The following is a 57,671-nucleotide window of genomic DNA, read 5'->3' on the forward strand; positions in this document are numbered from 1 at the left end:
TAGCCGCGGTAGCCGCAGCAGATGACGAAGTCATTGATGCCGTGGGCGGAGTAGCTCTTCAGGATGTGCCACAGGATAGGCTTGCCGCCGACTTCGACCATCGGCTTCGGTTTGACAGTGGTTTCCTCGCTCAGCCTGGTGCCCAGGCCGCCTGCCAATATGACTGCTTTCATACTATCCCCGACTAGTTGAGCTGATGATGTGTGTGGTCCGTACTGGACGTATTGTCAGCCACATCCGTCGTATTTTAAACGAAAAGCAGGGCCCGATTGGGGCATCTTCTGGAAGGATGGGAAATTTCCACAAAAATGCGAACTCAGGTTGACAGCAGCAGCTGGTAGCCCTGTCGCAGCACGTCGTGCAGCGCGTCGAGATGGGGTCCGGCGCCCGGCGCCAGCGCGGCGTGGCGGCCGGTGAGCAGCGCGCCCAGCGCGGCCAGGCGGTTCGCCAGTATCTGCTTGAAAGCGGCTGCATCGGTCAGGAAGGCTTGCTGCGCATGGGCTGCGTATAAAAGATGCAAGCCGTCGAGGGCGCGCGCCAGCGCGTCGAGCTCGGACTGCGCGGCGGCCGGCGCGCTGTGCGCGTGGCGGTCGGACAGCGGCTCGGCCAGGTAGACGCCGGAGCCGGCCGCCAGCGCCGACAGCGCGATGGCGATGCCGGGCAGCGATGGGTAGTGCCGTCCGAGATAGCGGCCGAAGCCCGCGCCAAGTATGCTGCGGCGCAGCAGCAGCGCGCCCGGTTCGCACAGCGTGGCGGTGGCGGCGGGATCGGACGACAGCAGCAGGCTGCCCAGCGCGGCGCCGTCGACCACCGTGTCGGCGCCGAACAGCGGCTGCTCGTTGCCGTCCGGCGGCCGGCGCCAGCTGCCGACCAGGCCGACGTTTGGAAAGTTGATGTAGAAGTGCATCATGCGCGCCAGTTTTTCCGGATGCAGCGCATCGCCCTGCGGCGCGACGGCGATGTACTCGCCGAGCGACAGCGCCAGGCAGTGATCCAGGCAGGCGGCCGGCGACAGGCCGGGTGCGCGGCTGTAGCGCAGCTGCGGATGGCGTTTCAACAACGGTGCGATGCGGGCGCGCAGCGCGTCGCTGCCGCCGCTGTCGCAGACGACGATCTCGGTATGGCCCCAGCTTTGCGCAAGGGCGCTGCGCAGCGTGCGTTCCAGCGCGCTGCCATCGCCGTCCGCGCCGTCGTGCGCGGCGATCAGGATGCTGGCCAGCGGCAGGCTGGTGTCGTGATGGCGGGTGCGGTCGGCGGCGCCCTCGCTAGCGCCGTCGCTGTTGCGCTCCAGCGTGCCGCGCGCCACGCGCAGGTAAGCCTGTTCGAGATGGCGCACGAAGCGCGGCGTATCGAACAGCGCGGCGGTCTTGCGTTGACCGGACAGGCGCCGGCGCAGCGCGGTCAGCTGCGCCGGCGCGCAGGCCAGCCGCACCGCCGCGTCTTCGTATTCCTGTTGGCTGTGTGTGACCAGCTCCGCCAGGCCGGCCGCGTGCAGCAGGCTGCCGGACGTGCGGCTGGCGTAGCTGCGGCCGGAGATGGTCAGCAGCGGCAGGCCGGCTTGCAGCGCGTCGCAGGCCTGGCCTGCGGCGTTGAAGGGCAGGGTGTCGAGGAACAGGTCGGCCGCCTGGCAGCGTTGCGGATCAAGCTGCGGCTGCGGCTCGGCAAAGCACAGCCGATCGCTGGCGACGCCGTGGCGCAGCGCGGCCATGCGCAGGTTGTCGCGCACTTGTTCGCTGTCGGCGGCCAGCCACAGCACGCTGTCCGGCACGCGCTGCAGGATGCGCATCCAGCTGGCGAACTGCGGCGGCGCCAGTTGGTGGCTGTCGCTGAAGCAGCAGAAGACGAAGCCATTATCCGGCAGCCCGTGGGCGGCGCGCGCCCTGGCGCGCGCGGGACGCCGGCCGGGTTTGCGCTGGCGGTCGACGATCTGGAAGGTGTCCGGCAAATATAGCGGTTGCTCGGTGTAGTAGGGCGCCAGTTCCCGCGGCAGCGCGTAGGCGTCGGCCAGCACGTGGTCGACGCCGTCGAGCGAGGTGGTGCCGGGATAGCCGGGCCACGCGATCTGCACCGGCGCCGGGCGCAGCGCCAGGATGCCCGGCCGCCCGCCGGCGTGCAGGCCGTGCAGGTCGACCAGGATGTCGATTTCGTGCGCCCGTATCAGCTGCGCGGCCTGCAGGTCGGTGCCGCCGGCGATGCGCAGGTGGTGGTCCAGGCCCTGCACGATGCGCAGGCGCAGCGCCGAGTTGTCTTCCTCGTCCCAGCAGAAGCCGTACACCTCGACCAGGCCGCGGTCGTGCAGCGCATACAGTTCCGCCGTGTGGGCGAACGAGTCCGGCGACAGGTAGCCGATGCGCAGCTTGCGGTGGGTGTAGCCGGCGGCATCGGCCAGCGGCGCCGCGCCGCGCGCGACGTGGGTGGCGACGTGGCGGCGCGCGGCCGCCAGCTGCACCGCCGGATCGTCGCTGGCGCTGAGCGTGGCCGGTGCGGAGGCGGCGGCCAGCAGCTGTTCTTCGTCCAGCCCCGGCAACGGCGCCAGCACCGGCCATGCGCACTGCTGCTGGCGCAGGCGCAGCCAGTGCGCGGCCACCAGCGGCTGGCGCGGGTCCAGTTGCAGGCTGTGGGTCAGCGCTTCCTCCGCCTCGTGGCGGCGCCGCAGGCGGTCGGCCACGCGGCCGATGTTGTTGAACAGCTGGATCCGCAGCTTGCCGGCGTTGGCGGCGTTGGGGTCGAGCAGGTCCAGCGCCTCGTGCCAGGTGTCGAGCGCTTCCTCCGGACTGCGGCGCCGTTCCATCAGCGCGCCCAGGCCCAGATAGGCTTCGGTGAAGCGCGGCTGGATCTCCAGCGCGCGGCGGTAGGCGTTTTCGGCGCTGCGCTCATCGCCGCCCTGCATCTGCAGCACCGCCAGGTTGTACCAGGCCGCGTGCATCAGCGGCGTATCGGCATGCCTGATCCACAGCTGGTAGAGGGCGACCGCCTGTTCCGGCTTGCCGCGCGCGGTCAGCAGGCTGGCGATGCCGATCAGCTCCGTGATCGGCAGCACGCCCAGCCCCGCCTGCGCAAACGCCAGCGTGGCCGCTTCCGCGACGTTGCCGGCGGCGATGGCGGCGTTCAGCTGGGCGGACATGGCGATTCCGGCGTCAGGCGGCGACCGCCACCAGGATGTACTGCGGCGCCAGCGCATCCTCGACCGCGAGGTCCGGATCGACGCCGCTGGCCTGCGCCATCAGGCGTATCGCCGCCAGGTATTTGTCGCGCGCCGCTTCGTCCGGAACCCGCGAGCTGCCGCCGGCGATCTTGAAGCCGGCCTGCTGGAACAGGTCGAGCATGGCGCCGCGCGTGAAGATGCGCTTGTGGCCCTTGTTCATCGCCGCGCCGGAGCCGTAGCGCAGGTCGCCGGCGTTGAGGCGGGCCTGGATGCTCCAGTGCTGGAAGTTGGGAATGGCCGCCACCACCCGTCCGCCCGGCGACATATTGGAGCGGATCCTGGTCAGCACCGCCCACGGGTCGTTCATGTATTCGAGCACCTCGCCGAGGATCCAGCAATCGGCGCCGGCCACGTGCGACCAGAATTCCGGGCTGGCGCTCTCGATGTCCTGGTCGAACACGAAATCGCAGTGGGGACGGGCGGCGTTGGCCGGCGCCGGATCGCGCTCGATGCCGGTGTAGTGGCAGATCGGGTTGCGCTGGCGGTAGGCCTTGGCGAAGGCGCCGTCGTGGCAGCCGACGTCGACCAGCTTGCCGGCGTTGGCCGGCACCTGCGCCAGCAGGTCCTGGTTGACGTGCGGCGAGGCGGCTGGCAAGTCGTAGTGGTAGCCGCCGGTGCGGATCACGGTGCCTTGCCAGTCGTGCTTGAGGAAGCGGCGTTTCGGCGCGCGGCTGAAGTCCTCGCCGACCCAGTCGACGGCGGCGATCAGGTCATGGGCGCCGGCGCGGTGGATGGCCAGCATGGCCTGCACCATCGGCGCGCCATGCTTGATCGGCAGCGGCCACAGTCGCGCCACGTCCAGGTTGACCAGCATGCAGGCCGGATGCAGGTAGCGCACGGTTCCATCCAGCGGACGGTCGTAGCCCTGCTGGTTGACCAGGTGCAGATTGCCGGCGCCGTACATGCCCGGCTGCAGGTGGCTTTGCAGCGATTCGATGAAGCCGGGGTTGATCACTTCCACGTCCGAATCGAGGAACAGCACCTCGCCCTTCAGGCCAAGGTTGTTGATGGCCCAGGTCATGCCGGGGCCGTGGTGGATGTTGTAGCCGAACGGGATGAACTCGACGTTGTCGTAGCGCGCGGCGATGGCGCGGATCTGTTCCGCGATGTCCGGATTGGAGCCGTCGATGATGGTGACGCGGTTCGGGTAGAACTTGCGCAGCGACGCCAGCAGCGCTTCCACCAGGTCGGGCGCGTTGTAGGAGACGGTGACGATCGGGATCTGCGTGGCCGGCAGGCGCGGCGCGCCGGCCTTCAGCAAGGCGGTGGGCGGCGGCGCCATGCGCGGCGCGGCCGGCTTGGCGATCTTGTGCAGCAGCGCCTCCATGTTGCGCACGAAGCGCGGGCTGTCGAACAGCGCGCAGGTGCTGCGGTGGTCGTGCAGCTGGCGTTTCATGGCGGCGATGTGTTGCGGATCGTTGGCCAGCGCCACCGCCTTCTCTTCGTAGTCGGCGAAGTTGAAGGTGATCAGTTCCGGCAGGTCGACCGCGCGCAGCAGGCTGCCCGCCATGCGCGACGAGAAGGTCTGGCCGGCGCAGGTCAGCAGCGGCAGGCCGGCCCACAGCGCGTCGCTGGCGGTGGTGCCGGCGTTGAACGGATAGGTGTCGAGGAACAGGTCGGCCAGCTGGTAGCGCGCCAGGTAGTCGGCCGGCATGGCGCGGCTGTTGAAGATCAGGCGGGTGCGCTCGACGCCGGCCTGTTCGGCGTGGCGGTACAGGTTCTCGCGCACTTCCGGATAGTCGGCCACCAGCCACAGCACGCTGCCGGGCACGCGGCGCAGGATGTTCATCCACACCGTGAACACCTCCGGCGTGAACTTGAAGTTGTTGTTGAACGAGCAGAAGACGAAGGCGTCTTCCGGCAGGTTGACCGAGGCGCGGGTCGGCTTGGGCGCGATCAGGCGCTGGCGGTCGTTGATCTGGAAGGTGTCGGGCAGGTACAGCGGCTGTTCGCTGAAGTCCCTGGTCATCTCCGGCGTGATCAGGAATTCGTCGGCCAGCACATAGTCGATGCCGGGCAGGCCGGTGCTGCCGGGGAAGCCGAGGTAGGTCAGCTGCACCGGCGCCGGGCGGTAGGCCAGGATGTTGGGGCGCGCGCCCAGGGTCAGGCCGTGCAGGTCGATCAGGATGTCGATTTCGTGGGCGCGGATGGTGCGCGCGGCCTGCTCGTCGTTCAGGTGGTCGATGCGCAGGTAGTGGTCCATGGCCTTGACCACGCGGGCGCGGATCGGCGAGCCGTCCTCGCGGCTCCAGCTGAAGGCGTAGATGTCGAACTTGCTGCGGTCGTGCAGCTCGTACAGCTCGGCGGTCAGGATCGACACCGCGTGCGAGCAGAAGTCCGACGACAGATAGCCGATGCGCAGGCGGCTGTGCTGGTAGCCGTGGGCGCCGGTCAGCGGCGGCACGTCGGCCTTGACCTTTTCCTTGACGAAGCGGCGCGCTGCGGCCAGCTGCTGGGCCGGATCGGCGGAGGCGCTGAGCATGGCCAGCGCCGAGGTGCCGTCCATCATGGTGGCGAGCGGGATGTCGAGGCCGCTGTACACCGGCCAGGCGCACTGCTTCTGGCGCAGGTGGACCCAGTGGGTCATCACGTCGGCCTGCTTGGGGTTGATGCGCAGGCTCTGGGCCAGCTGGGCTTCGGCCTCCGGATAGCGCTTGCGGATTTCCAGCAGGCGGCCCAGGTTGTTGAGCGTCTGGGTGTAGAGCGCGGGGGTGCTGCGGATGTCGGGCTGGATCGGATCGCTGAGGATCTGGTTCCACATGGCCAGCGCCTCGTCCGGACGGCCGCCGCGTTCGAGCAGCGAGCCGAGGTTCAGGCGGCCCTCGACGAAGTGCGGATTGAGCGCCACGGCCTGGCGCAGCAGCGCCTCGGCGCCGGCATCGTCGCCGGCGCCGGACAGCACCACGGCCAGGTTGAAGCAGGCGGCATAGGCCAGCGGCGTCGGCGTGTGGGCGATCCAGGTGCGGTACAGCGCGATGGCGGCCGGCAGCTGTCCGCTTTCCTGCAGCACGCCGGCGGCGCTGAACAGGTCGGCGATCGACAAGCTGCCCTGGGCGGCCATCGCCATGACGGTGCCGAGCGGGCTGGACTGAAACGAAGCGGGGTCGATAGGCAGGTGTGCGGTCATAGCGTGGTAGGCAGTGAAATCCTTGCATTCTACTCCGCAACACCGGGGTCAAGTCTGACATTCGGACACGGTCTCTGCCGTAGCAAGCGCTACGGCAGAGACCGTGTCCGAATGTCAGACTTGACCCCCGTGGTGGTTAGCGGTTGGGGACGCTGAACCAGGTGGCGCCGTGGCCGGCGTCCTGAGCTTGCTTGTCTGGACGCTCGGTCCACGCGGCCTGCAGGCCCCGGCTGGACTGGTAGTCGCGCAGCGCCGCGGCCAGCGTGCCGTCGGCGGCCTTGGCGACCGTCAGCTGCGGGGCCGGGCTGGCCGCCGCCGCGGCGCCGGCGGCGAAGCCGGCGATGGCGTTGCTCAGGCCGCTCACCTGTTGTTGCAGCGATGCCGAGGCCCCGGCCGTCGCGCCTTTCTGCGCCAGGAACCAGACGTCGGCGCTGGCGTGGGTGGCGCCGTCGGTGCCGGTGTAGCTCGATGTCAGGCCGATGGCGTTGCCGTTCTGTAGCGTCAGCGCGGCGTCGGCGTGGGTGGCGATGCTGGCGATGCCGTGCTGCGCCAGCGTCTTCAGTTCGTCGGCCTGGCTGATGCCGTCGCCGTTGCCGTCGACCCAGACCCGTAGCGCGCCGAAGCTGCCGTCGGCGGCGTCGATCCGGCCGTCGCCGTTGCCATCGAGCGCTTGCAGCGCGGCGTAGCCGTCGCGCGCCTTGCCGCCGCCGGCCAGCGTGGTGGCGCCGCCGAACAGTTCGCCGCCGTCGTTGATGACGCCGTCGCCATTGCGGTCCAGGGCCAGCAGGCCGTCGTGGGCGTCGACCCAGCCGGTGTGGACCGCCTGGCCTTCGGCGCGGATGTCGAACCGCACGCCGGCGGCGATGCTCACGGTGCGCACGCCGTTGCCGTCCAGGTCCAGCACCAGCGGCGTGGCGTAGTTGATCGACGAGGCGTTCAGCGCCATGGTCTGGGTGACCGTCATCGCCGCCACCTGGGCGCCGGTGAAGGCGTCGGCCTGCGCCACGCTCAGCGCGGTCAGGCCGGCGGTGCTCAGCGACGGCACCTGGCCGGCCGTGAACGCGGCGATCTGGTCGGCCGTGAAGACGATCAGCTGGCTGGTCTTCAGGCCCACCACCTGGGCGTTGGTCAGGCCGGCGATCTGGGTGGTCGACAGGTAGCCGATCTGGGTCGCCGTCAGCGAACCGAGCTGGCTGGTGGTCCAGGCGCCCAGCTGGCTGGTGGTGAAGGCGTTGATCTGGTCCACCGTCAGCGCGGCGATCTGGGCGTTCTTCAACGCCGCCATCTGCTGCGTGGTCAGCGCGGCCGCCTGGGTGCCGGTCAGCGCGTTGAGCTGGGTGGTGGTCAGGGTCTGGATTTGCGTGGTGGTCAGCGAACGCAGCTGGTCGGTGCCGAAGGCGGCCATCTGGTCCAGCGTCAGCGCGGTGATCTGGCTGAGCTTGATCGATGCGACCTGGGCCGTCGTCAGCGACTGGATCTGGCCGTCCGACAGCGCCGCCAGTTGCGTGGTGTTCAGGTAGCCGATCTGCGCGGTGCGCAGCGAACTGATCTGGCCGGTGCTCAGCGCGAACAGCTGGTCGGCCGTCAACGCGCCGAGCTGGACGCTGGTCAAGGCTTGCACTTGCGCGGTGTTCAGGCCGGGCAGTTGCGCGACGTCCAGGCTGGCGATCTGCAGCGTGCCGAGCACGGCGACATCGGCCGTCAGCAGCGCGCCGACCTGGTCGGTCGACAGCGCGACCACCGCCGTCACGCTGAGCGCGGCCGCTTGCGCGGTGCTCAGCGCGGCGATCTGGTCGGTGCTGAAGACGCTGATCTGGTTGGCGACGATGGCGGCCACCTGCGCCGTTTTCAGGCCGCGCACCTGGGCCGTGGTCAGCGCCACGGTCTGGTCGGTGGAGAGGCCGGTGAACTGGCCGGCGGTCAGCGCGGCCAGGTCCTGGGTGTCGAGCGCGGCGACCTGCGCGGTGTTGAACGCGGCCAGCTGGTCGGCGCTCAGCCACGGCATTTGCGCGGTGGACAGCCCGGTGATCTGGGCGGTGGCCAGCGCGGCGATCTGGCCGGTGGTCAGGCTGCTGGCCTGGGACGTGGTGAGCGCGGCGATCTGCGCGGTCTTCAGGGCGTTGATCTGGTCGCTGGTCAGCGCCTGGATCGAGTCGGTGCTCAGGCCGTAGGCCAGCTGCGCGGTGCTGAGCGCGGCGATGTGGTCGGTGTCGAGCGCCGCCACCTGGGCCGTTTGCAGGCCGTTGGCCAGCTGGCGGGTGCTCAGCGCGGCCAGTTGCGCGGTGCGCAGCGCGTTCAGCTGGTCGCTGCCCAGCACGGCGATCTGGTCGCTGGTGAGGGCGGCGATCTGGCGCGTGGCCAGCGCGTTGACGTCGACCGTTTCCAGCGCCACCAGCTGGTCGGTGGTGAGGGCGGCGATCTGCTGGGTGCTCAGGGTCGAGGCCTGGGCCGTGCCCAGCGCGACGATCTGGTCGGTGCTCAACTGCTGCAGCTGGGCCGTGCTCAGCATCGAGGTCTGGGCGGTGCGCAGCGCGACGATCTGGTCGGTGGTGAGCGCGGCGATGCCGTCGCTGCCGATGCCGTACACCAGTTGCGCGGTGGTCAGCGCGCTGATGTGGGCGCTGTCGAGCGCGGCCAGCTGGGTCGTGCTGAGGCCGTTGCTCAGCTGGCTGGTGGTCAGGGCCGCCTGCTCGGCGGTGGTCAGCGCGTTCAGCTGGTCGCTGCCCAGGGCCGCCACTTGATGGCTGCCCAGCGCGGCGATCTGGCGCGTGGCGAACGACGCCAGGTCGGCCGTTTCCAGCGCGGCGATCTGGTCGGTGGTCAGCGCCGCCACCTGGCGCGTGGCCAGGCTGTTCGCTTGCGCGGTGGTCAGCGCGACGATCTGGTCGGTGGTCAGGCCGGCGCTGATCTGGTCGGTGGTCAGCGCCGACAGTTGCGCGGTCGCCAGAGAGGCGAACTGGTCGGTTAGCAGCGCCTGCAGCTGATCGCTGCCCAACGTGACGATCTGGGCGGTGGCCAGCGCGGCCAGGTCCACCGTCTCCAGCGCGATCACCTGGTCGCTGCTGAGCGCGGTCAGTTGCACGCTGCTCAGGGCGCGCGCCTGCGCCGTGCTCAGCGCGACGATCTGGTCGGTCGTCAGCGCGCCGAACTGGGCGGCCAACAGGTTCTTGATGGCGCTGGTGCTCAGTACGGCGAACTGGTCGGTGTTGAGCGCGGTCAGCTGGGCGGTGTTCAAGGTCGGCACCTGGACCGAGGTCAGCGCCGCGATCTGGGCCGTGCTCAGCTGGCTGAACTGGTCGCTGGTGAGCGCGCTCAGGATTTGCGTGCTGAGGCCGGCGATGGCGCTGCTGGCCAGCGCATTCAGCTGGTCGCTGGTCAGCGCGGCGAACTGGTCGGTGCGGAACGCGGCCAGCTGGTTGCTGTGCAGCGCCACGAAGTCCATGGTGCTCAGCGCGGCGATCTGGCCGGTGCTCATGACGACGATCTGCGCCGAGCTCAGCACGCCCACCTGGGCGGTGCCGAGCGCGGCGATCTGGTCGCTGCCCAGGGCGAGGATCTGGTTGGTGCCCAGGCCGCTGATCTGGGCCGTGGCCAGCGCCGCGACCAGGCCGGTGGTCAGCGCGGCGATGTTGGCGGTCGGGATGGCGGCGATCTGCGCGGTTTTCATGGCGGCGAAGTCGGCCGTTTCCAGCGCGTCGAGCTGGTCGCTGCTGAGAGCGGCCACTTGCGCCGTGCTCAGCGACGTCACCTGCATGCTGCTCAGCGCGACCATCTGGTCGGTGGTGATGGCGCCGAACTGGGCGGCGTTGAGCGCGGCGATCTGCGTGCTCGACAGCGTGACGAAGTCGGCGGTCTCGATGGCGGCGATCTGGTCGCTGGTGAAGGCGTTCAGCTGGCGGGTGGCGATGTTGTCGACCTGCAGCGTCGTCAGCGCGACGATCTGGTCGGTGGTCAGCGAGGCCGCCTGCGCCGAGGTCAGCGCGTCGATCTGCGCGGTGCTCAGGTTTTGCAGCTGGTCGATGGTCAGCGCCACCAGCTGCTGCGTGGTCAGCGCCTGGATCTGCGTGGTCTTCAGCGCTTGCAGGTCGTCGGTGCTGAGCGCCTGCAGCTGGTCGGTGCCGAGCGCCACCAGCTGGGCGCTGCCCAGGGCGGACGCCTGCAGCGTGGTCAGGGCGCCGATCTGCGCCAGGGTGAGCTGGCTGATCTGCAGCGTTGCCAGCGAGGCGATCTGCGCGCTCAGCAGCGCGGCCAGGTCTTCCAGTTCCAGCGCGACCAGCTGGTCCGAGCTCAGCGCGGCCAGTTGGGCGGTGGCCAGCTGCGCCACCTGGCCCGTGGTCAGTTGGACGATCTGGTCGGTGCCCAGCGCGCGGAACTGCGCCGTGCTCAGGCCGTTCAGCTGGGTCGAGCCCAGGCTTTGCAGCTGGTCGACCAGCAGCGCGTTGAGCTGGTTGGTGGTGAGCGCGACGATTTGCGCGGCCTTCAGGGCCAGCAGGTCGTCGGTGCTCAGCGCCTGGATCTGGTCCGAGCCCAGCGCCTGCAACTGGTGGCTGCCCAGCGCCTGCGCCTGCGCGGTGGTCAGCGCGGCGATGCGGTCGACCGTCAGCGCCTGCACCTGGACGGTGCCGAGCGCGGCGATCTGGGCGGTCTTCAGCGCGGCCAGGTCTTCCAGTTCGAGCGCCGCCAGTTGCAGCGTGGTCAGCGCGGCCACTTGCGCCGTGCCCAGCGCCTGGTATTGCTGCGTGGTCAGCTGGATGATCTGGTCGCTGTTCAGCGACTGGAATTGCGCGCTGCTCAGCGCGTTCAACTGGGTGCCGCCCAGGCTCTGCACCTGGTCGATCAGCAGCGCGGCGAGCTGGTCGCTGCCCAGCGCGGCGATCTGCGCGGTTTTCAGCGCCAGCAGGTCGTCGGTGGCCAGCGCCTGCATCTGGCCGGTGGTCAGCGCGCTGATCTGCGCGCTCGACAGGCTGGCGGCCTGCGCCGTGGTGAGCGCCGTGATCTGGTCGCTGGTCAGTTCGCCGACCTGGACGGTGGTCAAGGCGACGATCTGCGCGGTTTTCATCTGCGCCAGGTCTTCCAGTTCCAGCGCCCGCAACTGGTCGCTGCTGAGGATGCCGACGCCGGCGGTGCTCAGGCTGCCGATCTGGCGGGTGGTCAGGGCGACGATCTGCGCGGTGGTCAGCGCGGCGATCTGGTCGGTGGTCAGGCCGCCGACCTGGGCCGGCGTCAGGGCCTGGATCTGGTCGGTGGTCAGGTTGCTCAGCATGCCCAGCGCGGTCAGCTGGGCGGCGCTCAGCGCGGCGAAGTCGGCCGTGCTGAGCGCGACGATCTGGTCGCTGCTCAGCGAGGACAGCTGGGCGGTCGACATGGCGCCGACCTGGTTGCTGGTCAGCGCGGCGATCTGGTCGGTGCTCAGCAGCGCCACCTGGGCGGTGCGCAGCGCGTTGACCTGCGCGGTCTTCAGCGCGGCCACTTCGTCGGTGTTGAGCGCGGCCAGCTGGCCGGCCGTCAGGCTGGCGATCTGGCCGGTGGCCAGCGCCGCCACCTGCAGCGTGGTCAGCGAGGTGATCTGCGAGGTCAGCAGGCCCTGGAATTGCGCCGTGCTCAGCGAGGCAAGCTGCGCCGCCGTCATCGCCTGCAACTGGTCGGTGGACAGCGCGTCCAGCTGGACGGTGCCCAGCGCCTGCAGCTGCGCGGTCTTGAGCGCCGCCAGGTCCTGGGTTTCCAGCGCCTGCAGCTGGCCGTTGGTCAGCGACGCCACATGCGCGGTGCTCAGGCTGGATACTTGCGTGACGCTCAGGCCGGCGATCTGGTCGCTATTGAGCAGCACCAGCTGGTCGGTGCTCAGCGCGGCCACTTGCGCGGTCTTGAAGGCGGCCAGGTCCTGGGTCTCGAGCGCGGCCAGCTGGTCGGCGCTCATGGCGCGCACCTGGGCGGTGGCGAGGCCGCCCGCCTGCAGCGTGTTCAGCGCGACGATCTGGTCGGTGGTCAAGCCCTGGAACTGGGCGCTGCTCAGCGACGCCAGCTGCGGCACCGACAGGACGCGGAACTGGTCGGTGCTCAGCGCGTCGAGCTGGACGGTGCTCAAGGCTTGCAGCTGCGCGGTCTTCAGCGCGACGATGTCGGCGCTCGACAGCGCTTGCAGCTGGGCCGTGCCCAGGGCGGCGATCTGGCGCGTGCTCAGGCTGGCGACCTGGCTGCTGGTCAATGCGGCGGCCTGGGCGGTGCTGAGGTTGGCGATGACGTCGGTGCTCAGCGCGGCCAATTGCGCGGTTTTCAGCGCGGCGAAGTCCTGGCTTTCCAGCGCGTTCAGCTGGTCGCTGCCGAGGGCGGCGATTTGCAGCGTGCTCAGGTTGCTGACCTGCGCCGTGCTCAGCGCGATCAACTGGTCGCTGTTCAGGGCGGCGATCTGGGCGCTCTTGATGGCGGCGATCTGCGCCGTCTTCATCAGCGACAGCGCCTGCGTGCCCAGCGCCACCAGCTGGTCGCTGCCCAGCAGCGTCACTTGGGCGGTGGCCAGCGCCGCCACTTGCGCGGTGCCCAGGGCGGCGATCTGCGTGGTGCTCAGCGCGCTCAGCTGCGCCGAGCTCAGGCCGTTGAGCTGGACGCTGGTCAGGGCCAGCATCTGGTCGCTGGTCAGCGCGTTCAGCTGGTCGCTGCCCAGGCCGATCAGTTGCGCGGTCTTCAGCGCGGCCAGGTCGCGTGTTTCGATCGCCGCCAGCTGGTCGCTGGTCAGCGCCTGCAACTGGCGCGAGCCCAGGCCGGCGTATTGGGCGGTGCCCAGCGCGACGATCTGGTCGGTGGTCAGCAGCTTGATCTGGGCGGTGCCGATGGCGGCCAGCTGCGCGGTCTTCAGCGCGGCGATGTCGGCGGTCTCGAGCGCGACCAGCTGGTCGGTCGACAGCGCCGCCACTTGCTGCGTGGTCAGGCTGGACGCTTGCGCGGTGCTCAGCGCGACGATCTGGTCGGTGGTCAGCGCGGCCACTTGCCTGGTGCCCAGCGCGGCCGTTTGCAGCGTCTTCAGCGCCTGCAGCTGGGTGGTGCTCAGCGCGGCGACGGCGGCCGTGCCGAGGCTGGCGATCTGGCTCGACTTGAGCGCGGCCAGGTCCTGGGTTTCCAGCGCGACCAGCTGGTCGGTCGACAACAGCGCCAGTTGTTGCGTGCTGAGGTTGGCCGCCTGCGCGCTGGTCAGCGCGACGATCTGGTCGGTGGTGACGGCGGCGATCTGCGCCGATTTCAGCGCGTTCAGCTGCGACGATTTCAGCGCGGCCCAGTCGGCGGTGGTCAGCACGGCGATCTGGTCGGTCAGCAGGTAGCCGATCTGGAGGGTGCTCAGGGCGTTGACCTGCTGCGTGGTCAGCGCGCCCAGCTGGATCGAGCTGAGCACCTGGATCTGGTCCGACGTCAGCTGCGAGATCTGCGAGGTCTGCAGCGCGGCCACCTGGCCCGGCGTCAGCGTGGCGATGGCCCTGGTGCCCAGGCCCAGCAGCTGGCTGGTCTTGAGCGCGCCGAAGTCCTGGGTTTCCATGGCGGCCAGCTGGTCGCTGCTGAGCGCGTTCAACTGGCCCGGCGTCAGCGCGCCGGCCTGGGCGGTGGTGAGGGCGACGATCAGGCCGGTGCCGAGGGCGGCCACCTGGTTCGACGTCAGCGCGACGATGTGCGCGGTCTTCAGCGCGGCGAAGTCGGCCGTTTCCAGCGCGTTCAGCTGATCGGTCGACAGCGCGGCGATTTCACGGGTGGCCAGCTGGCTCGCTTGCAGCGTGCTCAGCGCGACGATCTGGTCGGTCGTCAGCGCGGCCACCTGGGCGGTGGTGAAGTTGGACAGCTGCGCGCTGCCCAGCGCGGCGAACTGCGCCGTGGTGAGCGCGGCGACGGCGGCGGTGGCCAGCGCGGCGGCCTGCTGCGATTTGAGCGCCAGCAAGTCCTGGGTGTCCATCGCGGCCAGCTGGTCGGAACCGAGCGCGGCCAGTTGCAAGGTGGCCAGCGAGGCGACTTGCGCGCTGGTCAGCGCGACGATCTGGTCGGTGCCCAGCGCGGCGATCTGGCTGCTGTTCAGGGCGGCCAGTTGCGCGCTCTTCAGCGCCGCGACGTCGCGGGTTTCCAGCGCGGCGATGGCGTTGCTGCCCAGCGTGGCGAGCTGGCGGGTGGTCAGAGAAGCGGCCTGGGCGGTGGTCAGCGCGACGATCTGGTCGGTGTCGAGCGCGTTCAGCTGCAGGGTCGACAGGGCGGCCAGTTGCGCGGTGCTCAGTGCGGCGACCTGGTCGGTGCCCAGGCTGCGCAGATTGTTGGTGCTCAGGCCGGCCAGCTGCTGGGTTTTCAGCGCGGCCAGGTCCTGGCTTTGCAGCGCGCTCAACTGGTCGCTGGACAGCGCCGCCAGTTGCAGCGAGTTCAGCGCGGCGGCCTGCGCGCTGGTCAGCGCGACGATCTGGTCGGTGGTGAGCGCGGCGACCAGGGCGGTACCCATGGCGACCAGCGATTGCGAGCGCAGTGCCGCGAAGTTGGCGGTGCTCAGCGCGGCCAGTTGCGCGGTGCTCAGCGCGGCCACTTGCAGCGTGCCCAGGCCGATCGCCTGGTTCGAGCTCAGTGCGCCGATCTGGTCGGTGTCCAGCGCCGCCAGTTGCGCCGTCTTCAGCGCGGCGATCTGCTGCGTGGTCAAGGCGGCGACCTGGGCGGTGGCTAGCGCGGCGATGCCGTTGCTGGAGATGGCGGCGATCTGCTGGCTGCGCATGGCGGCCAGGTCGGCCGTTTCCAGCGCGGCGATCAGGGCGGTGCCGAGCGAGGCCATCTGCTGGGTGGTCAGCGCCGCCGCTTGCGCGGTGGTCAGCGCCTGCAACTGCTCGGTGCCCAGCGCGTTGAGCTGGGCCGTGGCCAGGGCGGCGAACTGCGCCGATTTCATCGCGGCGATGTCGCGCGTTTCGATGGCGGCGATCTGGTCGGACGTCAGCGCCAGCACTTGCGCCGTGCCCAATGCGCCGAAGTGCGCGGTGCTCAGCGCGACGATCTGGTCGGTGCTCAGGCCGCGGATCTGGCTGGTTTTCAACGAGGCGACCTGGGCGGTGCCGAGCGCGGCGATCTGGTCGGTGCTGAGTACGGCGGTGGTGCTGGTGTTGAGTGCGTTCAGCTGCTGGCTTTTGAGCGCGGCGAAGTCCTGGGTTTCCAGCGCGGCCAGCTGGTCGCTGGACATCTGCGCCAGCTGCAGCGTGGTCAGCGCGGCGGTTTGCGCGGTGCTCAGCGCGACGATCTGGTCGGTGCTCAGCGCGACGAATTGCTTGGTGGTCAGCGCGGCGATCTGCGCCGTTTTCAGCGCGGCAAAGCCGTCGGTGCCGAGCGCGGCCAGTTGGTCGCTGCCGAGGACCCTGATCTGGTTGGACGCCAGGCTGCCGGCCTGGGCGGTGCCCAGCGCGGCCACCTGGTCGGTGGTCAGCGCGCCCAGCAGGCTGGTGCCGAGGGCGGCCAACTGCAGCGTGGTCAGCGCGGCCACGTCTTCGGTGTCGAAGCTGATCAGCTGGTTGCTGCTCAACGCGGCGATCTGGCTGGTTTTCAGCGCGGCGCTCTGGCTGCTGCCCAGCGCGGCGATCTGGTCGGTGCGCAAGCCGCGCAGTTGTTGGGTGCTCAGCGATGCCAGCGCCTGCGTTTTCAGCGCGGCGATGTCGCCGGTGCCGAGCAGGGCCAGTTGGGCGGTCGCCAGCGCGGCCAGTTGCGCGGTCGTCAGCGCGGAGAACTGGGCGGTGGTCAGGCCGTTGACCAGCTGGTTGGTTGTCAGGCTGATCAGTTGCCCGCTCGACAGCGCCTGGATTTGTTGGGTGGTGATGCCATACCCGAGCTGCTCGGTGTCGAGCGCCTGCAGGTTCTGGGTGGACAGCGCGCGTAGCTGGTTGGTGCCAAAATAGCCGAGCTGCTCAGTGCGCCATGCTGACATTTGCAGGGTCGTGAGCAGCTGCACGTCGGCAGTCGTCAGCAAGGCGATCTGGAAGGACTGCAGGCTGATGATTTGGTCGGTGGTTAAACCAGGTACGATTGATGACATTTAATTGTTCTCCTTACGGAAATATATAGTACCGCCAATCGAACCCATGCGGAGAGCAAAGCCCTAAAAGTTGTTTAAATCTTGGTCTGAAAACAATGACTTAGCGCCTTTTTTGGGCATCGAATTCTCATCAATTCCCACCGCCAAAAGTAATCATTTAGGAAACACTGTAAGATCATGTTTTGCGATACAACCCGAGCTTCCCCGCCATGCTGCTGACGCCCGCCACATTTACACCGCTGATCCGCCCCGCCGCGCATGACCAGGCGCTGACTTTCGTGTTCCACCGCGGGGAGTTGCTTTTGCGCAACGAAACCCTGGGTTTGCCCGACCAGCGGGCGCTGGCGGCGCTGAAATTGCCGCCGGAGCGCTTCCATGCGCTGGGCGAGTGGGAGGGCCGCTACTATCAGCTGGCGTGGGTCGATCAACCGGAACTACCCGGGCCGGAATACGCTTATCACGCTTTGCGCTCGCTGTTCGGCATCGTGGACGACGGCTTCGTGGCCTTGGCCGGGCGCGCTTTCCAGCTGGCCGACTGGGCGCGCACCCATCGCTATTGTGGCGCTTGCGCCGCGCCGATGCGCCAGCTGGAAGGCGAGCGCTGCTACCAATGTCCGGCTTGCGGCATGAGCGCCTATCCGCGCATCTCGCCGGCGATGATGGTGTTGATACGCAAGGGCGAGCAAGTGCTGCTGGCCATGCACGCCAACGCGCCGTACAAGCGCTACACGGCGCTGGCCGGCTTCCTGGAGGCGGGCGAGGCGATCGAGGAGGCGGTGCACCGCGAGGTGTACGAGGAGGTCGGATTGCGGGTGCACCAGCTGCAATACTTCGGCAGCCAGTCGTGGCCGTTCCCGCATTCGCTGATGATCGCCTACACGGCCGAATACCTGGACGGCGAGATCCGCGTCGACCCCACGGAAATCGCCGAGGCGCGCTGGTTCGGGCCGGGCGACAGCGAGTGGCCGGACATGACGAGCACGGTGTCGATCGCCGCCGAGCTGTTGAAGGCCAACCGGCCGGGGGCCAAGCCCTAGCGGGTGCGCCGCTGCGGATTTCTATATACTGTCGGCAATCGTAAAAAAAAGGTGTTTCATCATGTCTCAAAAAGAATTCTCGGAAGGCGACTGGCGTCGTCTGATCGCCAGTTTCGGTGAAGATCCCGACCGTCCGGGCCTGGTGGAAACCCCGGCGCGCGTCAGCAAGGCATGGAAACACTGGACCTCCGGCTACGGCCAGGACCCGGTCGAGCTGCTGAAAGCCTTCGAAGATGGCGCCGAGCAGTACAACGAATTGATCGTGGTGCGCGGCATCCCGGTCTACAGCCATTGCGAGCACCACCTGGCGCCGTTCTTCGGCAAGGCCACGGTCGGTTACGTCCCGAACGGCAAGATCGTCGGCCTGTCCAAGCTGACCCGGCTGGTCGATTGCTTCGCCAAGCGGCTGCAGGTGCAGGAACGCATGACCATGCAGATCGCCAACGCGCTGATGGAAGTGCTGGAACCGAAGGCGGTCGGCGTGGTCGTCAAGTGCCGCCACCTGTGCATGGAAAGCCGCGGCATCCGCACGCCGGGCGAAGAAACCGTCACCTCGGCCATGCTCGGCGAGTTGCAGCCCAACCTGGCGATGCGCACCGAATTCCTGGCGCTGGCGCGCGAGTCCTGAGCGGCATGGCGGCGATCGCATGGCAGCAAGGCGGCCTAGCCGCCGCATTCGCCCTGGCGGCGGCGCAGCAGCGGCCGCTGTTCCTGTATTGGGGCGCGCTCTGGTGCCCGCCCTGCAACCGGGTCAAATCCGATATTTTCGCGCGTGACGAGTTCGTTGAGCGCTCGGCCTCGGTGCTGTGCTACCAGCTCGACGGCGACAGCGCCGGCGCGCAGGCGCTGGCCGCGCAGTACGGCTTGCGCAGCTATCCGACGCTGGTGCTGTACGCGCCGGACGGCGGCGAAATCACGCGCCTGCCGTGCGAGCTGGACGGCGAATTGTTTGTGGCCGCGTTCGACGCGGCGCTGGCCGTGCATGCGGCCGGCTCGTCCGCCGCGGCCGCGCTGGCGGCGGCCTTGTCCGGCGAGCGCAAGCTCAGCGCCGGCGAGTGGTCGCTGCTGAGCCATTATTCCTGGGATACCGACGAAGGCCGTTTGCTGGGAGCGCGCGCTTTGGCGCCGACGCTGCTGGCGCTGGCGCGTGCCTGCGACGACGCCGACGCCGGCGTGCGCCTGCAACTGCACGCGCAGCTGGCCACGGCCGGCAAGGATGTCGACGCGGCGGCCAACGCCGCCATGCTGCTGAAGGTGTTTGCCGATGCGCGGCTGGCGCGCGCCAACATGGACCTCCTCGGCAACAGCGGCGTTACGCTGATCAAATTCGCCACGCGGCGCGAAGAACTGGTGGCGGCGCTGAACGCCACGGCCGCGCGATGGGCCGACGATTTCTGGCTCAGCGCGTCGGACCGCTTGACGGCGGTGCGCCTGCAAATGCGCCTGGGCCGCCTGCTGGCGCCGACGCAAGGCATGCAAGAGCAGGTACGGCTGCGGGTGGAAGCGGCGCTGGCCGCATCGACCGATGCGTATGAGCGCCACACGCTGGTCAACACCGCGGTGAGCGCCTTGAACGATGCCGGCCTGCCGGCGCAAGCCGAGCAAGTACTGCTGGCCGAACTGCCGCGTTCGCATTCCCCGTACTACTTCATGTTGAGCCTGGCTTCCAGCGCCAAGCGGCGCGGCGACACTGCGGGCATGCTGGACTGGCACGGCAGGGCGTGGCAAGCGGCGGTGGGTCCGGCGACGCGGTTGCAATGGGGCGTCACCTACCTGCTCAAGCTGCTGGAACTGGCGCCGCAAGACAGCGCCCGCATCGCGCAAGCCGAGCAGTGGCTACGCGCCGACATCGCCGTCGCCGGCGCCGACGCCCACCACCAGCGCAACCAGTCCCAGCTGCAAAAACTCCGGGGTCAAGTCTGACATTCGGACACGACCTCATCCGTCGAGCCGGTTCTCAGCGCGTTCCGACGTGGCGACAGCGCGGCTTACCGTTTTAACCGAGACGCCGAAATGCGCAGCGATCTGCTGCATCGAAAACGCGGTCGACCAATAAGCTTTCGCCATGGCGACATCGCGCGGCGCGAAAGTCGAGGCATATTCTTCCAGCGACAGGGCTAGGACCCGTCTTTGCACCCGCGCTATCTCTGCCGAACTGGATTCCTTTGCGGGCTCCCTGTGGCGGGCAATGAATGTCTGGTCGCCTAAAATGCAGCGGAAACTTACTTTCTTCAGCGGGTTATCCGCATGCAGGCCCGCCATGACGAACCGGTGATAGGCTTGCCTGGCCGCGATCCGGTCCGGGCCGAAGCAGGCCAATAACCAGTCCGTCGCCATCCAGGCGGCCGCCGGCGCCTCGCCCATCATGGCGCGATAGCTGCTCCACTCCCAGTCGCCGGGAGCGGCCACTTCACTGGCCCGCACGGGATTCAACACGATATAGCGCGCCAGTTCGCGAAGGTAGCTCTCCTTCTGCACCAGGATGGCGTGATAACGGCCCTGCATAACGTGCCCGACCAATTCGTGGCGGCGATTGTAGTACTGCGAATACGCGCTATTCAATTGGCGCATGCCTTGCCCGAGATTGCCTTCGGGTGTCTCGATGAGCATGTGGTAGTGGTTCGTCATCTGGCAAAACGCGTGGATGACGAAATGAAACCGCCGGCATACCCGTTCTATTTCTTCCAGCCAGACCAGGCGGTCCCGGCGATCGCGAAAGATATCCTCACGTCGGTTGCCGCGGCAAGTGACGTGATACAGTGCACCGGGAAATTCGAGTCGGAGTGGGCGGACCATCTCCGCAATGTAGTCGGTTCGCCGTGGCGCGGCGCTGATACAACGCAGAAGTCGCCTCGGTCCGGACTGATCTTTTCCAACTACAGCAGAGGTCGTGTCCGAATGTCAGACTTGACCCCGATGTTTTAGCGCTTGAACTCGGCGTTGTCTTTCCACTGCGGGCGGTCTTTGCCTTGCGCGGTCTGGTAGCCGGCTTTGAACAGCAGTTCGATGTCTTCCACCGCGCCGCTGGTGTCCCATTTGGCTTGCACCGTGTCGTTGACGGTGTGGTACTGGTGGGCGCTGTAGTTCAGCAGCTTTTCGCGGCCGTAGCCGGCAGCCTTGCCGACGAAGTTGGAACTGCTGCGCAGATATACCACCGGCACGCCGCCCCGCGCGAACTCGAACTGGTCGCCCCGGTAGAAACTGCCGTAGTCGGCGTTGCTGTCCGGCCGCACGCCGCGCCCCTGGCTGCGGGCGATGCTGGTGACGAGCTCGTCGGCGTTGGATTTGCCCATGCCGCTCAGCTCGACATCGCGGGTGCGGCCCCACATGTTCAGGCCATCCACGTTGATGTTCAACAGCGTCTTGTTCAGCGGGTACAGCGGATTGCGCGCGTAGTATTGCGCGCCCAGCAGGCCGCGTTCCTCCGCCGTGGTCAGCACGAACACGATGCTGCGCTTGGGCGCCACCGGCAATGCCTTGTAGGCGCGGGCGATCTCCAGCAGCGCGGCGACGCCGGTGGCGTTGTCCATGGCGCCGTGGAAGATCTGCTGCGTGCGCGGACCCGGCAGGCTTTCGTCGATGCCGAAATGGTCCCAGTGCGCGCTGTAGACGATCACTTCATTCTTCAACAGCGGATCGGAACCGACGATCTTGCCCACCACGTTGTGCGAGCCGACTTCGCGCCAGGCGTTCAGCGCCGTGACGTTGAGCTTGACCCCCAGCGCCACCGGCTTGAACGTGCGCGACAAGGCCTGCTGCTTGAGCGCATCGAAGTCCTGGCCGCCGGCCTTGAACAGCTCGCGCGCGCGCTCGCCCTGCAACCAGCCGGGGATGGCCGGGAAGGCCTGGTCCGGCGTCTTGCTCTTCAGCGCGAAATTCTCGCGGCCCCAGCTATTGCGCACCACCTCGTAGGGATAGCTGGCCTGCTTGGTTTCGTGCACGATCAGCGCGGCGGCCGCGCCCATCTTGGCCGCCATCTCGAATTTGTAGTTCCAGCGGCCATAGCGGGTGATCGCATTCCCGCCGAACACGGCCGGGTCCAGCAGCTTGGGACGCTTGGGGTCCGGTACCGGCGGGTCGTTGATCAGCATGACCACGGTCTTGCCCTTCAGGTCGACGCCCTTGTAGTCGTCCCACTGGAATTCCGGCGCCTGCACGCCGTAGCCGACAAACACCAGCTCGGAGTTGGCGACCTCGATTTTTTTCTCGGTGCGGGCGGTCCAGGCGACATAGTCGTCGCCGAAGGTCAGCTGCTTGCTCTGGCCGTCCTTGATGTAGCTCAGCGTCGGATGGCTGGAAATGGCCACCAGCGGCACCGCCTGCAAATAGGTGCCGTCCGGGTTGCCCGGCTCCAGGCCCAGCTTCTTGAACTGCTGCTGCAGGTAGTCGATGGTGACGGTTTCGCCGCGCGTGCCGGGCGCGCGGCCCTCGAACTCGTCGGAGGCCAGCAGGGTGATGTGCTGTAACAGGCGGTCGCCGTCGATGCCGGCAATCGCGGCCTCGACCGGTTTTCCGGCCTTGGGCGCAGCGGCGTGGGCGTGGCCGGCGCCTAACGCCAGCAGCGCCATCGACAGTAGGTATCTCATGTGGAAAGGATTGTTAAGAAGGAATGCCTCATTCTGACACAGTTTGTTGCTCAAGAACACTAGCAAGCCAGTCGACAAACACCCGCACCCTCGGCGACAGGTGCCGGTTGTGGGCATAAACGATGTTCAGGGGCAGCGGCGCGGGCCGCCATTGCGGCAGGATTTCCTCCAGTTCGCCCGAGGCCAGCAGCGGCGCCAGGCTCTGGCGCGGCATCTGGATCAGGCCCAGCCCGGCCAGGCAGGCGGCCAGATAGGCCTCGGTGCCGCTGACCGAGACCTGGCTGCGCATGGCCTGGGTGCGCTCGACGCCGTCGGCGTCGACGTATTCCCAGTCGAGGTCGCGCCCGCTTTGGCTGGAGAAGAAGTTGACCGCCGTGTGCTGGCGCAAATCCTCCAGCGTCCGCGGCCGGCCGTGGCGTTCCAGGTAGGCCGGCGTGGCGACGTTGATCTGCTCCATCGAGTCGATGCGGCGCGCCACCAGCGTGGAATCGCGCAAGGTGCCGCCGCGCACCGCGCAATCGATGCCCTCGCCGACCAGGTCGACGAAGCGGTCGTTCGAGCCCAGCCGCACCTGGATGTGCGGGTGGCGCTGGAAGAAGTCCGGCAGCGCCGGGATCACGTACAGGTGCGCCAGCCGCTCCGGCAGGTCGACCCGCACCGCGCCGGAAAGCAGCCGGCCCTCGCCGGCGAACAGGCCGTTGAGGTTGTCCAGGTCGTTGAGCAGGGCGGTGCAGCGCTCCAGGTACTGCGCGCCCTCGACCGTCAGGCTGACCTTGCGCGTGGTGCGCTGGAGCAGGCGCACGCCCAGCTGCTGTTCGATGGCCTGCACGGCGTTGGTGACGCTGGGCTTGGGCAGGTCCAGCTGCTCCGCGGCCTGCGTAAAACTTTTGCAGTCGGCCACCGCCTTGAAGATCTGCATGGCCTTGAATTGGTCCATGATTGTTATCTTTGCTCGAATAAAGTAATAGGATTTACGGTATTTATTGCCGCAATCGATAATAGCATAATGAATCCATTCGCTAACCACCCTGGAGATTCAGAATGCAAACCCGCAAACTTGGCCGCACCGGCCCGCAAGTCGCCCAACTGGGCCTGGGCCTGATGGGCATGTCCGACCTGTACGGTCCGGCCGACCGCGGCGAAAGCCTGGCCACCATCCGCGCCGCCATCGAAGCCGGCGTCACCCTGCTCGACACCGGCGATTTCTACGGCATGGGCCACAACGAACTGCTGGTGGCCGAGGCGCTGGCCGCCGGCGGCCGCGAGCAGGTGCAGATCAGCGTCAAGTTCGGCGCCATGCGCGACCCGGCCGGCAACTGGATCGGCATCGACACCCGCCCGGCGGCGGTGAAGAACTTCGCCGCCTATTCGCTGAAGCGCCTGGGCGTCGAGCACATCGACATCTACCGTCCCGCCCGCCTCGATCCGAACGTGCCGATCGAGGACACGGTCGGCGCCATCGCCGAGCTGGTCAAGGCCGGCCACGTCAGGCACATCGGCCTGTCCGAGGTCGGCAGCGAGACCCTGCGCCGCGCCCACGCCGTGCATCCGATCGCCGATTTGCAGATCGAGTATTCGATGATCTCGCGCGGCATCGAGAACGGCATCCTGCAGACCTGCCGCGAGCTGGGCATAGCCATCACCGCCTACGGCGTGCTGTCGCGCGGCCTGATCAGCGGCCACTGGAGCAAGCAGCGCCAGGGCGAGGCCGACTTCCGCGGCCTGGCCAGCCCGCGCTTCCAGGGCGAGAACCTGGACCGCAACCTGGAGCTGGTGGAAAAGCTGCGCGCCATCGCCGCCGAGCTGGGCGTGTCGGTGGCGCAGGTGGCGATCGCCTGGGTGGCGGCGCAGGGCCAGGACATCGTGCCGCTGGTCGGCGCCCGCACCCGCGTGCGGCTGGCGGAGGCGCTGGCCTCGACCCGGCTGCAACTGTCGGCCACCGACCTGGCGCGGCTGGAGCGGGCGGTGCCGGTCGGCGCCGCGGCGGGCAACCGTTATGACGCGCACTCGACCACGGTGCTGGACAGCGAAAAGGGCTGATAGATGGGCTTATTGATCAGATAATCGGATGGTTTTGACCGGATATTTGCGCTTTTATATCTGAAAAATTAATCCTAATATGACTCCATCGACGACACAAAGCCGGTTGGCACCCAGGACCGGGCGCCACTCTTAATCTGACAAGGAGCATCAAAATGAACGCCAAATCCATCATCGCATCGGTCTCCCTGCTGTTGGCTGCCGGTGCGGCTTTCGCCCAGGGCCCTGTGGAACAGAACGAAGTCACCGCGGACATCGCCAACGCCAAGCCGGCCCCAAGCACGGTCACCCGCGCCCAGGTGAAGGCTGACACCATCGCCGCCATCCAGGCCGGCGCGCTGGAGCAGAACGAAGTCACCACCGACGTCGCCTACCTGGCGCCGCGCGGCAAGACCGGCCGGGTGGAGACGCAGCTGGCCGCCAAGACCGCCCAGGGCCGCAACGCCCAGTAAATCGGTACAGCTTTCCCCAGCGGGCGCCACGCTGCGGATCGCGGCGCCCGTTGTGTTTTTTTTGATGCAAAATTTGTAAATAAGCGACATTTGTACGAGACAATTCGGGTATTCTGGTTTCCATAAGACAATACGGAGACCCTGTACCATGAATAAATTGTCCTTCCAACAGAAGCTCTGGGTACCGTTGATTTGCAGCCTGCTGTGCATCACCGCCATCTTCATCTACCAGACCATACAGATGCGCGACGTGCGCATCGAGGAACGCCAGATCGATCTGACGAACCTGGGCGAAGCCGGCATCAGCATCCTCAAGCTGTACGGCGACAAGGCCAGCTCCGGCGCCCTGAGCAAGGAAGACGCCCAGAAACAGGCGACGGCCATGATCGCCGGCCTGCGCTTCGGCACGGACGGCTACATCACCATCACCCAGGGCACGCGCTCGTTGATGAATCCGTTCAAGACGGAAAACAACGGCAAGGACATGGCCGACTTCAAGGACCCCAACGGCGTGTATCTGTACCGCGACATCGCCGCCGCCGGCGCCAAACCGGAGGGCGGCGGCTTCGTGCGCTATTCCTGGACCCGGCCGAACACCAAGGAGCCGGTGCCGAAGATGAGCCGCGTGGTGCACTTCGCGCAGTGGGACTGGGACCTGGTCACCGGCGCCTACATCGACGACATCGACAACGCCTTCTACCATTCGCTGTACAAATCGGCCGGCGTGCTGGCGGCGGTGTGCCTGCTGCTGTGGGCCATCGTCAGCATGGTCAACAAGAGCCTGCGCCACACCATCGGCGGCGATCCCGAATACGTCAGCGAAATCGCCCAGCAGATCGCCGGCGGCGACCTCAGCGCCAATATCAAGACGCATGAATCGGACCGCGCCAGCATCTTGTACGGCATGAAGTCCATGCAGGCGCGGCTGGCCGACACCATCGGCGAGATCCGCCGCAGCGCCGACACCATCGCCACCGCGTCCGGCGAGATCGCCTCGGGCAATATGGATTTGTCGGCGCGCACCGAATCGCAGGCCAGCTCGCTGGAAGAGACCGCCGCGTCGATGGAGGAATTGACCTCGACCGTGAACCAGAACGCCGACAACGCGGTGCAGGCCAACCAGCTGGTGCTGTCGGCCTCGTCGGTGGCGGAGAAGGGCGGACATGTGGTGTCGAAGGTGGTGCAGACCATGGACACCATCAATGCCTCGGCCACGCGCATCGTCGACATCATCAGCGTCATCGACGGCATCGCCTTCCAGACCAACATCCTGGCCTTGAACGCGGCGGTGGAAGCGGCGCGCGCGGGCGAGCAGGGACGCGGGTTTGCGGTGGTGGCGTCCGAAGTGCGCAACCTGGCGCAGCGTTCGGCCGGCGCGGCCAAGGAGATCAAGGAGCTGATCAACGCCTCGGTGGAAAGCATCAACGCCGGCAGCGTGCTGGTGGCGGAAGCCGGCACGACGATGGATCAGGTGGTGGCCAGCGTGTCGCGGGTGACGCAGATCATGTCGGCGATCACCGAGGCGTCGAGCGAGCAGAGCACGGGCATCGGCCACGTCAACATGGCGATCACGGAGATGGATTCGGTGACGCAGCAGAACGCCGCGCTGGTGGAGCAGGCCGCGGCCGCGGCCGGCAGCATGCAGGAGCAGGCCGGCCTCTTGGCCGAGCTGGTCAGCCGCTTCACGCTGAGCGGCGACCAGGCCGCCAGCGGCCAGCGCCCGGCCAGCCGCCTGGCCTTGCGCTAACAATCCGGGGGACCTGCCCCCGGGTTTATTTGGCGGTGTCGGCGCCGACCGGTTCAAGCACGGCGGCTTCGAACACCAGCTTCTTGCCGTCCACCCGGAACACCCCGACCAATTCGCCGCCGTCGCCTTTGACGTCGGGATACTGGGTGCAACTCTGGGTTTCAATCTGCCACATCTCTTTGCCGGCCCGCAGCGTCCAGACGTTGTCGCCGCCGGACAGCAGTTCTATCTCCACGTCGTCGGCCGGCATCTCGGTCAACTCGATCCGGCGCAGACATTCCGGCAGCCGCTGCATGATCAGCTCCACGCCGCTGGCGCTGCTCCAGAAGTGCTTCTGCGCGCGGTGCAGCGTCAAGGCGTGGTTGCCGGTGCTGCCGTCCGCGTAGTACGAGGCCGTGTCGTCGACGCATGCGGTCAGCATCAGGGCGGTCAGGACGATCAGGATTCTGCGCATGGGCCGGGCTTCCGTTAGTGGTGGGTGCCCACCATTATAGCGGTCCCGGGCGTCGCGCCGGTTTTGAAGAAGCCCACCACCGAGGCCAGCGCCGCCGCCTGCTCCTGCATGCTCTGCGACGCCGCCGCCGCCTGTTCCACCAGCGCGGCGTTCTGCTGCGTCACCTCGTCCATCTGCGTGATGGCCATGTTGATCTGCTCGATGCCCATGGTCTGCTCCTGGCTGGCCGAGGTGATCTCGCCCATGATGTCGGTCACGCGCTGGATGCTGTCGACGATGTCGCCCATCGTCTGCCCGGCCTCGCTGACCAGCCGCGAGCCGTCGTCGACGTTGGCCACCGAGGCCGAGATCAGTTCCTTGATTTCCCTGGCCGCCGCCGCGCTGCGCTGCGCCAGGTTGCGCACTTCGGACGCCACCACCGCGAATCCGCGCCCCTGTTCGCCGGCGCGCGCCGCTTCCACCGCCGCGTTGAGCGCCAGGATGTTGGTCTGGAACGCGATCCCATCAATCACGGCGATGATGTCGACGATCTTGCGCGAGGAGCTGTTGATGCTGCCCATGGTGTCGACCACCCGCGCGACGATGGCGCCGCCCTTGGTCGCCACTTCCGACGCGCTGCGCGCCAGCGTGTTGGCCTGGCGCGCGTTGTCGGCGTTCTGCTTGACGGTGGAAGTCAGCTGCTCCATCGACGATGCGGTTTCCTCCAGCGAGCTGGCCTGCTCCTCGGTGCGCGACGACAGGTCCAGGTTGCCGGCGGCGATTTCATTCGATGCGGTGGCAATCGTATCGGTACCTTGCCGCACCTGGCCGACCACCGTGAGCAGGCTGTCGTTCATCGACTTGAGGGCGCTGAGCAGGCGCCCCGTTTCATCGGTGGCGCCGGTCCGGATGTTGGACGACAGGTCGCCCGAGGCCACCGTCTCCGCCACGTCGACCGCGGCGTTCAGCGGCACCGTGATCGAGCGCGTGATGAACCAGGCCACGCCGCAGCCCAGCACCATCGCCAGCGCGCCCAGGCCCACCTGCACCATCTGGGCGGTGCGCAGCACGGTTTCGACTTCCTCGCCGGCCTGCCGGGCCTGCGCGGTTTCGTAGGCGAGGATGTCGTCGAGCGCCTTCAGCACGCCTTTCAGGCTGGGCGCCGCGACCTGGGTCAGGTAGGCGGTGGCGTCCTGGATCTCGCCTTCCTTGCGCAGTTCGATCACCTTGTTGTTCTTGGCCGCGCCTTCCTTCAGCAGGCCGTCCAGCGTGGCCAGCATGGCTTTTTCCTTGTCGTCGGTGATGTGGTCCAGCAGGATCTTCTTGGCCGCGCCGTACTTCTTGCGCGACTCGCCGATTTTTTCCAGCTCGGCGTTCACTTCCGGCGTGCTGGGCACCACCACGATATTGGTCAGCGACAGCGTGATGTTGCGCACGTTGTCCACCATGCGGTTGGCCGCCTCCATCTTGACGTTCTTGTCGTCGATGATGTCGTGCGTGCGGCTGCCGATGCGGGTCATGGAACTCAGCCCCAGCACGATGACGGCGACCAGCAACGCCAGCACGATGGCGAAGCCGAAACCGAGGCGGGTGCCGATTTTTACGTGGTCGAACGACATGGCGGTACTCCTTACGGGAAAAGCAAAAAACGGGTAGTCCGGGAACTTGATTGTCCCCAGAATACCCGTCCGTGTCACCTTATTGCCAGATTTGTCGCGGTGTCGCAACGCTGCCCGGCGCTGCGACTTAGAAGCGGTAGCCGACGCCGACGCCGACCAGCAGCGGATCGACCTTCACGCGACTGACCTTGGCGCCGCTGATGGAGACGTCGCTGCGGATCTGCACTTTCTTGATGTCGAAGTTGAGCGACCATTTTTTATCGATGGCGTAATCGACGCCCGCTTGCAGCGCCAGGCCGAAGCTGTCATGTTCCAGGCCGCCCTTGCCGCCCAGCAGATCGACCTTGGACATGGTGGTGTAGTTCACGCCCGCGCCCAGGTAAGGCTTGAACGGCGAATTGAGCACGAAGTGATATTGCAGCAACAGCGTAGGCGGCAGGTGCTTGAAGGTGCCGATGTTTTTGCCGTCCAGTGCCACGTCGTGTTTTTGCGGATAGGTCAGCAACAGTTCCGCCGCCAGGTTGGGCGTGAAGAAGTAGGAGATATCGAAATCGGGGATGGTCTTGCTGCTGACGGTCAGGCGGTCGGAGGCGCCGACGCCGCCGACAGGATCGGACTTGTCGGCCGTATCCAGGTGCACGGCGCGCACGCGCACCAGCCATGGGGATTCTTCCGCCATTGCATTGCTGCCAGCCGCCAGGCTCAGGGTGGCCAATACTGCTGCTGCTAAAAGCTTGCTCATTTCGCTTCCTCTTTTTTGTCGTTAAGTAACGTAGAGAAGTCTATTGATGCAGCGCAGTAAAAACTTTGATCCACGTCAAAATACAAAATATTTTTCGAATTTGTGTAAGTAATCGGGATGTGGCCGCGACAGAACCATGCAGCACCAACCCAACCTACCTTTTTTGGAGAATCACATGAACCACATCACCCGTATCGCCGCAATGGCAGCAACCGTCGCCACCATGGCCATGTCGGCATCGGCCATCGCCGCCACCACCACCATCAGCGCCGACGACACCGTGCACTGCGCCGGCATCAACAGCTGCAAGGGCACCAGCGATTGCGCCACCGCCGAAAACGCCTGCAAGGGCCAGAACTCCTGCAAGGGCCACGGCTTCGTGGCCACCAAGGCCGGCGCCTGCTTCGCCAAGAAGGGCAAGATCGTCGACCTGGACAAGTAATCATCCATGCAGCGCCGGCATGGCCGGCGCTCCCCCACCATGACATCCACACTACCGTCGCCAGGGTTCGGCCTTGGCCTGCGCCCCGCGCACTACAACGACATCATCGACACGCCGCCCGCCGTATCGGGCATCGACTGGTTCGAGATCCTGTCCGAGAACTACATGGTCCCCGGCGGCAAACCGCTGGCGATGCTGGACCGCATACGCCGCGACTATCCGCTGGCGATGCATGGCGTGTCGATGTCGATCGGTACGCCGCAAGGACCGTCCGACGATTACCTGCGCGAGCTGAAGGCGCTGATGCGGCGCGTGGAGCCGCTGTGGGTGTCGGACCACCTGTGCTGGACCGGCACGCACGGCGCCAATCTGCACGACCTGTTCCCGCTGCCGTACACCGAGGAGGCCGTGGCCACCGTGGTGCGCAATGTGCGGCGCGTGCAGGACTACCTGGAACGTCCGCTGTTGCTGGAGAATGTGTCGAGCTACCTGTCCTTCGAGTCGGACACGTTCCAGGAATGGGACTTCGTCGCCGCCGTGGCCGAGGAGTCCGACAGCCTGATACTGCTGGACGTGAACAACGTCTACGTCAGCTGCGTCAACCACGGTTTCAATCCGATGACTTACCTGGACGCGCTGCCGGCGCGGCGCGTGCAGCAGATCCACCTGGCGGGGCACAGCGTGCAGCAAGGCTGCATCATCGACACCCATGACCAGGCGGTGGCCGATCCCGTGTGGGCCTTGTACGCGCAGGCCGTGCGCCGCTTCGGCAAGGTGGCGACGATGATCGAGCGTGACGATAATATTCCGCCGTTGTCCGAGCTGTCGGCGGAGTTGCGGCGCGCGCGCGCCTTTGCGGAGGCGGCATGAATCCCCTCGAACGTTTGCAGCTGGACTTCCAGCGCTACATTCTGACCGACGAAGCGCCCGGCGCCATCCATGCCGCCGTGCGCGAGCAGTATGGCCTGGGCGCCGGATCGCGGCTGGCGATTTACCACCGCGCCTATCGCAGCCGCTTGCGGCAGGCGCTGTGCGAAGCCTACGACAAGACCTGGACCTTGGTCGGCGACGACATGTTCGCCGAACTGGCCAACAGCTATCTCGCCGCGCATCCGTCGCGGCACGCCAACCTGCGCTGGTTCGGCGCCGGCCTGGCCGCGCATGCGGCGACGGCGTTGCCGGACTATCCCTTCATCGCCGAACTGGCGGGACTGGAATGGACGCTGGGCCTGGCCTTCGATGCCTTGGACGTCGCGCCGCTGGCGGCCGTCGACGTGGCGGCCATACCGCCCGAGGAATGGGGCGAGCTGCAATTCGGCCTGCATCCGTCGGTGCATCTGCTGGAGATGCACTGGAACGCCGTCGCGCTGTGGCAGGCGCTGGCCGCCGAAGCCGAGCCGCCGCAGGTGGCGCAATCCGCCGGGGCGACGCACTGGCTGGTGTGGCGGCAGGGCGAGCAGCCGCATTTCCGCTCGCTGGCGACGGCGGAGGCGGATGCCCTGTACCGCATCGCCGAAGGGGCGACCTTCGGCGAGGTATGCGCGGCGGCGGGCGAGCAAGCGCTGCTGGCGCTGGCGGGCTATCTACAGCATTGGCTGGCGCAGGGCGTGCTGGTCAGGCACTAGGCATTAGTCAGGCACCTGCCAGCCATGCCTTGCTGGCCTGCCATTGGGATTGCGTCAGCTCGGTCATCGCGGTGGCTGCGTCCAGCATGGGTTGGCGCCAGCTGTCGTCGTGGCCGTGGGCGATCAGTTCGTCGGCGCCGGCGGCGCCGGAGCGGCCAGCTGCGCGCAGCTGGTCCCAGGCCAGGTTGCGGCCCATGGTGGCGATCACTTCCTGCAGGCGGCTGAGCTTCTTGCCCCACGCGTCCAGCGCCACGCGGTCTTCCGACGGTTGCAGGCCGCGCAGCACGCAGGACTTGCCGTCCAGCGCTACCGCGTGCAGGAAGGCGTGATCGACCGCCTGCATGCGCTGCTGCACCGCCACCACGCGCTTGGCCTGGTTGGGCCACGCGGGCTGCTTGAGGTTCCACGCGGCCAGGCGCGGCGCCAGCGCCGACGGCTTGCACTCCTTGATGTCGAGCAGGTAGTTCCCGTCCGGCGAACCTTTGCCTTCGACCAGCACGACGAAGCGCATCAATCCCAGGCTGCCGGTGCCGGCGATGCGGCGCCCCGCGTCCAGCATGGTGTAGAAGGCGGGGTTGTCCTGTTCTTGCGCGAAGCGCGGCAGGAATTCGGCCAGCAGTTCGTGCTGGCCTGGCAGCAGCGGCAGCGCCTTCTCGCCGTCGAGTTTCAGGCTGCGGCGCTGGCCATTGCGGGTGGTGCGCTTGTCGAGGAAGTCGGCGCGCTTGCGGTTCTTTAAATCGTCCAGCAGGTCCTGGATCAGGCCCACGCTGGTTTCGCGCTCCACCCAGCGCGGCTTGCCATCGGCGAGCGCGGCGCGGTAGGCGTCCAGGCAGTGGGCGCCGAGTTTTTCGGCTTCCGGCGCCGACACCCGCAGCGAGTCGGCGCCGCACTGGATGCTGGCCAGCAGGCGCACCAGGTCCCAGCTGGCCGGCGCCAGCGCGCCTTCGTCGAAATCGTTTATATCGAAATAGACCTGGCGGTTGTCGCCCTTGTAGCTGCCGAAGTTCTCCACGTGCAGATCGCCGCAGGACCAGGCCAGCGGCGCGCCGCGGAACAGCGGCAGGTCGGGCAGGGTGTCGTAGAACAGGTGGTCGGCGCCGCGCAGGAACAGGAAGGCGCTTTGCGCCATCTTGTGGTACTTCATGCGCAGCAGTTGCGGGTCGCGGGCCTGGTTGTGGGCTTGCAGGGCGGCGACCAATGCGTCGGTATTCATGCTGGTCTCCTAACGGTAGCGCGCCATGATCTGGTCGATGACGCCCTCCTTGAGCATGGCGTCGATGACCCGGTTGGCGTCGGTGAACGGGACTTGCGATTTGCGCGAGAACGCGCACTGCGCCTTGAAGGTGGCGAACACCAGCTCCGGCCGCAGTTTCAGTGTGGGATGGATGCGTTGCAGGTAGAACAGCGTGTTCTCGCCGGCCAGCGTGTATTGCACCTTGCCGGCCACCATCTGCTGCACGTTGACGTCCATGCTGGCCGAGTCGATGCGGAAGAAGCGCCTGCCCAGCACCTTCTCGACGCGCGGATAGCGGTAGCCGGCCACGGTGCCGATCGGCCGGTCGCGCAGGTCGTTGAGCGAGCGCAGGCGGGGCGCGTCGGCATTCGCCACCACCAGTTCGGTGTCGGGCAGCAGCGGCGTGCTCCAGTCGTAGTCGCCGTCGATCCAGACCGGCATCACGTAGCACATGGCGTCGGCGCGGCCGCTGCTCAGCGCCGGGGTGACGCCGGGCACGTCGACGCTGAGATAGACCGGGCGCAGGCCCAGGCGCTGCGCCAGGGCGTCGCCGACGTCCTTGAGGATGCCGCCGTCCAGCGCGCCATTGCTGAAGCGGACGATGGGCATGGTCTGGTCCAGCGGCGCCAGCATCACCAGTTCGCCGGTGGCGGCGTGCGCCGCCGTCAGCGACAGGGCCGCCAGGGTCAGTGTGAGCAGGGTCGGCACGGGCGTCGGCATGGGCAGTTTCCGGTTCGGCAGGGAAAATCAATTATAGACGCAGTGCGCTGCGCGCTGCGCGGCTGCGGGTGACTATTGAATAGTTTTTCCGACATGAAATGTTGATAGAATGCTAGAACTATTAATTTATCATCAATTTCATGAGCGACGATTTCAGCAGCGATATCAACACCACCGGCCGTCTGGTCGTCGGCCAAGGCGGCACCGGCATATTTGAGACCACGTCGGACGTCGACTGGTTCCGCATTTCGCTGACGGCCGGCACCAACTATGTGCTGTCGCTCGATGGCGCGCCGCAAGGCGCGGGCACGCTTGACAGCCTGTCAGGCACCTCGCTCTCGCTGATGGGCACCACTGAGTTCTTTTTGCGCAATGCCTTTGGCAACGGCAGCTTCGGAGCGGCGCTTAATGTCACGCCGACCACTTCCGACGACTACTATGTGATCACCCGCGCCGGATACGGCGGCACCGGTAGCTACACCATCAAGGTGGCGCCGCCGGCTGCGGATGATTTCGCGGGCAGCGCCAGCACCACCGGTGTCTTCAACGGCAATACGATTACAGGCGTATTCGAGCAACCGGATGACGTCGACTGGTTCAAGTTCCACGCCGAGGCCGGCCAGGTCATCGTCTTCGACACCGGTACGGGATCGGTACCGGCCTATACCGCCATCTATGACCGTAGCGGACGCTACTACGGCGCGGTCGACAACGTTCCGTTCAGGGTGGAGAAAGACGGCGACTATTACCTGGAGATGGGCGGCAGAGCCTACCTCGGCCGCTACACGAAAACCATGAGCTTGTTGAGCGACGACTTCACGGCCGCCGCACCGGGCAACCTGAACGAGGGTGGCCAGCTGAGCGGGACGCTGGAGTTCAACGGCGACTCCGATCCTTTCACCATCACCACGGTGGCTGGTCAAATCTACACGTTGACCTTGACTACGGAAACCGGCGCGATCGACAACGTTCGCCTCTCTCTTGAGGACAGCAAGGGCCGGGACGTCGCCTATGGCAGCCAGATGCTCAACCACGAGACGGTGCTCCGCTTCCAGGCGGACAAGAGCGGCAGCTACATAGTGAGCGCGGCTAGCTCTAGCACCTTGTATTACAAGTTGGAGTACACGGTAAAGCTGGGCGTTTCCGAGTCGGACGACTATGGCAACACCCACGCCGACGCCGCCCCGCTGACACCTGGCTCTACGCTGCACGGCAAGGTGCAGGCACCCAACGATGTCGACCTGTTCCAGGCCGAGCTGGCGGCCGGCGTGACCTACACCTTCAGCATGGCCGCCGATGGGGAGGTCGCCCGATACTCGCAGACCCTGACGCTGCAGGACGGCGCCGGCGCCATCCTCGCGTCGTCAAGTTATGAAGACGACACCACTTTCAGCTATACGTCGACCAAGGGCGGAAGCTTTTATCTGAAGGTGTCCGGCTACACCGGCGTTGCCTACACCGTTACCGAGAGCCGGACGGTGGACGATTTCGGCGCCACAGCCGACACCGCCGGCACGCTGGGGGTGGGCGTCCCGGTGAACGGCGAGCTGGAAGCCGGCGGCGGCGACCGCGACTGGTTTGCGGTCACGCTCGACGCCGGTGCGCTCTACTGGTTCACGCTCAAGGGCGACACGGAAGGCGCTGGCACGCTCAAACTCGGCCGTGGCACCCTCAAACTGCGCGACGCCTCAGGCATGCTGCTGGCGACGACGGACGCCAGCGACACCGCCACCGCTGGAACGCTGCCGTTTACGCCGACGGTCAAGGGTACTTACTACCTGGAAGTGGCGGCGCCGCAGTCGTCCGGCACCTACCAGGTGGCGGCGCAATTCGGCCAGAAGGACGACTACGGTGACGACGCTGCCCATGCCGGCGCGCTGGAGCCCGGCAATGCCATGTTCGGCAAGTTGGAGCTGTCGAGCGACAGCGACGTCTTCAAGGTACACCTGGTCGCAGGCCAGACCTATGCGCTGGACCTGGTGTCGACCGAAGCCCGCAGCGGCAGGAGCAATTACGCGTCGCTCGAGATGAAGGACAGCTCCGGCGAGCATGTGTCGTTGCGTTACCAGTCCCGGACCGAGACCACGCTCTCCGCGTCGCTCGAGCCGGCGCAGTCGGGCGACTATTACCTGACTGTGGCGACCTCGCCTGGCAGCGGCCTGGCGGGCGGCTACAGGCTGAGCGCGACCGACGTGGGGCGCGACGACTTCCCCGCCACCTTGGCGACCCAGGGGACGCTGAGCCCCGGCGCGCCGGTGACCGGCTCCATCGGCGTGGCGGACGACCATGACTGGATCAAGGTACACCTCGATGCGGACCAGAACTATGTGTTCGGCCTGCGCGGCAAGGCCAGCGGCGGCGGCACTCTGGATATCGACAGCAGCCATACCGGCATGTGGCTGGTGAGCAGCAACGGCGGCACGGTTGCCTATGTCAGCAGCAGCGCCGTCAACGGCAATGAACTCCATCTGCGCTACATCGCCACCGCCTCCGGCGACTACTACTTGGACATCCACGGCGGCATCGACCACACCGGCACCTATACGGTCGAGGAAACCCTGGGCGACGTGACGGCGCCGCAGCTGCTGTCGACCACGGTGGCGGCGGGCGCGGTCGATGTGTCGCTGGCGCCGCGTATCGCGCTGACTTTCAACGAAACCATCATGCTGGGCACGGGCATCACCCTGACCGACGCTGCCGGTGTCGCCATGACCGGCAACGGCGAGCCGTTGGTGTCGGTATCCGGCCATGCGCTGGTGATCAATCCGCACCAGAACCTGGTGCCGGGCATGACCTACACGCTGAACCTGCCGGACGGCAGCATCCTCGACCTGGCCGGCAACCACTACGCGGGCGCCACCAGCCACAGCTTCACCACCACCAAGCCGGTCGCGGTGGGCACCGATGGCAACGACTACCTGCTGGGCAAGGGTACCGGCGCCAGCCTGAACGGCGGCGCCGGTCTCGACACCGTTTACTACACGCAAAATCCGTATAAGCTGAGCATCGAGCGCAACACCGACGGCAGCGTCAGCGTCAGGGATTACTGGGCCGGCAAGGATGCCGATACGCTGACCGGCGTCGAGCGGCTGATGTTCTCGGATCACGCGCTGGCGCTGGATCTGGGCGGCGCCGGCGGCCAGGCGTACCGGCTGTACCAGTCGGCCTTCAACCGTACGCCGGACAGCGGCGGCGCCGGCTTCTGGATCGACGTGCTGGACCGTGGCGTCGACTTGAAGACGGTCACCCAGGCCTTCATCGACAGCCCGGAATTCAAGAGCCTCTACGGCGCGGCGCCGACCGACCAGCAGTTCGTCACCAGCCTGTACAACAACGTGCTGCACCGCGCGCCTGATGCCGGCGGCAACAGCTTCTGGCTGGACGGCTTGCACGCTGGCGTGGCGCGCGCCGACGTGCTGATCGGCTTTAGCGAGAGCGCGGAAAACCAGGCCGCCATCGCCAAGATCATCGGCGCCGGCTTCAGCTACACGCCGGTGGTGTAAGGCGGTTTGCCGCGACGAGCGCCGCGGCGGTCGGCTGTCAACAGCCGACCGCCAGCCGCTCTGGGATTTCCTGTCGGCAAACGGGCGCTACGCCTGCCGCATCGGACGTAGACTGGGATGGTGACCGATCTCTATCGTCTCAACCCAGGAGCCCATCATGACACACACACTGGCAGCTGTATTTGAAACCCGTGCCGAGGCTAACCGAGCCAAGGACGAACTGGTCCACAGCGGCTATGCCGCCGAGAGCATCACCGTGAGCGATTCCGGCAGCGTGGCCGGCACGCCGCGCATCAACGACAACGAATCCATCCTGCACAGCATCAAGCAGATGTTCAGCCAGTTGCTGGGGCGCGAGCATGCGGACCGCCACATCTATGCGGAAGCGCTGAATCGCGGCCATGTGGTGCTGACCATCCATACGGCCAGCATGGAAGCGGCCGACCGCGCGGCCGACATCGTGGAAGACTTCAATCCGATCGACATCGACGAGCATGAAACCATGTGGCGCGCCAGCGGCTGGACCGGTGGCGAAGCGCAGCGCAGCAGCGCCGGCGCATCACAAACCAGCCTGGGCGCGCAGCAAAGCGCGCCGGAACAGCACGGCATCCGCCAGCGCGAAGAGGCGGTGGACTTCGCCCGCTCCGAGCAGGGATCGCTGACGCAGGGTTCGATGCAGCGCGGCGAGACGGTGTCGCCGACGATGACCGGCGTGAACGCGCCGATCTCGGAGCAGAGCACGGTGCAGCGCAGCGGCATGCGCATCTACCCGCGCGATGTGAGCGCGCCCAACCAGGCCAGCCTGGACATCCTGCGCGGCGAGAGCGAAGACGTCGTGTATTTCCGCGCACACTGGCAGGACACGTTCTCCTACAGCGGCGGTACCTATCAGGAGTTCGACCCGGCTTACCGCTACGGCGAATCGATGGCCGGCAATCCCGGCTACAAGGACAAGCTATGGGAAGAGGTCGAGCCTGAACTGCGCAGCAATTGGGAAAGCAAGCATGCGCAGTCGAGCTGGGAAAAGTTCAAGGAAGCGGTGCGCACAGGGTGGGAGCGGGTGACGAAGTAAGCCCGGCGCATGCGCCGGAAGATGGGCGATAATGGCGAATTGTCCAACATGATAGTGAGCCTGGCTCGCCCGTCTTCCATGCACTACACGCTCAATGATATCCGCGGCCGATTTGATAACGGCACTTACAACCGTGGCGCCGATTACCATCGCCGCAACATGGTGTTGGAAGCCCGTATCGACGGTGAGTTAATCAGGGGCAAGGTGCGCGGCAGTTCGGAGAATTATTACCATCAGGCGGTCAAACTCGTCACGGATGGCAAGCACATCGATTTCGCAGGCGATTGCAGCTGTCCGATGGAATACAACTGCAAGCATGTGGTGGCGATCCTGCTTGCCGCTTGCGAAAGCGGCGCTGGTATGGGGGCGCCGGCAGACGCCGACGCGCTGCCGTATGAAATGTCCCGATGGCTGGCCGGCGTGGAGTTTCAGGCCGAATCGGCGCTACGCCAGAAAAACTCCCGCAAGCCACCGCCGGCGCAGCCGCACCGGTTGATCTATGTGCTGATGCCGCAAGCCGGCAACGGCCGCTTGCTGCTGCATCTTTGCAAGGGGCGTGTCGCCGCCGATGGCGTGATCCGCTCCGCCACGCAGATCAAGGACCTGTATGGCTTTCAACTTACGCCGCCCGCCTATTTGCGCGACGAAGACCTGGATCCAGCGACGACTTTCACGGGACTCATCAAAAGCGTCTGGGGTACGGTGGCGCTGGAGCCTGTCGGCAAGAGCGCTGCCCGACTGCTGTTGCAATTGGGCGAAATGGGCGTGCTGTACCTGGCGGATGACAAGACCGGCCTGCGCTCGGGCCTGCGGCCGCTGCGCGTCGGCCCGGTGCGCAGCGGTCGGCTGGCGTGGTGCGCCGACGGCATCGACGCTGACCTGCGTCTGGGGTGGGCGTTCGACGACGGGGTCGCCATCAGCCACGTGCTGCCGGCAACCCCGTCGCTGTACCTGTATGACGGCCTGGTTGGACAATTGAACCTGCCGGCAATGCTTTCCGTGCTGCCGATGACGGAGTGGCTGTCATGGGTGGCCAGGGCGCCGCGGCTGGCGCCAAGCCACGCTGCATTGTTTGCCAGCGAGGTATTCTCAACCAGCCTGAAGGGTTTACTGCCCACGCCGCAGTTGGAAACCCGCCTGCGCACCGGGGTCAGGCCCGTACCGGTGCTGAAGTTGGGCAGCGTGCCGCACTACGTCGATACCGGTCGCCCTGTTCATCGCGATTTCGGCTTGCTGATTTTTGAGTACGACGGCCAACGCGTGAGCGCCGACCCCGCCATCGAGGTGACGGAGATCGGCAACGGCGGCATCGATACGATCGCGCGCAACGAGGCCGATGAAGCTGCGGCCTGGTCGCTGTTGCGGGCGGCTGGCCTGCATCAACCGGCGGCCGGGCATCTGCTGCCGGGTGCTCCGCATGGCGAGTTGCACATGGCGACCGAAGGCGCCTGGCTGCATTTCGCGCGTGAGACCTTGCCGGATTTGCGGGCGCAGGGTTGGCAAGTCGAAGCGACGCCTGATTTTCGCTATGACCTGGCCGAAGTCGATGACTGGTATGCCCAGGTCGCGCAGGCGGACGATGGCGCCGGCAACGCCTGGCTCGACCTGGAACTCGGTATCGTGGTCAACGGCGCGCCGGTGCCGCTGCTGCCGGTGCTGGTGCAACTGATACGCGAAGCGCCGCGCGATTTCGAGCGCGCGGTACTGGACGCCCGCGGCGATGAGGAGCCCTTGCTGGCCACCTTGCCGGGCGGTGTGCGGGTGGCCTTGCCGTGGGGCCGCGTCAAGCCCATCCTGCGCACGCTGGGCGAGTTGTATTTCCGGGAACGCGTCGGCGACGCCTTGCGCTTGCCGGCGCTCGACATGGCGCGGCTGGCCGAACTGGAAGCGGGCGCGCAACTGCGCTGGATGAGCGGGGAACGTCTGCTGGCGTTGGGCCGGCAACTGGCCTCGTTCGAGCGCGTGCGTGCGGTGGACGCGCCGGCCGGCTTGCAGGCCAGCCTGCGTCCTTATCAGGCCGAGGGCCTGGCCTGGATGCAATTCCTGCGCGAATACGGACTGGCCGGCATCCTGGCCGATGACATGGGCTTGGGCAAGACCATCCAGACGCTCAGCCACATATTGGTCGAAAAGGAGGCCGGCCGGCTGACGGCGCCGGCGCTGGTGGTCGCGCCGACCAGCCTGATGAGCAACTGGCAAGCGGAGGCCGCGCGCTTCGCACCCGGACTGCGGGTGCTGGCGCTGACCGGACCGGAGCGCCTGGGCCGCTTCGGCGAGATCGCCCAGGCGGATCTGGTGCTGACATCGTATGCGCTGCTGCCGCGCGATGAGGAAGTGTTGCGTCAGCAGCCTTTCCATTTGCTGATACTGGATGAATCGCAATACATCAAGAACAGCCGCTCCAAGGCGGCGCAGACGGCGGGCCTGCTGCAAGCGCGCCACCGCCTGTGCCTGACCGGCACGCCTTTGCAGAATCATCTGGGCGAACTCTGGTCGCAATTCCATTTCCTGATGCCGGGCTTGCTTGGCAGCGAGCAGGTGTTCAATGCGGACTTCCGCAAGCCGATCGAGAAGCTGGGCGACAGCGAGCGCAACGCTTTACTGATCCGCCGCATCAAACCCTTCCTGCTGCGGCGGACCAAGGACAACGTGGCCAAGGAGCTGCCGCCCAAGACAGAGATGGTGCGCATGGTCGACCTGGCCGGCGCCCAGCGCGACCTGTATGAAACGGTGCGGCTGGCCATGGACCGCAAGGTGCGCGAGGAGATCGCCCGCAAAGGCGTGGCGCGCAGCCAGATCGTCATCCTGGACGCGCTGCTCAAGCTGCGCCAGGTGTGCTGCGATCCGCGCCTGATGAAGGCGGCCGGCACGCGCAAGACGGAGGCGCCGTCGGCCAAGCTGCAGGTGCTGATGGAGCTGGTCGATGAATTGCTGGCCGAAGGCCGCAAGTTGCTGGTGTTCTCGCAGTTCACCAGCATGCTGGCGCTGATCGAGACGGAACTGCAGGCGCGGGCGGTGCCATATGCCTTGCTGACCGGGGATACCGTTGACCGGGCCGCCCAGGTGGATGCCTTCCAGGGCGGCCAGGCGCCGGTGTTCCTGATCAGCCTGAAGGCGGGCGGCGTGGGGCTGAACCTGACGGCGGCCGACACCGTGATTCACTATGATCCGTGGTGGAATCCGGCCGCCGAAAACCAGGCCACCGACCGCGCCTGGCGCATCGGCCAGGACAAGCCGGTGTTTGTCTACCGGCTGATCGCCCGGGGCACGCTGGAGGAAAAAATCCAGGAACTGCAACGCACCAAGGCCGGCCTGGCCGATGCGGTGCTGGCCGGCGGCGAGATGCAGGGCTTGCAGATCACGGCGGAGGATTTGCTGGGGGTGTTGTCGGCGGACTGAGGCTCACTGCGGGCATAGGCGCCCGTCGTCGTTATCCGTTTCCCGGATGGTCCGGATAAAGCAAGGCGCCATGCTGTCGCACATGCTGTTTGAGCGCGTCGTTGGCGACCTGGTCCCAATGAATGATGTCGAGCCGGAACAGGATAGGCAAGTCATCCAGGGCGCTCCACAGGCTGCCGAAATCGCGCTCGCTCATGGAAGGGGCGAACACGGCAAGATCGATGTCGGATTGCGGACGGTACGTTCCGGCTGCGCGTGACCCGTAGATCTTCACGTTGTCGATAGTCGGATATCGAGAAAATACCTCGCATAGCGAATCCAGGATGGACTCGCTCAGGCCGAAGCGATGAGGGCGTAGTGCTAACTCGTCCACGTGCTCACCGTTTTTGCCAGCTCGGAAAACATCTGGGCGCCGTGATTTTTGACAAATTGATACACAGTCATAGCTTGCGCTTCGTCGTAGGTATGGCTAGTCAGATTACGCATCCTGTGCAGTTGGCTCCAGCTATTGCCGTCGATGAGCAGCCCTTGCTCAAGCGCTGCTTGCAAGGTGTCCTTGGCGTTGAGCACCACAATGTCTTTGGTCTCTAGCCATAGCTTGATGGCCTTCCACGCCAACTCATAGGTAAATTCGAAGCGCTGGATAGTCGCGTCTCTGAGAAACGAATTCTCCGGCTGCGCAAGTGCCTCTTCCAGCCGGTTGACGGCTGATAGAAAATCGTTGCTGCGTTCGACTAGACGTTTGTTCATCGCATTCATGATTGGGGACTTGTCTTTTGTATTATAGCCCGGGTACAAAAGTGTACGAACAGCGATACGCGTTGCTGCACATCCAACGGCGGAATACCCGGAGCTGCCTTGATATAGCAGGCAGCCATGCTCGCCTATCCAGACCGCCACCTGGTCGGGACTGTGCAGCACCAGCAATTGCCAGCGCCGTTGAGCTCAGCGCAACTCACCCGCGCCGCGCCAGTGCCGCCAGCTGTCGGCACTGGCGGAAATCTTGCGGTCGCGGATGTCGACGAAGCAGGCGCCGCCGATGAACGGTTCCAGCGTCATGACCGACTTGAGCGGCGTGGCGACGACTATCTGGAAGCCGAAGTTGGCGAAGATGTTCATCGCGCCGGACTTGCCGGCGCCGCTCTGGTAGACCTCGATCTCATTGCCGTCGGTGTCGATCTCCCGGCCGATGCACGCGGGTGAAACCGGTGATCGCGGCGGGCTTCCAGCCGCCAGCGCGCCGGTATAATGGGCGATTGCCCTTTGCCTGCCAGCCATGCCGTCGAAAAATCCCAACTCCGCCGTCCGCGTTGCCGATATCCCCGCCGCGCCGCAGTCGCGCATACGCCAGCAATTCAACACCCTGATCAAGAGGCTGGAGAAAGAGCGCGCGCTGTTGGCGGGCTGGCAGGAAACGTTGCCGCTGCTGCGCAATATTGCCGAACACGAGCTGATGCCGCTGGGCCTGGCCTTCAGTACCCATGAGCGGCAGATGGTGTTGCTGTGCGACCGGGCCTATGGCCACAAATCCATGGGCGTGCGCAACCGGAGGACGCTGGCGGACTACATCTGCACCACCGGCTGGGATCTGCTGCAATATGGTGACGACGATGAGCTCGAACGCATCATCGGCAAGTATGAAGACAACCCATTCGCCGTCCCTGAGGCGGCGGAACGCACCGACCTCAAGACCGAGATGGAACGCCTGTTCGGCATGGAACTGGAGGGCGGCGGTTCGGACGAGGAGGTGATGGCCGAGCTGCACGCGAAGATGGAAGCCCGGGAGCGCCAGGCCGAGGAGCAATGGCGGCAGGCCGAAGCGCGACGGGCCAAGTCGCCTGGCGCCGTCAAGCGTGCCCAGCGCAAGGAGGCTGAAGATGCGTTGATGAAGCAATCGGTCAAGGAAATCTACCGCAAGCTGGCCAGCGCATTGCATCCGGACCGCGAGACCGACGCCGCCGAGCGCAAGCGCAAGACCGGGTTGATGCAGCGCGTGAATGTGGCCTACCAGAAGAACGATTTGCTTGGCCTGCTGGAGTTGCAACTGGAGATAGAACAGATCGACCAGGCCGCCATTGATGGCCTCAGCGACGAGCGCATCGCTCAGTTCAACGCCGTGCTGCGCGCGCAGGTGCAGGAACTAGAGGGCGACAATTTGCGGCTGGAGGCCGACGTGGCGATGGAATGGGAGCTGCCGCTCTACCGTCGCCTGACGCCGCAGGCGGCCTTGCGCGCGGTGCGCGAGGAGGTGACGGCGATGCAGGCGCGGGTGGCCGGTGCGGCGCGCGAGCTGGAGGAGCTGCAAGACATCAAGAAGCTGAAGGCATGGCTCAAGGGCTACCGCGACCACGCGATCGACGACGATTGCTTGTATTGACCGGAACAGCTTGTGAGCGAATATCAATACCACGAATTCCAGGCGCTTGAGCAGCCGCTTAGCGCCGCCCAGCGGGCCGAGCTGCGTGCCTGTTCGACCCGCGCAGAGATCACTACGACCAGCTTCATCAATGAATATCATTGGGGCGATTTGAAGGCCGACCCGCTGGACTGGATGGAGCGGTACTTCGACGCCTACGTCTATTCGGCCAACTGGGGCTGTTGCCAGTTCATGCTGGCCGTGCCGTTGGAGGCCTTGGGCCGCGCCGTCGCGCAGGAATTTGGCGGCAACCAGGCTTTCTCGATCACCAAGCGGAAGGGGCGCTGGATACTGGCCTGGTCGCTGGACCTTGATGACGGCGACTACGAGCGCTTTCGCTATGAGGATGGCCCTGGCTGGATGGCGCGCCTGCTGGCGCTGCGCCAGGAGCTGATGAACGGCGACCTGCGGCCGCTCTACCTGGGATGGGTGGCGCGGCTTTGCGCGTGCGAACTGGACGACGAGGCGCGGGAACCTGCGCCGCCGCCCGGCTTGTCCAGACTGACGCCGGCCCAGCAAGCGCTGGCGGAATTCCTGATGCTGGACCCGGACGTGTTGAGTGTGGCGGTCGGCGTCAGCGGCGCTTCGGCGGTGGAACGATCATTGCGGCGCACGGTGCTGCAAATCGAGCAGGATCGCGAAGCGGCAATGCAGCTACGATTGGACAAGGAAATGCGCCTGCGCGCGCAACACGAACGGAAGGTCCAACAGAAGCGGGCCAAGCGGCTGGCGGAAGTGGCCTCGCAGGCGGATGTCATCTGGACTGAAATAGAAGGTCTGCTGCAGCGCGCCACCGGCGCCTCCCATACGCAGGCCGAGGCCGCTGTCATCGAGCTGGCCGAGGCGCTGACTGCCGCGGGTCGTCGCAGCGAATTCGATGCCACCCTGGCGCGCCAGTTGGCCACCAACGGCAAGCGCCTGGCGTGGCGCAACAGGCTGCGAAAATCCGGCTTGATCTGATCGGCTTGCGCGTCCGTGGGCGGGCCGGTGCCGCAGTGAGGAAGACCGCCGCCATTGCTGTATATCAAGAGGTAGTTCACCTGTCGTGACATCATCGACAACCTGAGCGGTACAAACCTGCGACGGATGCCACGATGGAAAAACTGCTGCCTTACTTCGAACGCGAACTGAGCATGCTGCGGCGCACTGGCACCGAGTTTGCAAGTCGCTACCCCAAGCTGGCAGGCAGTTTGCAAATGAGCGGCGAGACTTGCGCCGATCCGCATGTCGAACGGCTGATCCAGGCCTCGGCCTTTCTCAACGCCCGCGTCGCCAAGCTGCTCGACGACGGCTATTCCAACTTCACCGAAGCGCTGCTGGGCATGCTGTATCCGCATTACCTGCGGCCGATCCCTTCCTGCTCCATCGCCCGCGTCGACTACAGCCGCGCCAAGGTCAACGAAATCAGCAGCGTCAGCACGCTGCCGCGCGGCACGGACTTGAAGTCGCTGGGACGCGGCGCCGTCGCCTGCCGCTTCCGCACCGTCTACGACGTAACGGTGGCGCCGCTGACCATCAGCGCCGCCTGGTTCGAACCGTACATCCAGGCGCCCTCGACCCTGCCGCTGCCTGGCGAGGCCGGCTCCGCGATCTGCATCACCATCGACAGCACGGCCGCCGCGCGGGGCTTGGCGACGTTGGACCTGTCCACCTTGCGCGTTTTCATCGACGGCGAGGCCTCGCTGCGCGCCACCCTGCGCGACATGCTCTTCATGCGCGCCGCCTGCGCCTGCGTGGAGGCCAACGGCCAGTGGCGCATGCTGGAGCGCCTGCCGATCAAGCCGGCCGGCTTCGCCGCCGAGGATGCCTTGCTGCCCGCCGCGCCCTCGGAGCACAGCGCCTACCGGCTGCTGAGCGAGTACTTCGCCTTCCCGGAAAAATTCGACTTCTTCGATATCGACCTGGCCGCGCTGGTGGCCGCCAGCCCCGCCGGATGCTCGCAGCTGACGCTGCGCATCGCCCTGGCCGAATTGCGGCCCGACGCCCCGGCCGCGCGCATCCTGCGCACGCTGTCGGAAGACCACCTGGTGCTGGGCTGCACGCCCGTGATCAACCTGTTCACGCAGTCGGCCACGCCGATCCGCATCAATCACCACCGCAGCAGCTATCCGCTGATGGTGGACGAAATGCCCGGCGGCGCCTGCGAAATCTATAGCATCGATACCGTGCATCTGTTGCGCAACACGCCGCAAGGAAGTTCGCTCACCGAATTCTTCCCCTACTATTCGCTGCGCCACGGCGAGGAGGACAGCCGCAAAGGCCACTACTGGCTCGCCCATCGCGACGAGGAACTGGCCGGCACTGCCGCCGGCCATGAATACACGCTCGCGCTGGTGGACCGCGATTTCTCGCCGCTGAAGCTGGACGAAGGCACGGCGTCGGTGCGCATCACCTGCACCAATCGCAACCTGCCGCATGGCATGCAATGCGGCCGCGCGGCAGGCGATCTCGGTACCGAGACGGCCGGGGGCAACTTCCCGATCCGCCTGCTGCGGCGGCCGACACTGTCCTACCGCCAGGCCAGCGGCGGCAATCAATGGGGCCTCATCACGCAGCTCGCCCTGAACCACCGCTCGCTGACGCAGGAGGGCTTGCCGGCGCTGACCGCGATGCTGCGCCTGTACGCCCAGCCGGACAGCGCCGTCTCGCAGCGGCAGATCGACGGCGTCATGGCGCTGTCGCAGCAGCCGGCCACCGCATGGGTACGGCAGGCGCGCGGCACCGCCTATCTGCGCGGCGTGGAAGTGCGGGTGTCGCTGGACGAGGAGGCGTATGCCGGCACCGGCGTGCACGCCTTCGCGCAGGTGCTCGATCATCTGTTCGGTCTGCACGTGCATTTGAATAGCTTCACGCAACTGGTCGTGCTGTCCCACGTGAGCGGAAAGGAGTTGCTGCGATGCCTGCCCCGCAACGGCGCACTGACGCTGGCCTGATCGACGAATTGCTGGCGGAGCCGCAAGGCTTCGAGTTCTTCCAGGCGGTGCGCCTGATCGAGCAGGCGCAGCCGCCGCGCCGGCTGCGCTATCGCAACCGGCTGTCGCTGGCCTTCCCGCCGAACCAGATCGAGAACATCAGCGACGATGGCGACGACCTGATCCGCCTGACGCCCGCCTTCATGGGGCTGCTGGGCAGCCACGGCGCGTTGCCGCTGCACTACTCGGAGCGTCTCCATCGTCACGAAAGGACCAGCAACGACGGCGGCCCGCGCGCCTTCCTGGACATGTTGTCGCACCGGTCGCTGTGCATGTTCTACCAGGCGTGGGCCAAGCACCGGCCGGAATGCATGACGGCGGCGGATGGCGGCGACGGTTTTCTCGCGATGCTGCTTGCACTGTCCGGTACGGCACCCGACGGATCGGTCGATCGCGAGACGCTGGCGCGCTACGCGATGCAGATCCGCAGCCGCAGCGTGTCGGCGCCGCTGATGGCGGGGATCTACTCGGAATACTTCAACGCGCGCTTTGTGGTGGAGCAGCTGGTCGGGCAGTGGCAGTCGCTGCCGGCCGCGCATCAGGCGCAGCTGGGCAAGGCCCATGTCGACCTGGGCGTGGGCGTGATGCTGGGCGAGCGCATCTACGGTTGCGATGCGCGCGTGCGCCTGCGCATCGGTCCGCTGGATCGGGCTGCCTACGAGGATTTCCTGCCCGGCCACAGCGCCGCGCGGCGGCTGAAAGCGATGCTGGGCCTGCACTGCGGCGTGGACATGACGTATGAAGTGCATCTGATCCAGCGGGCGGAAGATGTACGTGCGCTGAGCCTGGATGGCGAGTGCCGGCTGGGCGTCAACGCCTGCCTGGTTGACGGGCCGCCACGCCAGGACCGGGAAGAGCTGATGTACCTGCTGCATACATGAGGAGCGATTGTGGAAAGCGATAATGATTTCTTCAGCTTCATGGGCCAGGCCAAGGAACTGGTGGCCAGCAACCGGCCGCTGCGCCTGCGGCTGGATCTGCCGGGAGGCGTCAACGACGACATGCTGCTGCCGCAGCGGGTATTCGGCTCGGAGAGTTTGTGCGGCGGCATCGAGTATCGCGTGCTGTGCGTATCGGCCGACGCGTACCTGCCGCTGAAGCAAATGATCGCTGTGCCGGCCGCGCTGGAGTTCGTCACCGACATAGGAGAGTTGCGCAGCGTCTGCGGCATCGTCACCGAGGCCAGCTCGGGCGACAGCGACGGCGGCCTGGCCAGCTATCAACTGGTGATCCGCGACGCGCTGGCGATACTGGAAAAGCGCACCAACACGCGCGTGTTCCGCCACATGGACGAGGTGGAGATCGTCCAGCGCATCCTGAATGAATGGCGGCATAAGAATTCCACGCTCGGCGTCTGCTTCAAGCACGAGCTGGACGAATGCTTCGAATTGCGCGAATATCCTCAGCGCGAATTCACCATGCAGCACAACGAATCGGACGCGGCCTTCATCCGGCGCCTGCTGAAGCGGCGCGGCATCGGCTGGTATGTGCGCGCCGAGGACGGCAAGTACCCGGTGCATACGCTGGTGCTGTTCAACAACGCCGACATGCTGCGCCAGAACGCCGCCGGCACCATCCGCTATCACCGCGACGCCGCGACCGAGCAGCGCGACACGATAACGTCCTGGAGCGCGGTGCGCAGCCTGCAACCGGGCACGGTGACGCGGCATAGCTGGGATTATCGCAATTCGCAAGGCCGCGACTTCATGATGATGGACATCGGCAGCGGCGTGAACCAGGGCATGAGCGGCAACGAGCTGGCCGCGAGCCTGGACGACTATCAAATCCTGGCGCCGCATGCGGGGAGCGACAACGAGGACCTGTGCCGCCTGGGCAGGCTGCGCATGCAGCGGCATGACTACGAAACGAAATGCTTCCATGGCGAAGGCAGCGTGCGCGATCTGTGCGCGGGGGAGTACTTCACGCTGGCCGGGCATCCGGAGGTGGATGGGCATCCGGTTCAGGAGCGGGATTTCGTCGTCACGGCCTTGCAGGTGAACGCGCAGAACAACCTGCCCAAGGCGCTGGCGGCGCGCGTGGAGCGCTTGTTCGCCCGCAGCCGCTGGATGCAGGGCGCGCAGGAGTTGCAGATGCAAAGGGATGTGGCGGACAAGGTGGCATCGGGACCGCTGCGCATGCATATCCAGTTCACGGCGGTGCGGCGTGGGGTGGTCATCGTGCCGGCTTACGATCCGCGCACGGATCTGCCGCAGGCGCTGATGCAGAGTGCGATCGTTGTCGGGCCGGAAGGGGAGGAAGTGTATTGCGACGAAATGGGGCGAGTGAAGATTCGCTTTCCTGGCACGCGTGCACCTGATCATGAACGGGCCGCTAATGCCGGTGCATCCGATACCGAGACCGATTCCGCCTGGGTGCGCGTTGCCTCGAACTGGGCGGGCAACGGCCCTGGGAGCCTTGAACAATGTGGCACCATCGGCCTGCCGCGCATCGGTACCGAAGTGCTGGTCAACTTTCTTGGCGGCGACCCCGACAAGCCGGTGATTGTTGGCCAACTGTACAACCAGCAAGCGCAGCCAGTTGCGTTGAGCAATAGGGGAAACCTACCTGGCAACCGCTACCTTTCTGGCATACGGAGCCGTGAAGTGAAAGGTGCTGGCGCCAATCAGCTGCGGTTTGACGATACGAACGGGCAGATCAGTACACAGTTGGCGAGCGATCACGGCGCAAGTCAGTTGAATCTTGGCTGGCTATCTCAGCCAAGGGCCTCCGGACAAGCCGACCAACGCGGATCTGGCGCCGAACTGCGCAGCGATATGAACGTGGCGGTGCGAGGCATGCAGGGCGTCCTCATCACTGCGGAGTCGGGCGATGCGACGACGGGAAAGCACCTTGAACGATCTGAGCTTCTTAGCATTGCGGAAGGCTTGCAAAAGCTGGTTTCTCAGTTAAGTGAACAGGCAGAGCAGCATGCCGGCGACCAAGCGCAAAGCAAAGACCTGTCGAACCTGATTGAGAAGCTGAAGAATCTTGACGATGGCGGCGCACCTATTGTTGCACTGAGTGGCCCGGCGGGTCTGATCTGCACTAGCAACAAAAATGTCGCAATAGGTGCCGCCACCACGGTAGATATCGTCAGCGCTTCCGCAATATCTCTGGCGTCCGGTGAGACGGCATCAATGCGCTCCGTGCAGGCCATGAGCTTTTTCGCAAATGAAGGCGATATCAAGGTGACAGCGGCAAGTGGCAAGGTTGCTCTACAAGCTCAAGACGACCAGTTACAGGTGCTGGCCAAGAAAGTGGTGGAGATCATCAGCAACACCGATTGGATCACCATCAAGGCGAAGAAGGGTGTGCGCCTCAATGGCGGCGGCACAGAACTGGAATTAAGCGCAGCTGGAATCAAGGGCTACACCTCGGGAAAGCATGAGATGTACGCGGCAGATCATCAAACGTTCCCCGGACAAAACCGAAATATCTCATTTCCTGGAGATAAGGTGCCGCACAAGATTTGTGTGCCGTGCTTGTTGATCGCAGCCGACGCCCACAGCCCATTTGCCAAATCCGGAACTTAGTTATGGCCTCAACTTATATTCTCATCGATACGACATTGATCGGTTACCCGAAGGATCGGCCTTGGACAAGGAAGCCTCGTAAACTAAGCTGGCTCGCTGCGTTATACGAGCGGGACGCGATACCAGTCAGTCCCATTTTGATTGATATCGAACGTGCCAGCTTTTGTAATCGCCTTGATGTTGTGATGGCGTTGGTCAATGCACTGCACCCGCAGTTGGGGATCTCGTTCATCGAGACGGAGCTCACTTTAATCAAGCTTCAGGAGCATCTTCGCCAGTTCATATACGTCAAGACTGAAGACAACATGGAACTGACGTTGCGATTTGCGGACTGTGCCGTGCTAGCAGCACTATCCATGTGCCTGACCGCTGAACAATGGTCGTCAATCGTGACACCGTTTGAAAGTTGGAAAATTCACGGGCGCGATGGAAAGCTGAAATCGCTCCCGACCCTGAAATCGAATGCGTCACTGACGGCCCCCTTATTGCTGACTGAGGGCCAGATCGCATCCCTGAAAAGTGCCATGAGCGTGGATCAGTTGCTTGCAAATTTGCGCAAGATGCGACCAGACCAGTCCTACGATTACTCGACTTTGAAATCGTACGAGTACGCTGAGCAGGCACGCCAGACATGGCTTTCTGCGGGACACAAGGAAGATACGGAACTTTTGCTATTTACTCGTGACGTATTTGATACCGATGGAAGACTGTTGCTACAACCCAGTTTGACGAAGGTGCTTGAGCAACCTGATCCCGTCTTGCGGCGCAAGGACTTGCACCGTATGGCCAGTCTTTATCTAAGGGGAGGTTGAGAGGATGAAAAAGTACGTACTTCGCTCCCTGATTGCTTTAGTCATTGGCGTCACGCTCTACGTTGGATACTTCGAGTATTGTTCTTCTCGCGAAGATGAGTTTGTTCCTACCGATATTGTCGGAGTTCAGCATTTCGGCAATGACTTCAACATCTCAGATTTTTATGTGAATAAACGGTGGTACGAACGTTGCACGGGAGGGCGGCGGTGGAAGGTCAGTTTGCTGCATGATGATTCCCGTGCGGTGGCGCCCAGGTCTTGTCGTCGAAGTTAGGTGGAGGGTAATAGATTGGACGCGCGAAAATCGCAAAGAAATAGAGGCTGGAAACTTCGAAAGCGTTACGACGCGGGGCATGTATATCGCCAAAGTGCCAGTGGAAAAGTACGGAACCGCCGGTCAGCTGTACGTCCACTTTTTTTCGAGAGGTAGGGTTCGTGTCGTGTCCACAATGTATTCGGTTTTGAGTACAGCACATCCAGTGCGGTATGGTCCGGTCGATGGCGACCCTAAGGCAACCGCCGGCTGGCCCATCAAGGAAATGTTTACTCAAGCGGAGTTAAGTGAGGCGGCCCGGAGGAGAAACACATGGCAATGAACGAGGTAACGGATAAATTCGGCCTCACTCGAGCTACACCCGTTCAAAACCAGTCACCAAAAATAGCGAGCTGCACCATGTGAACCGAGTTGTTGCTTACGAAGTGATAAGGCCGTTTGTGACGCGGAAATTCTCTTGTCGACAGAGGCGATCTGAGTAGCTTAAGCAACCGGATCCCATTGTGCGAAGCAAGAGGCTTGCGCCGTCGGGCCGGTCTTCATTTTAGAGAAGGTTGAGAGATGAAAAAGTACGTACTTCGCTCCCTGTTTGTTTTCGTCACTGGCACAACGCTCTACGTTGGATACGCCGTGTATCGTTACTTTTTTCCCGAAGAAGAGTTTGTCCCTGCCGATATTGTTGGAGTTCAGCATCTCGGCGGCGACCACCTTATATCAGAATTTTATGTAAATAGATACGGTGGCACCAGCGTTGGACGGGAAGGGGGGGGAGGGGGATCTGTTTGCTGCATTGTGATTCCCTCTCAATGGCGCCCAGGTCTTATTGTCGAAGTAAGGTGGCAGGTAGAAGACTGGTCGCAAGAAAACCGCAAAGAAACTGAAGCTGGAAATTATGCAAGCGTTACGAAAGGCATGTATATCGCGAAAGTCCCGTTGGAGAAGTACGAAAGATCGGGCGATGTGTATGTTCATTTTTTCCCGAAAGGCAGGGTTCGTGTGATGTCCACAATGTATTCGGTTCTAAGTACAGCACATCCAGTACGGTATGGCCCGGTCGATGGCGACCCAAAGGCAACCGCCGGCTGGCCCATCAAGGAAATGTTTACTCAAGCGGAGTTAAGTGAGGCGGGCCGGAGGAGAAACACATGGCAATGAATGAGGTAACGAATAAATTTGGCATCACTCGAACTGCTCCCGTTCAAAACATTAAGTCTTCAAAACCTGTTCGATATGTCGACGCTTCTGCTTGTGAGATGACTATGCAGATAGGAATTTTCTTTGACGGAACGGGCAACAATCTTGACCTTGATAAGGGAGAGCAGGGACATTCCAATGTAGCGCGGCTGTATGAAACATATCTTCATAGTCCTGAGAAAGGTAGTTATGCGAGATATATTCCTGGCTTGGGTACGCCCTTTCCATTGATCGGGGAAGACACTGTTACCACTACGGGCGGTGCATTTGCTAGCGGTGGCGACTCACGCATCGTATTCGCTCTTCTGCGCGTCTTTGACGCGATTCACCAGAGTCTCTTTCATGCTGAAATGTTCGACAACGATCTACGTAAAGCGTTATGCAACTCTAGTCCTTCGAAGGCGGACAAGAAGCAGCTTGAGAAGGTTGGATTGGCTTCCAGCTTGGTCGATGGTGACGCAAGGAATCGAAGTGGACAGTACTTGGAGGTATGTGCAAAAAGCATCGAAAGAAAAATGCAAACACAGCGGATCCCAAAGGTTTGCGAATGTCTTCTTGATGTATTCGGGTTCTCTCGCGGGGCAACTGAAGCGAGGGTATTTTGCCACTGGTTGAGTGATCACCTGAACAGTTCGGGGCTCGTGGGGATCCCTCTTCGATTTCGATTTTTAGGGAAACGCTGATTTATTCACCCGGGAGCGGTTCCGGTCGAGGGCCAGACCTGAGACAATAACGGCACGCTCATCAACATACAGTCGATCATGCAAAAGAGTTTTTCCGATCTCGAATACGCCGCCAAAAAGAAGCTGACCCGGCGCGACCGCTTCCTTGCGAAGATCGACAGCGTCACACCGTGGTCGCAGTTGCATGACCTGATTGCGCCGTTCTATCCGAAGGTTGAAGGCGCCGGGCGCCCGCCAATTGGACTGGCGCGCATGCTGCGCATGTACGTCGCGCAGCAGTGCTTTGGTCTGTCCGACGAAGGCATCGAGGATGCAATCTACGACAGCCAGGCGATACGCGGATTTGTCGGCATCGATCTCAATCGCGAATCGGCACCGGACGCGACGACGCTGTTGAAATTCCGTCACCTGCTGGAGCAGCATGAGCTCACGCGCAAGATCTTCGAGACGATCAACGGGCATCTGGCGGCGCAAGGTTTGATGATGCGGGAAGGCACCATCGTCGATGCCACATTGATCGCGGCGTCGCCCTCGACCAAGAACAAGGACAAGAAACGCGATCCAGAAATGCATCAGTCGAAGAAGGGCAACGACTGGCATTTCGGGCTGAAGGCGCACATCGGCGTGGACGCGGCGTCGGGTCTTGTGCACACCCTGATCGGCACTGCCGGCAACGTCTCCGACGTGACCCAAGCACACGCGCTGCTGCACGGCGACGAAGTCGCGGCGCTCGGCGACGCGGGCTACCAGGGCGTCGAAAAACGCGAAGAGAATCTTGGGAAAAGCGTGACCTGGCACGTTGCGATGAAACGCTCCAAACGCAAGGCGCTGCCCAACAACAAACTGGGCCGCATGGCGGAAAAGTTGGAGCACCTGAAGGCCAGTGTCCGGGCCAAAGTCGAGCATCCGTTTCATGTCGTGAAGAACCTCTTTCGTCATCGGAAGGCACGGTACCGTGGCTTGGAAAAGAACACGGCGCAGCTGTTCACGCTGTTCGGCTTCGCCAATCTGATGCTGGCTGGCCGACAATTTACGGTCTCGGAAACCCGAGCTCCGTCCTGACCGCCAGAAATGGCAAAGATGCGGCCGAAATTCGCCAAAATCGCCGGTCCAACCGCATAAAACTGAAATTCCAATTGGTGTAAAAAGTCGGCGTCACCGACAGCATCAGTCGCCCGAAAATCATCGATTGATCAGCGTTTCCTTAGGTCTGATGGATACCGTTGCATCGGTGGGTATATGGGAGGGGATCAAGAATGACCAGTTACATACTACAGGTGGCCATTCCAACTGGGCGACACCCAACGTTTTACGGATCCCGTCGAAAGTTGAAAACTGTGTCCATTTTATTGCAATGCATGAGTTACGCAAAAACTTTCCATTGGACACAGTCCTATTTAATCACGATCTTCCCTCCAATTGCATCGAATATGTTTACCCAGGTTCTCATAGCGATGTGGGTGGGGGCTATAAGCCGGGTGAACTGGGCGTGTCTGTCGCTGACTCGCTCAAACTTTCGCAGATTCCGCTGAATCATATGTACGACTGTGCTGTTGCGGCAAACGTTCCGTTGTCAAAGGATCGGCGCGGGACCAGTGGTGAAGCTGCCTTCACGGTGCACGATGACCTGTCAATCGCGTTCAAACAATTCATCGACATCTCAACCGAGACACCGAAGTCGTTGGGTGATTGGATGCTTCCCTATCTCGTGTGGCGTTGGCAGGCAAGGTCGATTTACGAGAAAACTGGACAAGCTATGAGAGCCAATCCAGAGGACCGAGGCTATCTAGTGGCTGGGAACCGACAGTTTTGCTGGCTCGACGAGCAAATGCAAAACTACAACTATTCCAAAACGGCTCGATGGACCAAGAGGCCTCACGACCGTGACCGCACAGAAGCCCCGTTGCTTGAACTTGAGCCGGACGCCTTGGGCTTGCGTGCTCGGGTTGTTGCGCAAGCCAAAATCTCCCCCGTGCTAGCCGCGTTCTTTGACAGCTTTGTTCATGACTCGCTTGCCGGTTTCCGAAAAAAACTTGTGGAGACGACCGGACATTGGCGTTATCGCCGTTGGTTTGGGGGATCCCCAATCCCCTACATTGACTGAGAGACATAGCCATGAAGAACAGTGAGGGCCGTGGTGTAATTCGATTGGGCGACAAGACTACGCACGGCGGTGCGGTCATCTCTGCTCAGGCAACCTTCAAGGTATTAGGGAAAGCCGTAGCTGTGGAAGGGAATTTGACTACATGCCCGCAGTGTAAGGGGACCTTCCCCATTCAAACCGCAGGTAGCGAGCGTCACCACGACGGGCGAGCTGTTGCTTACAGCGGTGACAAGGCTGCTTGTGGCGCAAAGCTAATCTCGTCAATCTGATTGTCTGCAGGAGCGAACCATGCGTCGGGTAAGCGTCGGCGATAGAGAAACGGTATTTCAGCCGCTTGTTAAGTTTTTTTTCGAAGCAAAAGATATTTCTAGTTAAACGGCGGTCTAACTAATTTTACCCTGCAAGGTAAGAAAGTCGCTGATGTGGAGTGAGCTGACGCGGTAATGTTACGCACCTCAGCGGAGGCTGCCTACCATAGCACGGCTCAGCATATATCTTGCCTGCGCGGTTCACATTGGGAGCAACCGATGACCAAGACCTATGTGTCCAAGTTATTTTTAAACCAGGAGGATGCGATCGCCGTCGCTCTCTTTGTCATGACGTCGAAAGGGGCAATCCAATACGAGTGCTTGCCAGGGGGACAAGCGCGTATCACCGTTGAGCAAGACTGTGCCGCATTGTTGAAAGAGAAATCAGCGCCTTCATACGTCTACGTGCAAGAGGGCGGCTCGACGTCAGAATTGTATTTGCACGACCACGAGACCAAGATGGGCGCCCTTGCTGGTCGAGTTGATTGCGCATCGGCTGGGTCATATAAGACGGGGGCGATTGTCGAAATCTCCCCATGTCTACGGGCATTGGGAAAGGTTTTTTATGCTACAGCGGAAGCCCTCGTCGGAACGGTTCCAGGCTTGGCGCTCTACGCAGAGAATTGCCGCTGACATCCTGCCACCGAGAGTATGCCCATCGGCCTCAACATGGAGGGCCGCGAGGAGGTGCTGGGCCTGTGGGTCTCTCAAACCGAGGGAGCCAAGTTCTGGCTACAGGTCATGACCGAACTCAAAAAATCGCTGCGTGCAGGAAACCGTCGTCGCCTGCGTCGATGGTTGAAGGACTTCCCGGACGCGGTTGAGGCAGTCTACCCACAAGCCTCCGTTCAGTTATGCATCTCCACATGGTGGGCAACAGCCTGAACTTCGTGCTCTGGAAAGAACAGAAGGAAATGGCTGCCGATTTGAAGTTGGTCTACGGCGCGGTTACCGTCAACGAGGCTGAACTCAGGCTTACGGAATTTTAGGAAAAATGGGATAAACAGTATAAATCGATAATCCAAGCATGCAAATGAGCCGTTGTCATACCGTTCCATGAACTATCATAGGCTCGTCATGTGCAGCAAAATTCGTCGTATGCATGCGGCGATGTCCGTTTTGATTTCGCATTCCCAGACGACAATCACAGTCCACCCCATCTGCAATAGCATCAGTTGGTGCTGCCTGTCGCGCTCGACAGTGCTAGCGAGCTTATGGTGCCAGTAGCTTTGACCAGACTTAGGTAGGTGACCATCTCTGCAATCGGGATGCTGATGCCAGAAACAACCGTGAACAAAAACTGCTGTTCGATACTTGGATAGTACGATGTCTGGGCACCCAGGAAGCTCTTTTTTATGAACTCGAAAACGAAACCCGAGGCGATGTAAGGCCGAGCGGATTTTAAGTTCCGGCTGCGTGTCCTTTGACTTGATACGCCTCATTACCTCACTGCGTTTTTCTTTCGTCCACCTATCAACCACGATGTCGTCCTCCTTCGTAGCCTTGTTGTGAAGTGTCCTCGACGCTGCAGCATCCCACAGTGGTCTCTACTGTGGAGATGGCTGTTGCGACGAAGTGAAAATGCGCCGCTGCTGGCACAGGCGACGCCCCGCGAAACTGTACTCCCCATCGTTTTTTTGGGGGGAACAGCACGATCGCCGTCCTTCATAGTGTAAACTAGCCGGCGCAAACTACGATCAGTCCGTGCCACCCCGCGCTTGGCCAGATTTCAGATTGATTTTTAGACAAAACCACGTAACTCCAAGTGAACATTGCTGTACCTCTATATTGATCTCGAATGAAAAATGAACCGTTCCTCCTCGACCTTAACGACCGCAAGCGCACTTGCATTGATCTTTTTGCTGGAGCTGGCGGGTTAAGTACCGGGCTTGAATGGGCTGGTTTCAATGTCTTGTTTGCCAACGAAATTATGGCGACATACGCGAAGTCGCTGGCACATAGTCACCCGCACACAGAGGTTTGCGTAGACGATATTCGTGCAGTCTCTGCATCGCAGATTAGAAAGTCTTTGGGGCTAGCAATTGGTGAACTGGACCTTGTGGCAGGAGGGCCTCCGTGCCAAGGGTTTAGCATAAATGCACCCAGTCGTTCTACGGAAGATAGTCGAAATCACTTGTTCCTAAATTACCTTAATTTCGTAAAGGAATTCCGCCCTAAAGTAGTCTTAATTGAAAATGTACCTGGTATGGTGTCGTTTTCCGGCGGGGACACAATTGACGCTATCTTACTCAGCCTAAAAGACCTTGGATATAAGCCTGAGGTACGCGTATTGTATGCGCCTCACTACGGTGTTCCACAAATGAGATGGCGAACGATTTTTCTTGCCACTCGGATCGATGTTGCACCG

General features: G+C 64.3%; 43 protein-coding genes (1 of these 43 running past the window's edge). 27 read left to right on the forward strand and 16 right to left on the reverse strand.

The annotated features are described in order from the left end of the window. The 4 genes from AC1RMD_RS27735 to AC1RMD_RS27750 form a co-directional block, all read right to left on the reverse strand. Positions 1-173: sugar phosphate nucleotidyltransferase (locus tag AC1RMD_RS27735; RefSeq protein WP_492931618.1), on the reverse strand; the 173-nt coding region annotated here is incomplete at its 3' end. A gap of 143 nt (positions 174-316) precedes the next feature. Next, entirely contained in the window at positions 317-3,124 is a 2,808-nt protein-coding gene (locus AC1RMD_RS27740) for an O-linked N-acetylglucosamine transferase family protein (protein WP_492931486.1), read from the reverse strand. A gap of 13 nt (positions 3,125-3,137) precedes the next feature. Then, positions 3,138-6,332 carry an O-linked N-acetylglucosamine transferase family protein gene (locus AC1RMD_RS27745; RefSeq protein WP_492931488.1) on the reverse strand — a complete coding sequence of 1,065 codons (3,195 nt, stop codon included), beginning with the start codon at positions 6,330-6,332 and terminating at the stop codon, positions 3,138-3,140. Between the two features lie 136 nt (positions 6,333-6,468). Then, positions 6,469-16,356 carry an SPM autocatalytic domain-containing protein gene (locus AC1RMD_RS27750; RefSeq protein WP_492931490.1) on the reverse strand — a complete coding sequence of 3,296 codons (9,888 nt, stop codon included), beginning with the start codon at positions 16,354-16,356 and terminating at the stop codon, positions 6,469-6,471. Positions 16,357-16,565: 209 nt separating this feature from the next. On the opposite strand from AC1RMD_RS27750, the gene nudC reads away from it, so the two are divergent. From nudC to AC1RMD_RS27765, 3 genes are all read left to right on the forward strand, one after another. Then, positions 16,566-17,393, forward strand: a complete 828-nt coding sequence (gene nudC, locus AC1RMD_RS27755; RefSeq protein WP_492931620.1) for an NAD(+) diphosphatase — start codon at positions 16,566-16,568, stop codon at positions 17,391-17,393. Positions 17,394-17,454: 61 nt separating this feature from the next. Then, a complete protein-coding gene (gene folE / locus AC1RMD_RS27760; RefSeq protein ID WP_217946092.1) occupies positions 17,455-18,021 on the forward strand; it encodes a GTP cyclohydrolase I FolE in 567 nt (188 codons plus the stop codon). A 5-nt stretch (positions 18,022-18,026) separates the two neighbouring features. Then, a complete protein-coding gene (locus tag AC1RMD_RS27765; RefSeq protein WP_492931493.1) occupies positions 18,027-19,316 on the forward strand; it encodes a thioredoxin family protein in 1,290 nt (429 codons plus the stop codon). 15 nt (positions 19,317-19,331) lie between these two features. Here the strand turns inward: AC1RMD_RS27765 and AC1RMD_RS27770 are convergent, their stop codons facing one another. The 3 genes from AC1RMD_RS27770 to AC1RMD_RS27780 form a co-directional block, all read right to left on the reverse strand. Then, on the reverse strand, positions 19,332-20,189 hold the full coding sequence (locus AC1RMD_RS27770) for an REP-associated tyrosine transposase (RefSeq protein ID WP_492931495.1): 858 nt from the start codon (positions 20,187-20,189) through the stop codon (positions 19,332-19,334). A gap of 125 nt (positions 20,190-20,314) precedes the next feature. After that, the gene (locus AC1RMD_RS27775) at positions 20,315-21,979 is read right to left on the reverse strand and encodes a M20/M25/M40 family metallo-hydrolase (RefSeq protein ID WP_492931497.1); all 1,665 of its coding nucleotides are present in this window, start codon (positions 21,977-21,979) and stop codon (positions 20,315-20,317) included. Positions 21,980-22,007: 28 nt separating this feature from the next. Beyond that, positions 22,008-22,916, reverse strand: coding sequence for a LysR family transcriptional regulator (locus AC1RMD_RS27780; protein WP_492931499.1), 909 nt, complete (start codon positions 22,914-22,916; stop codon positions 22,008-22,010). Between the two features lie 104 nt (positions 22,917-23,020). Between AC1RMD_RS27780 and AC1RMD_RS27785 the strand changes: the two genes are divergently transcribed. The 3 genes from AC1RMD_RS27785 to AC1RMD_RS27795 all read left to right on the forward strand — a co-directional run bounded on the left by AC1RMD_RS27785 (position 23,021) and on the right by AC1RMD_RS27795 (position 26,218). Further along, on the forward strand, positions 23,021-24,019 hold the full coding sequence (locus AC1RMD_RS27785; RefSeq protein WP_492931501.1) for an aldo/keto reductase: 999 nt from the start codon (positions 23,021-23,023) through the stop codon (positions 24,017-24,019). Between the two features lie 155 nt (positions 24,020-24,174). Next, a complete protein-coding gene (locus AC1RMD_RS27790) occupies positions 24,175-24,471 on the forward strand; it encodes a DUF4148 domain-containing protein (protein ID WP_492931503.1) in 297 nt (98 codons plus the stop codon). Positions 24,472-24,619: 148 nt separating this feature from the next. Next, positions 24,620-26,218, forward strand: a complete 1,599-nt coding sequence (locus AC1RMD_RS27795; protein ID WP_492931505.1) for a methyl-accepting chemotaxis protein — start codon at positions 24,620-24,622, stop codon at positions 26,216-26,218. A 25-nt stretch (positions 26,219-26,243) separates the two neighbouring features. On the opposite strand, the gene AC1RMD_RS27800 is transcribed toward AC1RMD_RS27795, so the two are convergent. The 3 genes from AC1RMD_RS27800 to AC1RMD_RS27810 all read right to left on the reverse strand — a co-directional run bounded on the left by AC1RMD_RS27800 (position 26,244) and on the right by AC1RMD_RS27810 (position 29,012). Continuing rightward, entirely contained in the window at positions 26,244-26,672 is a 429-nt protein-coding gene (locus AC1RMD_RS27800) for a hypothetical protein (RefSeq protein ID WP_492931507.1), read from the reverse strand. A 14-nt stretch (positions 26,673-26,686) separates the two neighbouring features. Then, entirely contained in the window at positions 26,687-28,270 is a 1,584-nt protein-coding gene (locus tag AC1RMD_RS27805; RefSeq protein ID WP_492931508.1) for a methyl-accepting chemotaxis protein, read from the reverse strand. A gap of 127 nt (positions 28,271-28,397) precedes the next feature. Continuing rightward, entirely contained in the window at positions 28,398-29,012 is a 615-nt protein-coding gene (locus tag AC1RMD_RS27810) for an OmpW/AlkL family protein (RefSeq protein ID WP_492931509.1), read from the reverse strand. A gap of 175 nt (positions 29,013-29,187) precedes the next feature. Between AC1RMD_RS27810 and bufA2 the strand changes: the two genes are divergently transcribed. From bufA2 to AC1RMD_RS27825, 3 genes are read left to right on the forward strand one after another with little or no spacing between them, the layout of a single operon-like run. Further along, complete coding sequence (bufA2, locus tag AC1RMD_RS27815; RefSeq protein WP_492931510.1) at positions 29,188-29,454, forward strand: BufA2 family periplasmic bufferin-type metallophore; 267 nt, start codon at positions 29,188-29,190, stop codon at positions 29,452-29,454. 39 nt (positions 29,455-29,493) lie between these two features. Then, positions 29,494-30,324 (forward strand): MNIO family bufferin maturase, encoded by an 831-nt coding sequence (gene bufB / locus AC1RMD_RS27820; protein ID WP_492931511.1) that lies wholly within the window; start codon positions 29,494-29,496, stop codon positions 30,322-30,324. Continuing rightward, positions 30,321-31,079 (forward strand): HvfC/BufC family peptide modification chaperone, encoded by a 759-nt coding sequence (locus AC1RMD_RS27825; RefSeq protein ID WP_492931512.1) that lies wholly within the window; start codon positions 30,321-30,323, stop codon positions 31,077-31,079. The genes bufB and AC1RMD_RS27825 overlap by 4 nt, the downstream gene beginning before the upstream one ends. 7 nt (positions 31,080-31,086) lie before the next feature. Here the strand turns inward: AC1RMD_RS27825 and AC1RMD_RS27830 are convergent, their stop codons facing one another. Next, complete coding sequence (locus tag AC1RMD_RS27830; RefSeq protein WP_492931513.1) at positions 31,087-32,292, reverse strand: DUF2252 domain-containing protein; 1,206 nt, start codon at positions 32,290-32,292, stop codon at positions 31,087-31,089. 9 nt (positions 32,293-32,301) lie between these two features. Then, positions 32,302-33,033, reverse strand: a complete 732-nt coding sequence (locus AC1RMD_RS27835; protein ID WP_492931514.1) for a substrate-binding periplasmic protein — start codon at positions 33,031-33,033, stop codon at positions 32,302-32,304. 140 nt (positions 33,034-33,173) lie between these two features. Between AC1RMD_RS27835 and AC1RMD_RS27840 the strand changes: the two genes are divergently transcribed. The 3 genes from AC1RMD_RS27840 (at position 33,174) to AC1RMD_RS27850 (ending at position 41,007) form a co-directional block, all read left to right on the forward strand. After that, positions 33,174-36,536, forward strand: coding sequence for a DUF4214 domain-containing protein (locus tag AC1RMD_RS27840; RefSeq protein WP_492931515.1), 3,363 nt, complete (start codon positions 33,174-33,176; stop codon positions 36,534-36,536). 157 nt (positions 36,537-36,693) lie between these two features. Beyond that, complete coding sequence (locus AC1RMD_RS27845) at positions 36,694-37,608, forward strand: hypothetical protein (protein WP_492931516.1); 915 nt, start codon at positions 36,694-36,696, stop codon at positions 37,606-37,608. A 48-nt stretch (positions 37,609-37,656) separates the two neighbouring features. Beyond that, positions 37,657-41,007, forward strand: a complete 3,351-nt coding sequence (locus AC1RMD_RS27850; protein WP_492931517.1) for a DEAD/DEAH box helicase — start codon at positions 37,657-37,659, stop codon at positions 41,005-41,007. Positions 41,008-41,038: 31 nt separating this feature from the next. Here AC1RMD_RS27850 and AC1RMD_RS27855 read toward each other — a convergent pair whose 3' ends face one another. From AC1RMD_RS27855 to AC1RMD_RS27865, 3 genes are read right to left on the reverse strand one after another with little or no spacing between them, the layout of a single operon-like run. Then, positions 41,039-41,380 (reverse strand): nucleotidyltransferase domain-containing protein, encoded by a 342-nt coding sequence (locus tag AC1RMD_RS27855; RefSeq protein ID WP_492931518.1) that lies wholly within the window; start codon positions 41,378-41,380, stop codon positions 41,039-41,041. After that, positions 41,368-41,928 (reverse strand): HI0074 family nucleotidyltransferase substrate-binding subunit, encoded by a 561-nt coding sequence (locus AC1RMD_RS27860; protein ID WP_492931622.1) that lies wholly within the window; start codon positions 41,926-41,928, stop codon positions 41,368-41,370. The genes AC1RMD_RS27855 and AC1RMD_RS27860 overlap by 13 nt, the downstream gene beginning before the upstream one ends. 24 nt (positions 41,929-41,952) lie before the next feature. Further along, positions 41,953-42,285, reverse strand: a complete 333-nt coding sequence (locus AC1RMD_RS27865; protein ID WP_492931519.1) for a hypothetical protein — start codon at positions 42,283-42,285, stop codon at positions 41,953-41,955. Here AC1RMD_RS27865 and AC1RMD_RS27870 point away from each other — a divergent pair. The 14 genes from AC1RMD_RS27870 (at position 42,284) to AC1RMD_RS27935 (ending at position 56,188) form a co-directional block, all read left to right on the forward strand. Further along, entirely contained in the window at positions 42,284-43,384 is a 1,101-nt protein-coding gene (locus tag AC1RMD_RS27870; protein WP_492931520.1) for a J domain-containing protein, read from the forward strand. The genes AC1RMD_RS27865 and AC1RMD_RS27870 overlap by 2 nt on opposite strands. 12 nt (positions 43,385-43,396) lie before the next feature. Continuing rightward, positions 43,397-44,383: a hypothetical protein gene (locus tag AC1RMD_RS27875; RefSeq protein WP_492931521.1), complete on the forward strand. Its 987-nt coding sequence runs from the start codon at positions 43,397-43,399 to the stop codon at positions 44,381-44,383. A gap of 134 nt (positions 44,384-44,517) precedes the next feature. After that, positions 44,518-46,356, forward strand: a complete 1,839-nt coding sequence (gene tssF / locus AC1RMD_RS27880; protein ID WP_492931522.1) for a type VI secretion system baseplate subunit TssF — start codon at positions 44,518-44,520, stop codon at positions 46,354-46,356. Further along, the gene (gene tssG / locus AC1RMD_RS27885) at positions 46,320-47,276 is read left to right on the forward strand and encodes a type VI secretion system baseplate subunit TssG (RefSeq protein ID WP_492931523.1); all 957 of its coding nucleotides are present in this window, start codon (positions 46,320-46,322) and stop codon (positions 47,274-47,276) included. Before tssF ends, tssG begins: the two co-directional genes overlap by 37 nt. A gap of 9 nt (positions 47,277-47,285) precedes the next feature. Then, the gene (locus AC1RMD_RS27890; RefSeq protein ID WP_492931524.1) at positions 47,286-49,928 is read left to right on the forward strand and encodes a type VI secretion system Vgr family protein; all 2,643 of its coding nucleotides are present in this window, start codon (positions 47,286-47,288) and stop codon (positions 49,926-49,928) included. A 2-nt stretch (positions 49,929-49,930) separates the two neighbouring features. Further along, on the forward strand, positions 49,931-50,740 hold the full coding sequence (locus tag AC1RMD_RS27895; RefSeq protein WP_492931525.1) for a DUF4123 domain-containing protein: 810 nt from the start codon (positions 49,931-49,933) through the stop codon (positions 50,738-50,740). A 170-nt stretch (positions 50,741-50,910) separates the two neighbouring features. Next, the gene (locus AC1RMD_RS27900; protein WP_492931624.1) at positions 50,911-51,336 is read left to right on the forward strand and encodes a DUF3304 domain-containing protein; all 426 of its coding nucleotides are present in this window, start codon (positions 50,911-50,913) and stop codon (positions 51,334-51,336) included. A 239-nt stretch (positions 51,337-51,575) separates the two neighbouring features. Further along, positions 51,576-52,169 carry a DUF3304 domain-containing protein gene (locus tag AC1RMD_RS27905; protein WP_492931527.1) on the forward strand — a complete coding sequence of 198 codons (594 nt, stop codon included), beginning with the start codon at positions 51,576-51,578 and terminating at the stop codon, positions 52,167-52,169. Continuing rightward, positions 52,160-52,891 carry a hypothetical protein gene (locus AC1RMD_RS27910; RefSeq protein WP_492931529.1) on the forward strand — a complete coding sequence of 244 codons (732 nt, stop codon included), beginning with the start codon at positions 52,160-52,162 and terminating at the stop codon, positions 52,889-52,891. Before AC1RMD_RS27905 ends, AC1RMD_RS27910 begins: the two co-directional genes overlap by 10 nt. Positions 52,892-52,969: 78 nt before the next feature. Beyond that, positions 52,970-53,953 (forward strand): IS5 family transposase, encoded by a 984-nt coding sequence (locus AC1RMD_RS27915; RefSeq protein WP_492931531.1) that lies wholly within the window; start codon positions 52,970-52,972, stop codon positions 53,951-53,953. Next, the gene (locus AC1RMD_RS27920; protein ID WP_492931626.1) at positions 53,910-54,995 is read left to right on the forward strand and encodes a phospholipase effector Tle1 domain-containing protein; all 1,086 of its coding nucleotides are present in this window, start codon (positions 53,910-53,912) and stop codon (positions 54,993-54,995) included. Before AC1RMD_RS27915 ends, AC1RMD_RS27920 begins: the two co-directional genes overlap by 44 nt. Before the next feature lie 11 nt (positions 54,996-55,006). Further along, positions 55,007-55,264: a PAAR domain-containing protein gene (locus tag AC1RMD_RS27925; protein ID WP_492931534.1), complete on the forward strand. Its 258-nt coding sequence runs from the start codon at positions 55,007-55,009 to the stop codon at positions 55,262-55,264. Positions 55,265-55,522: 258 nt separating this feature from the next. Continuing rightward, entirely contained in the window at positions 55,523-55,936 is a 414-nt protein-coding gene (locus AC1RMD_RS27930) for a hypothetical protein (RefSeq protein WP_492931536.1), read from the forward strand. An 18-nt stretch (positions 55,937-55,954) separates the two neighbouring features. Next, complete coding sequence (locus AC1RMD_RS27935) at positions 55,955-56,188, forward strand: transposase (protein WP_492931538.1); 234 nt, start codon at positions 55,955-55,957, stop codon at positions 56,186-56,188. Between the two features lie 179 nt (positions 56,189-56,367). Here the strand turns inward: AC1RMD_RS27935 and AC1RMD_RS27940 are convergent, their stop codons facing one another. Beyond that, positions 56,368-56,745 (reverse strand): very short patch repair endonuclease, encoded by a 378-nt coding sequence (locus AC1RMD_RS27940; RefSeq protein WP_492931540.1) that lies wholly within the window; start codon positions 56,743-56,745, stop codon positions 56,368-56,370. Positions 56,746-57,101: 356 nt separating this feature from the next. On the opposite strand from AC1RMD_RS27940, the gene AC1RMD_RS27945 reads away from it, so the two are divergent. Beyond that, positions 57,102-57,671, forward strand: the start of a protein-coding gene (locus AC1RMD_RS27945) for a DNA cytosine methyltransferase (RefSeq protein WP_492931542.1). 741 nt of this gene lie beyond the right edge of the window; 570 of the gene's 1,311 nt are visible here — the first part of the coding sequence; its start codon is at positions 57,102-57,104; its stop codon lies off the right edge, out of view.

Source organism: Duganella sp. GW822-FHT06D06, assembly GCF_058799615.1.

Bases quoted from the DNA above. Each gene is read 5' to 3' on its own strand.
- AC1RMD_RS27740 (WP_492931486.1), bottom strand. From the start codon at position 3,124: ATGTCCGCCCAGCTGAACGCCGCCATCGCCGCCGGCAACGTCGCGGAA.
- AC1RMD_RS27790 (WP_492931503.1), top strand. From the start codon at position 24,175: ATGAACGCCAAATCCATCATCGCATCGGTCTCCCTGCTGTTGGCTGCC.
- nudC (WP_492931620.1), top strand. From the start codon at position 16,566: ATGCTGCTGACGCCCGCCACATTTACACCGCTGATCCGCCCCGCCGCG.
- AC1RMD_RS27910 (WP_492931529.1), top strand. From the start codon at position 52,160: ATGGCAATGAATGAGGTAACGAATAAATTTGGCATCACTCGAACTGCT.
- AC1RMD_RS27795 (WP_492931505.1), top strand. From the start codon at position 24,620: ATGAATAAATTGTCCTTCCAACAGAAGCTCTGGGTACCGTTGATTTGC.
- AC1RMD_RS27805 (WP_492931508.1), bottom strand. From the start codon at position 28,270: ATGTCGTTCGACCACGTAAAAATCGGCACCCGCCTCGGTTTCGGCTTC.
- AC1RMD_RS27770 (WP_492931495.1), bottom strand. From the start codon at position 20,189: ATGGTCCGCCCACTCCGACTCGAATTTCCCGGTGCACTGTATCACGTC.
- AC1RMD_RS27765 (WP_492931493.1), top strand. From the start codon at position 18,027: ATGGCGGCGATCGCATGGCAGCAAGGCGGCCTAGCCGCCGCATTCGCC.
- AC1RMD_RS27825 (WP_492931512.1), top strand. From the start codon at position 30,321: ATGAATCCCCTCGAACGTTTGCAGCTGGACTTCCAGCGCTACATTCTG.
- AC1RMD_RS27840 (WP_492931515.1), top strand. From the start codon at position 33,174: ATGAGCGACGATTTCAGCAGCGATATCAACACCACCGGCCGTCTGGTC.
- tssF (WP_492931522.1), top strand. From the start codon at position 44,518: ATGGAAAAACTGCTGCCTTACTTCGAACGCGAACTGAGCATGCTGCGG.
- AC1RMD_RS27865 (WP_492931519.1), bottom strand. From the start codon at position 42,285: ATGGCTGGCAGGCAAAGGGCAATCGCCCATTATACCGGCGCGCTGGCG.
- AC1RMD_RS27845 (WP_492931516.1), top strand. From the start codon at position 36,694: ATGACACACACACTGGCAGCTGTATTTGAAACCCGTGCCGAGGCTAAC.
- AC1RMD_RS27895 (WP_492931525.1), top strand. From the start codon at position 49,931: ATGGCCTCAACTTATATTCTCATCGATACGACATTGATCGGTTACCCG.
- AC1RMD_RS27750 (WP_492931490.1), bottom strand. From the start codon at position 16,356: ATGTCATCAATCGTACCTGGTTTAACCACCGACCAAATCATCAGCCTG.
- AC1RMD_RS27925 (WP_492931534.1), top strand. From the start codon at position 55,007: ATGAAGAACAGTGAGGGCCGTGGTGTAATTCGATTGGGCGACAAGACT.
- AC1RMD_RS27745 (WP_492931488.1), bottom strand. From the start codon at position 6,332: ATGACCGCACACCTGCCTATCGACCCCGCTTCGTTTCAGTCCAGCCCG.
- AC1RMD_RS27905 (WP_492931527.1), top strand. From the start codon at position 51,576: ATGAAAAAGTACGTACTTCGCTCCCTGTTTGTTTTCGTCACTGGCACA.
- AC1RMD_RS27830 (WP_492931513.1), bottom strand. From the start codon at position 32,292: ATGAATACCGACGCATTGGTCGCCGCCCTGCAAGCCCACAACCAGGCC.
- AC1RMD_RS27915 (WP_492931531.1), top strand. From the start codon at position 52,970: ATGCAAAAGAGTTTTTCCGATCTCGAATACGCCGCCAAAAAGAAGCTG.
- AC1RMD_RS27810 (WP_492931509.1), bottom strand. From the start codon at position 29,012: ATGAGCAAGCTTTTAGCAGCAGCAGTATTGGCCACCCTGAGCCTGGCG.
- AC1RMD_RS27780 (WP_492931499.1), bottom strand. From the start codon at position 22,916: ATGGACCAATTCAAGGCCATGCAGATCTTCAAGGCGGTGGCCGACTGC.
- AC1RMD_RS27850 (WP_492931517.1), top strand. From the start codon at position 37,657: ATGATAGTGAGCCTGGCTCGCCCGTCTTCCATGCACTACACGCTCAAT.
- AC1RMD_RS27870 (WP_492931520.1), top strand. From the start codon at position 42,284: ATGCCGTCGAAAAATCCCAACTCCGCCGTCCGCGTTGCCGATATCCCC.
- bufA2 (WP_492931510.1), top strand. From the start codon at position 29,188: ATGAACCACATCACCCGTATCGCCGCAATGGCAGCAACCGTCGCCACC.
- AC1RMD_RS27935 (WP_492931538.1), top strand. From the start codon at position 55,955: ATGCCCATCGGCCTCAACATGGAGGGCCGCGAGGAGGTGCTGGGCCTG.
- AC1RMD_RS27785 (WP_492931501.1), top strand. From the start codon at position 23,021: ATGCAAACCCGCAAACTTGGCCGCACCGGCCCGCAAGTCGCCCAACTG.
- AC1RMD_RS27835 (WP_492931514.1), bottom strand. From the start codon at position 33,033: ATGCCGACGCCCGTGCCGACCCTGCTCACACTGACCCTGGCGGCCCTG.
- AC1RMD_RS27940 (WP_492931540.1), bottom strand. From the start codon at position 56,745: ATGAGGCGTATCAAGTCAAAGGACACGCAGCCGGAACTTAAAATCCGC.
- AC1RMD_RS27800 (WP_492931507.1), bottom strand. From the start codon at position 26,672: ATGCGCAGAATCCTGATCGTCCTGACCGCCCTGATGCTGACCGCATGC.
- tssG (WP_492931523.1), top strand. From the start codon at position 46,320: ATGCCTGCCCCGCAACGGCGCACTGACGCTGGCCTGATCGACGAATTG.
- folE (WP_217946092.1), top strand. From the start codon at position 17,455: ATGTCTCAAAAAGAATTCTCGGAAGGCGACTGGCGTCGTCTGATCGCC.
- AC1RMD_RS27775 (WP_492931497.1), bottom strand. From the start codon at position 21,979: ATGAGATACCTACTGTCGATGGCGCTGCTGGCGTTAGGCGCCGGCCAC.
- AC1RMD_RS27930 (WP_492931536.1), top strand. From the start codon at position 55,523: ATGACCAAGACCTATGTGTCCAAGTTATTTTTAAACCAGGAGGATGCG.
- bufB (WP_492931511.1), top strand. From the start codon at position 29,494: ATGACATCCACACTACCGTCGCCAGGGTTCGGCCTTGGCCTGCGCCCC.